This is a genomic window from Rhodobacter calidifons (assembly GCF_011174775.1).
Taxonomy (GTDB): domain Bacteria; phylum Pseudomonadota; class Alphaproteobacteria; order Rhodobacterales; family Rhodobacteraceae; genus Tabrizicola; species Tabrizicola calidifons.
In genome coordinates, this window is the sequence record NZ_JAANHS010000004.1 from 53,830 (window position 1) to 110,433 (window position 56,604).

Annotated in this window: 54 protein-coding genes (2 of these 54 cut by a window edge); 33 read left to right on the forward strand and 21 right to left on the reverse strand. The window is 67.6% G+C overall.

Annotation, left to right across the window (positions count from 1 at the left end; genetic code table 11):
- The 13 genes from G8O29_RS06895 to G8O29_RS06950 form a co-directional block, all read left to right on the forward strand.
- Positions 1–621 carry the 3' portion of an N-formylglutamate amidohydrolase gene (locus tag G8O29_RS06895; RefSeq protein WP_166402511.1) on the forward strand. Its footprint begins 114 nt before the window's first position, so only the last 621 of its 735 coding nucleotides appear in the window; the start codon falls outside the window, past its left edge; it ends in the stop codon at positions 619–621.
- On the forward strand, positions 622–936 hold the full coding sequence (locus tag G8O29_RS06900) for a DUF1244 domain-containing protein (RefSeq protein ID WP_149124529.1): 315 nt from the start codon (positions 622–624) through the stop codon (positions 934–936). It begins immediately after the preceding gene.
- On the forward strand, positions 917–1,648 hold the full coding sequence (trhA, locus tag G8O29_RS06905) for a PAQR family membrane homeostasis protein TrhA (protein ID WP_367890137.1): 732 nt from the start codon (positions 917–919) through the stop codon (positions 1,646–1,648). The genes G8O29_RS06900 and trhA overlap by 20 nt, the downstream gene beginning before the upstream one ends.
- 158 nt (positions 1,649–1,806) lie before the next feature.
- Entirely contained in the window at positions 1,807–2,985 is a 1,179-nt protein-coding gene (locus G8O29_RS06910) for an aminotransferase class I/II-fold pyridoxal phosphate-dependent enzyme (protein ID WP_166402512.1), read from the forward strand.
- Between the two features lie 11 nt (positions 2,986–2,996).
- Positions 2,997–5,963 carry a DNA translocase FtsK gene (locus G8O29_RS06915; RefSeq protein WP_166402513.1) on the forward strand — a complete coding sequence of 989 codons (2,967 nt, stop codon included), beginning with the start codon at positions 2,997–2,999 and terminating at the stop codon, positions 5,961–5,963.
- 211 nt (positions 5,964–6,174) lie between these two features.
- Positions 6,175–7,596: a serine/threonine-protein kinase gene (locus G8O29_RS06920; protein ID WP_166402514.1), complete on the forward strand. Its 1,422-nt coding sequence runs from the start codon at positions 6,175–6,177 to the stop codon at positions 7,594–7,596.
- Positions 7,597–7,756: 160 nt separating this feature from the next.
- A complete protein-coding gene (locus tag G8O29_RS06925) occupies positions 7,757–8,845 on the forward strand; it encodes an ABC transporter ATP-binding protein (RefSeq protein ID WP_166402515.1) in 1,089 nt (362 codons plus the stop codon).
- A gap of 96 nt (positions 8,846–8,941) precedes the next feature.
- Positions 8,942–9,868 carry an ArsR/SmtB family transcription factor gene (locus G8O29_RS06930; protein ID WP_166402516.1) on the forward strand — a complete coding sequence of 309 codons (927 nt, stop codon included), beginning with the start codon at positions 8,942–8,944 and terminating at the stop codon, positions 9,866–9,868.
- A gap of 334 nt (positions 9,869–10,202) precedes the next feature.
- Positions 10,203–10,604, forward strand: coding sequence for a carbohydrate ABC transporter permease (locus tag G8O29_RS18260; protein WP_207623709.1), 402 nt, complete (start codon positions 10,203–10,205; stop codon positions 10,602–10,604).
- Entirely contained in the window at positions 10,601–10,750 is a 150-nt protein-coding gene (locus tag G8O29_RS18265; protein WP_207623710.1) for a hypothetical protein, read from the forward strand. The genes G8O29_RS18260 and G8O29_RS18265 overlap by 4 nt, the downstream gene beginning before the upstream one ends.
- Positions 10,747–11,589, forward strand: coding sequence for a carbohydrate ABC transporter permease (locus G8O29_RS06940; RefSeq protein ID WP_242678956.1), 843 nt, complete (start codon positions 10,747–10,749; stop codon positions 11,587–11,589). Before G8O29_RS18265 ends, G8O29_RS06940 begins: the two co-directional genes overlap by 4 nt.
- A gap of 243 nt (positions 11,590–11,832) precedes the next feature.
- Positions 11,833–12,465, forward strand: a complete 633-nt coding sequence (locus G8O29_RS06945) for an ABC transporter permease subunit (RefSeq protein ID WP_242678957.1) — start codon at positions 11,833–11,835, stop codon at positions 12,463–12,465.
- Between the two features lie 319 nt (positions 12,466–12,784).
- Positions 12,785–13,636: a fumarylacetoacetate hydrolase family protein gene (locus tag G8O29_RS06950; RefSeq protein WP_367890138.1), complete on the forward strand. Its 852-nt coding sequence runs from the start codon at positions 12,785–12,787 to the stop codon at positions 13,634–13,636.
- Positions 13,637–14,025: 389 nt separating this feature from the next.
- On the opposite strand, the gene G8O29_RS06955 is transcribed toward G8O29_RS06950, so the two are convergent.
- Positions 14,026–14,850, reverse strand: coding sequence for an acyltransferase family protein (locus G8O29_RS06955; protein ID WP_166402518.1), 825 nt, complete (start codon positions 14,848–14,850; stop codon positions 14,026–14,028).
- Positions 14,851–14,987: 137 nt separating this feature from the next.
- The gene (locus G8O29_RS06960; RefSeq protein ID WP_367890146.1) at positions 14,988–16,334 is read right to left on the reverse strand and encodes a D-amino acid dehydrogenase; all 1,347 of its coding nucleotides are present in this window, start codon (positions 16,332–16,334) and stop codon (positions 14,988–14,990) included.
- A gap of 209 nt (positions 16,335–16,543) precedes the next feature.
- On the opposite strand from G8O29_RS06960, the gene G8O29_RS06965 reads away from it, so the two are divergent.
- Positions 16,544–17,143 (forward strand): LolA family protein, encoded by a 600-nt coding sequence (locus G8O29_RS06965; RefSeq protein ID WP_166402519.1) that lies wholly within the window; start codon positions 16,544–16,546, stop codon positions 17,141–17,143.
- A gap of 13 nt (positions 17,144–17,156) precedes the next feature.
- Here the strand turns inward: G8O29_RS06965 and G8O29_RS06970 are convergent, their stop codons facing one another.
- The gene (locus G8O29_RS06970) at positions 17,157–17,741 is read right to left on the reverse strand and encodes a transglycosylase SLT domain-containing protein (protein ID WP_166402520.1); all 585 of its coding nucleotides are present in this window, start codon (positions 17,739–17,741) and stop codon (positions 17,157–17,159) included.
- 215 nt (positions 17,742–17,956) lie between these two features.
- On the opposite strand from G8O29_RS06970, the gene hspQ reads away from it, so the two are divergent.
- The 8 genes from hspQ (at position 17,957) to G8O29_RS07010 (ending at position 25,159) form a co-directional block, all read left to right on the forward strand.
- The gene (gene hspQ / locus G8O29_RS06975) at positions 17,957–18,283 is read left to right on the forward strand and encodes a heat shock protein HspQ (protein WP_166402717.1); all 327 of its coding nucleotides are present in this window, start codon (positions 17,957–17,959) and stop codon (positions 18,281–18,283) included.
- Between the two features lie 70 nt (positions 18,284–18,353).
- A complete protein-coding gene (locus G8O29_RS06980; RefSeq protein ID WP_166402521.1) occupies positions 18,354–18,695 on the forward strand; it encodes an STAS domain-containing protein in 342 nt (113 codons plus the stop codon).
- Positions 18,679–19,128 (forward strand): ATP-binding protein, encoded by a 450-nt coding sequence (locus G8O29_RS06985; RefSeq protein ID WP_207623712.1) that lies wholly within the window; start codon positions 18,679–18,681, stop codon positions 19,126–19,128. Before G8O29_RS06980 ends, G8O29_RS06985 begins: the two co-directional genes overlap by 17 nt.
- Before the next feature lie 661 nt (positions 19,129–19,789).
- Positions 19,790–21,364 carry a gamma-glutamyltransferase family protein gene (locus G8O29_RS06990; protein WP_166402523.1) on the forward strand — a complete coding sequence of 525 codons (1,575 nt, stop codon included), beginning with the start codon at positions 19,790–19,792 and terminating at the stop codon, positions 21,362–21,364.
- A complete protein-coding gene (locus tag G8O29_RS06995; protein WP_242678961.1) occupies positions 21,354–21,818 on the forward strand; it encodes a GAF domain-containing protein in 465 nt (154 codons plus the stop codon). The genes G8O29_RS06990 and G8O29_RS06995 overlap by 11 nt, the downstream gene beginning before the upstream one ends.
- A gap of 105 nt (positions 21,819–21,923) precedes the next feature.
- Positions 21,924–22,814 carry a homocysteine S-methyltransferase family protein gene (locus tag G8O29_RS07000; RefSeq protein ID WP_166402524.1) on the forward strand — a complete coding sequence of 297 codons (891 nt, stop codon included), beginning with the start codon at positions 21,924–21,926 and terminating at the stop codon, positions 22,812–22,814.
- Positions 22,807–23,475 (forward strand): RluA family pseudouridine synthase, encoded by a 669-nt coding sequence (locus tag G8O29_RS07005; RefSeq protein ID WP_242678962.1) that lies wholly within the window; start codon positions 22,807–22,809, stop codon positions 23,473–23,475. Before G8O29_RS07000 ends, G8O29_RS07005 begins: the two co-directional genes overlap by 8 nt.
- A 61-nt stretch (positions 23,476–23,536) precedes the next feature.
- Positions 23,537–25,159 (forward strand): FMN-binding glutamate synthase family protein, encoded by a 1,623-nt coding sequence (locus G8O29_RS07010; protein ID WP_166402526.1) that lies wholly within the window; start codon positions 23,537–23,539, stop codon positions 25,157–25,159.
- A 300-nt stretch (positions 25,160–25,459) separates the two neighbouring features.
- Here G8O29_RS07010 and fnrL read toward each other — a convergent pair whose 3' ends face one another.
- On the reverse strand, positions 25,460–26,197 hold the full coding sequence (gene fnrL / locus G8O29_RS07015; protein ID WP_207623713.1) for a transcriptional regulator FnrL: 738 nt from the start codon (positions 26,195–26,197) through the stop codon (positions 25,460–25,462).
- Between the two features lie 64 nt (positions 26,198–26,261).
- On the opposite strand from fnrL, the gene hemN reads away from it, so the two are divergent.
- Positions 26,262–27,617 carry an oxygen-independent coproporphyrinogen III oxidase gene (hemN, locus tag G8O29_RS07020; RefSeq protein ID WP_166402528.1) on the forward strand — a complete coding sequence of 452 codons (1,356 nt, stop codon included), beginning with the start codon at positions 26,262–26,264 and terminating at the stop codon, positions 27,615–27,617.
- 54 nt (positions 27,618–27,671) lie between these two features.
- On the opposite strand, the gene G8O29_RS07025 is transcribed toward hemN, so the two are convergent.
- From G8O29_RS07025 to G8O29_RS07050, 6 genes are all read right to left on the reverse strand, one after another.
- On the reverse strand, positions 27,672–28,895 hold the full coding sequence (locus G8O29_RS07025; RefSeq protein ID WP_166402529.1) for a glycosyltransferase: 1,224 nt from the start codon (positions 28,893–28,895) through the stop codon (positions 27,672–27,674).
- Between the two features lie 3 nt (positions 28,896–28,898).
- Positions 28,899–30,482, reverse strand: coding sequence for an ABC transporter ATP-binding protein (locus G8O29_RS07030; protein WP_166402530.1), 1,584 nt, complete (start codon positions 30,480–30,482; stop codon positions 28,899–28,901).
- 10 nt (positions 30,483–30,492) lie between these two features.
- Positions 30,493–31,602: an ABC transporter permease gene (locus tag G8O29_RS07035; RefSeq protein WP_166402531.1), complete on the reverse strand. Its 1,110-nt coding sequence runs from the start codon at positions 31,600–31,602 to the stop codon at positions 30,493–30,495.
- Positions 31,602–32,744 carry a microcin C ABC transporter permease YejB gene (locus G8O29_RS07040; protein ID WP_166402532.1) on the reverse strand — a complete coding sequence of 381 codons (1,143 nt, stop codon included), beginning with the start codon at positions 32,742–32,744 and terminating at the stop codon, positions 31,602–31,604. Before G8O29_RS07040 ends, G8O29_RS07035 begins: the two co-directional genes overlap by 1 nt.
- 19 nt (positions 32,745–32,763) lie before the next feature.
- Positions 32,764–34,659 (reverse strand): extracellular solute-binding protein, encoded by a 1,896-nt coding sequence (locus G8O29_RS07045; protein WP_367890139.1) that lies wholly within the window; start codon positions 34,657–34,659, stop codon positions 32,764–32,766.
- A 162-nt stretch (positions 34,660–34,821) separates the two neighbouring features.
- On the reverse strand, positions 34,822–35,349 hold the full coding sequence (locus G8O29_RS07050; RefSeq protein WP_166402534.1) for a c-type cytochrome: 528 nt from the start codon (positions 35,347–35,349) through the stop codon (positions 34,822–34,824).
- 123 nt (positions 35,350–35,472) lie between these two features.
- Between G8O29_RS07050 and G8O29_RS07055 the strand changes: the two genes are divergently transcribed.
- The gene (locus tag G8O29_RS07055) at positions 35,473–36,306 is read left to right on the forward strand and encodes a prephenate dehydratase (RefSeq protein ID WP_166402535.1); all 834 of its coding nucleotides are present in this window, start codon (positions 35,473–35,475) and stop codon (positions 36,304–36,306) included.
- A gap of 12 nt (positions 36,307–36,318) precedes the next feature.
- Here G8O29_RS07055 and G8O29_RS07060 read toward each other — a convergent pair whose 3' ends face one another.
- Positions 36,319–36,795, reverse strand: a complete 477-nt coding sequence (locus G8O29_RS07060) for an SRPBCC family protein (RefSeq protein WP_166402536.1) — start codon at positions 36,793–36,795, stop codon at positions 36,319–36,321.
- Positions 36,796–36,850: 55 nt separating this feature from the next.
- On the reverse strand, positions 36,851–37,801 hold the full coding sequence (gene nudC, locus G8O29_RS07065) for an NAD(+) diphosphatase (protein ID WP_166402537.1): 951 nt from the start codon (positions 37,799–37,801) through the stop codon (positions 36,851–36,853).
- Positions 37,802–38,056: 255 nt separating this feature from the next.
- Here nudC and G8O29_RS07070 point away from each other — a divergent pair, with 255 nt between their 5' ends.
- Both G8O29_RS07070 and G8O29_RS07075 read left to right on the forward strand, forming a co-directional pair.
- On the forward strand, positions 38,057–39,979 hold the full coding sequence (locus tag G8O29_RS07070; RefSeq protein WP_166402538.1) for a bifunctional 2',3'-cyclic-nucleotide 2'-phosphodiesterase/3'-nucleotidase: 1,923 nt from the start codon (positions 38,057–38,059) through the stop codon (positions 39,977–39,979).
- Between the two features lie 37 nt (positions 39,980–40,016).
- Complete coding sequence (locus G8O29_RS07075) at positions 40,017–40,652, forward strand: HAD family hydrolase (protein ID WP_166402539.1); 636 nt, start codon at positions 40,017–40,019, stop codon at positions 40,650–40,652.
- 84 nt (positions 40,653–40,736) lie between these two features.
- Here G8O29_RS07075 and G8O29_RS07080 read toward each other — a convergent pair whose 3' ends face one another.
- From G8O29_RS07080 to leuC, 7 genes are all read right to left on the reverse strand, one after another.
- Entirely contained in the window at positions 40,737–41,102 is a 366-nt protein-coding gene (locus G8O29_RS07080; protein ID WP_166402540.1) for a 4a-hydroxytetrahydrobiopterin dehydratase, read from the reverse strand.
- A 162-nt stretch (positions 41,103–41,264) separates the two neighbouring features.
- Positions 41,265–42,422, reverse strand: coding sequence for a GNAT family N-acetyltransferase (locus G8O29_RS07085; protein WP_166402541.1), 1,158 nt, complete (start codon positions 42,420–42,422; stop codon positions 41,265–41,267).
- Between the two features lie 46 nt (positions 42,423–42,468).
- On the reverse strand, positions 42,469–43,242 hold the full coding sequence (locus G8O29_RS07090) for a glycerophosphodiester phosphodiesterase family protein (protein ID WP_166402542.1): 774 nt from the start codon (positions 43,240–43,242) through the stop codon (positions 42,469–42,471).
- Positions 43,239–43,700 carry a RidA family protein gene (locus G8O29_RS07095; protein WP_166402543.1) on the reverse strand — a complete coding sequence of 154 codons (462 nt, stop codon included), beginning with the start codon at positions 43,698–43,700 and terminating at the stop codon, positions 43,239–43,241. Before G8O29_RS07095 ends, G8O29_RS07090 begins: the two co-directional genes overlap by 4 nt.
- Before the next feature lie 310 nt (positions 43,701–44,010).
- Entirely contained in the window at positions 44,011–44,616 is a 606-nt protein-coding gene (gene leuD, locus G8O29_RS07100; protein WP_166402544.1) for a 3-isopropylmalate dehydratase small subunit, read from the reverse strand.
- A gap of 14 nt (positions 44,617–44,630) precedes the next feature.
- Positions 44,631–45,968, reverse strand: a complete 1,338-nt coding sequence (locus tag G8O29_RS07105; protein ID WP_166402545.1) for a glycosyltransferase family 4 protein — start codon at positions 45,966–45,968, stop codon at positions 44,631–44,633.
- A 3-nt stretch (positions 45,969–45,971) separates the two neighbouring features.
- On the reverse strand, positions 45,972–47,390 hold the full coding sequence (gene leuC, locus G8O29_RS07110; RefSeq protein WP_166402546.1) for a 3-isopropylmalate dehydratase large subunit: 1,419 nt from the start codon (positions 47,388–47,390) through the stop codon (positions 45,972–45,974).
- Between the two features lie 228 nt (positions 47,391–47,618).
- Between leuC and G8O29_RS07115 the strand changes: the two genes are divergently transcribed.
- The 6 genes from G8O29_RS07115 to G8O29_RS07140 all read left to right on the forward strand — a co-directional run bounded on the left by G8O29_RS07115 (position 47,619) and on the right by G8O29_RS07140 (position 53,794).
- On the forward strand, positions 47,619–48,203 hold the full coding sequence (locus G8O29_RS07115) for an SOUL family heme-binding protein (protein ID WP_166402547.1): 585 nt from the start codon (positions 47,619–47,621) through the stop codon (positions 48,201–48,203).
- 86 nt (positions 48,204–48,289) lie between these two features.
- Entirely contained in the window at positions 48,290–49,258 is a 969-nt protein-coding gene (locus G8O29_RS07120) for a DMT family transporter (protein ID WP_166402548.1), read from the forward strand.
- A 58-nt stretch (positions 49,259–49,316) separates the two neighbouring features.
- A complete protein-coding gene (gene gpmI, locus G8O29_RS07125) occupies positions 49,317–50,834 on the forward strand; it encodes a 2,3-bisphosphoglycerate-independent phosphoglycerate mutase (RefSeq protein WP_166402549.1) in 1,518 nt (505 codons plus the stop codon).
- Positions 50,831–51,946 carry a murein hydrolase activator EnvC family protein gene (locus G8O29_RS07130; RefSeq protein WP_166402550.1) on the forward strand — a complete coding sequence of 372 codons (1,116 nt, stop codon included), beginning with the start codon at positions 50,831–50,833 and terminating at the stop codon, positions 51,944–51,946. The genes gpmI and G8O29_RS07130 overlap by 4 nt, the downstream gene beginning before the upstream one ends.
- A gap of 5 nt (positions 51,947–51,951) precedes the next feature.
- Positions 51,952–53,301, forward strand: a complete 1,350-nt coding sequence (locus G8O29_RS07135; protein WP_166402551.1) for a S41 family peptidase — start codon at positions 51,952–51,954, stop codon at positions 53,299–53,301.
- Between the two features lie 4 nt (positions 53,302–53,305).
- Positions 53,306–53,794, forward strand: coding sequence for an RNA pyrophosphohydrolase (locus G8O29_RS07140; RefSeq protein ID WP_166402552.1), 489 nt, complete (start codon positions 53,306–53,308; stop codon positions 53,792–53,794).
- A gap of 90 nt (positions 53,795–53,884) precedes the next feature.
- On the opposite strand, the gene G8O29_RS07145 is transcribed toward G8O29_RS07140, so the two are convergent.
- Entirely contained in the window at positions 53,885–54,463 is a 579-nt protein-coding gene (locus G8O29_RS07145) for a hypothetical protein (protein ID WP_166402553.1), read from the reverse strand.
- Between the two features lie 277 nt (positions 54,464–54,740).
- Here G8O29_RS07145 and G8O29_RS07150 point away from each other — a divergent pair, with 277 nt between their 5' ends.
- Positions 54,741–56,447 (forward strand): bifunctional sulfate adenylyltransferase/adenylylsulfate kinase, encoded by a 1,707-nt coding sequence (locus tag G8O29_RS07150; RefSeq protein WP_166402554.1) that lies wholly within the window; start codon positions 54,741–54,743, stop codon positions 56,445–56,447.
- A 94-nt stretch (positions 56,448–56,541) separates the two neighbouring features.
- Here the strand turns inward: G8O29_RS07150 and G8O29_RS07155 are convergent, their stop codons facing one another.
- Positions 56,542–56,604: the end of a cytochrome b gene (locus G8O29_RS07155; protein WP_166402555.1), read on the reverse strand. Its footprint extends 438 nt past the window's final position; 63 of the gene's 501 nt are visible here — the last part of the coding sequence; the start codon falls outside the window, past its right edge; it ends in the stop codon at positions 56,542–56,544.

Below are 56,604 nucleotides of genomic sequence, written 5' to 3' on the forward strand. Positions count from 1 at the left end.
CCGGCCGAGGACATGGCCCGCCACATCGCCTGGGATGTGGGCGCGGCGGGGGTGGCGCAGGAGCTGGGCCGCCTGCTGGACAGCCCGGTGATCCTGTCGGACTTCAGCCGTCTGGTGATCGACCCGAACCGGGGCGAGGACGACCCGACGCTGGTGATGAAGCTTTACGATGGCACGATCATCCCGGCGAACCGGCATGTCACGGCAGAAGGCGTGGAAGAGCGGCTGGACCGGCTTTATCGCCCCTATCACGCGGCTTATGCGCGTCTGGCGGCGATGCGACCGGACCGGGTGATCGTGGCGGTGCATTCCTTTACCCCCTGTCTGCGCGGGCGCGCGCCCCGGCCCTGGCATGTGGGGGTGCTGTATTCGCATCTGGACGAGCGGCTTTCGAAACCGCTGATCGCGCGGCTGCGGGCCGAGACTGACCTCTGCATCGGCGACAACGAGCCATATTCCGGGCATCTTCCGGGGGATGCGATCGACCATCATGCCTTGCGTCTGGGGCGGCACAATACTCTTATAGAGATCAGGAACGATCTGATCGGGACGGCCGAGCAGCAGGCCCATTGGGCGGGGCGGCTGGCGGGGATCCTGATCGAAGTGCAGGAGGGTCTGTAGATGGACGACGCGACGCGGACGGAACTGGAAGCCGCAGCCTTTCGCGCGCTGGTGCATCACCTGATGGTCAAGCGGCCCGATGTGCAGAACATCGACCTGATGAACCTGGGCGGCTTCTGCCGAAACTGCCTGAGCCGCTGGTATCAGGAAGCCGCGAACGCGCGCGGCATCGCGATGACGAAGGACGAGGCGCGGGAAGTGGTCTACGGGATGCCCTATGCCGACTGGGTGGCGCAGCACCAGACCGAGGCCGATGCGGGCAAGAAGGCGGCTTTCGACAAGGCCTTCGAGCAGAATGTGGGCAGGAAAGACTGATCCGAAGGATGTGATCCGCAGTTCGGCGTTTTTCCACTATTTTCGCGGGATGCTGCTGCCGGTCCGTCACGACTATTCCCGCGCCGAGCGTCTGAGCGATGCCGTCGTCCACCTTCTGGGCATCGGCGCGGCGCTGGTCGCAGTTCCGGTCCTGATCGCCCTGGCGGTGATCCTGCGCGGCGATGCGGCGGCGGTCGCCTCGACCGTGATCTACGGGCTGGCGCTTGTGGCGACGCTGGTCTTTTCGGCGCTGTTCCACCTGAGCCGGCAGCCGAGGCTGCGGCGCATCTTCCGCAGCCTGGACCATACCGCCACGCTCTGTCTGATCGCGGGGACCTACACGCCATTCGTCCTGCTGTCGGGGGCCGAGGTGAAGGGATTGCTGGTCGCGCTTTGGGTCGCTGCCCTGCTGGGATCCGCCCTGCGCGCCCTGGCGCCCGACCGGCTGAGGCTGGCGGCTGTCGCGCTGTCGCTGGTCATGGGCTGGGCGGCGCTGTTCGGCGGGGGCGAGCTTCTGGCCGCGCTGTCGACCCCGGTGCTGGTTCTGATCACGCTGGGCGGGGTGCTGTATTCGGTGGGCGTGGCCTTCTGCCTGTGGCATCGGCTGCCGTTCCACTACACGCTCTGGCATCTCTGCGTGCTTGCGGCGAGCGCGGTGTTCTATGCCGCCGTGACCCTGCAACTGGTGCAATCGGCGGCAGACCTGCCGTAGGTCCGGGCCCCGCGGTCAAACCCGCCAGCCACATCAGCGGAAATGCAACAGACGGGGTCCCAAGCCTCTCATGGGGAAGGATTTTTTGTGGACCTGAGGCGCGCGCGCGGCTATCGTCCGGTCAAACGGGGCGCTCAGACCCCGCGATCGAGGCAGTAATGGCGTTTCCTGAGCGGTTTTCGAACCTGCCGGACTATGCGTTTCCGCGTCTGCGGAAGCTTCTGGACGCGCATCCTCCGGGAGGCGAACCCATCGCCATGACCATCGGCGAGCCGCGCCATGCGATGCCGGAGTTCGTCGGGCCGATCCTTGCGGCGAACCTGTCGGGCTTCGGCACCTATCCGCCGAACGACGGGACGCCGGAGCTGCTGGCCGCTATCTCGGGCTGGATCGCGCGGCGCTATGGGGTGACCGTGGCCGAGGACCGGCTGATGGCACTGAACGGCACGCGGGAAGGGTTGTTCAACGCGGCCATCGCGCTGTGCCCGGAAGCGAAGAACGGCCAGAGGCCGGTCATCCTGATGCCTAACCCGTTCTATCAGGTCTATGCCGTGGCCGCGCTGACCGTGGGGGCCGAGCCAGTCTATGTGCCCGCCACCGCCGCCACCGGGTTTCTGCCGGACTATGGCGGCCTGCCCGTGGATGTGCTGGACCGGGTGGCGCTGGCCTATATCTGTTCGCCCGCGAACCCTCAGGGCGCGGTGGCGACGCGGGACTATCTGGCGGACCTGCTGACCCTGGCCGAAAAGCACGATTTCCGGGTGCTGGCCGACGAGTGCTATTCGGAAATCTGGCGCGAGGCGCCGCCGCCCGGCCTGTTGCAGGTCGCGGCCGACCAGGCCGCTGACCCCGAGCGGGTGGTGGTGTTCCATTCGCTGTCGAAACGGTCGAACCTGCCCGGCCTGCGGTCGGGGTTCGTGGCCGCGGGGCCGGAGTGCATGCGCCGCATCCGCAAGCTGCGGTCCTTTGCCGGGGCGCCCTTGCCCCTGCCCTTGCAGCGCGTGGCCGAGGCGGCCTGGGCGGACGAGGCGCATGTCGAGGCAAGCCGCGCGCTGTATCAGGCGAAGTTCCGCGATGCGGATGCGATCTTCGCCAGGGTTCAGGGCTATCAGGCACCGGAGGGCGGATTCTTCCTGTGGCTGCCGGTCGAGGATGGCGAGCAGGCGGCGCTGAAGCTGTGGCGCGAGACGGGGGTGCGGGTCCTGCCCGGCGCTTACCTCTCGCGCGAGGTCGGGGGCGAGAACCCCGGCAAGGGTTATATCCGGGTGGCCCTTGTGGCCCCTCAGGAAGAAACGCAGCGCGGGCTGACCGGCTTGCGCGATTGCATCTATGGGTGAGTGAGGGACGAATGGCTTCGTATCAGGCACGGCAGCGCGATCCGCTTCTGGACCAGGGCACGCAGGCAATGCTGGAACGCCGGGGGCGCGAGCTTCTGGGGCTGGTCCTCCTCGTGGTGGGCCTGGGGTTCACGCTGATGCTGTGGAGCTATTCGCCCGAGGATCCGGGCTGGATGGTGGCCACCGACGAACCGGCGCAGAACCTGCTGGGCCGGTTCGGGGCGGCGATGGCCTCGACCCTGATCATCCTGATCGGCAAGGGGGCCTGGACGATCCCGCTGACCTTCGCGGCCTGGGGCGTGCGCTTCATGATCCATCGCGGCGGCGAGCGGGCGATCGGCAGGGTGGTGTTCGCGGTGATCGCGGTAGCCTTCGCGGCGGTGCATTGCGCGACGCTGGTGCCGGGGCATGACTGGACGCATACCTTCGGCCTGGGCGGGCTGTTCGGCGATACGGTGACGGGCTCGCTCCTGGGCGTGATCCCGGGGTCGGCCGGGTTCGGCCTGAAGTTCCTGTCGCTGTTCACCTTTGCCGGCCTGATCGGGATGCTGCTGTTCGTGACCGGCTTCGACATGGAGGAGCTGCGGACGATCCAGCGCTTCCTTCTTCTGGGGGCGATCCTGGGCTATTCGGCGCTGCGTCAGGCCCTTGGCCAGGGCGCGCGCGGGGCGTTGAGCGGGGCGGTGGCCTTGCAGGAGCGCGCGCGGGCGCGGTCGGCTGCCACGGCGCCCCATGCGGTGCGCTATGAGCCGCCGGTGGCGATGGGGCGGGAGGTTCCGGTCTCGCGCCGGGTCGTGCCGCCGGTGACCGGAGCCATGGCGCCCGAGCCCCTGCGGGCCGGTCAGGGGCGGGGGATGACGGCATCGCCGCGGGGCGAGCCGCGTCCGGCGCCAGAGCCGGAACCCGCGCCGGCGAAGGAGAAGCCGGGTCTGCTGGAGCGTCTGCGCCGCAAGCACCAGCCGGACCCGGAGCCGGAACTGGTGGAGCAGGAGCCGAGCTGGGATCCTTCGATGCCCAGCGAGGAGCGGATCAGGGCGCGGATCTCGGACGTGATCCGCAGCCGCGTGCTGCGGTCGCCCGACTTTCCGGTGGCCCCGCCGCCGCTGCCGCCCGCGGCCCGGGTCGAACCGCCAGTGATGCGGCCCCGGGGGCCGGCGCCGCTGATGGCCGACAGCCGGACCTCGCCCCGGACGGTCCCGCCGGTCGCGGCCCCAGCGCCGGCCCCAGCGCCGGAGGTCGAAGAGGACGAGCCGACGGCCTTCGGCGAGGCGGCGGCCTGGGAGGATCGCGACGATCTTGCGGCCGATCCGCTGGACGATCTGGAGGACGAACTGCCGGCCGCCCGTCCGATGACGCCCTACGCGCCCGACCGCCGGGCCGTGGTGCAGCATGCGGTGAAGAAGCCTGCCCCGTCCCGCCAGGCGCTGGCCGAAAGCCAGCCGGCGCTGCGCTTCGAGGAGCAGGCGCAGGTCTATGAACTGCCGCCGCTGTCGCTGCTAACGCCGCCGGTGGCGAGCCAGCGCAGCCATCTGTCCGACGAGGCGCTGGAAGAGAACGCACGGATGCTGGAATCGGTGCTGGACGACTATGGCGTGAAGGGCGAGATCGTGGCCGTCCGCCCCGGCCCGGTCGTGACGATGTACGAGTTGGAGCCCGCGCCGGGGCTGAAGGCCTCGCGCGTGATCGGGCTGGCCGATGACATCGCGCGGTCGATGTCGGCGCTGTCGGCGCGTGTCTCGACCGTGCCGGGGCGCAGCGTGATCGGGATCGAACTGCCCAATGCCCACCGCGAGAAGGTGGTGTTGCGGGAAATCCTCTCGGCGCGCGATTTCGGCGACAGCCAGATGCGGCTGCCGCTGGCCTTGGGCAAGGACATCGGCGGCGAGCCGGTGGTGGCGAACCTGGCCAAGATGCCTCACCTTCTGATCGCGGGGACCACGGGGTCGGGGAAATCGGTGGCGATCAACACGATGATCCTGAGCCTGCTCTACAAGCTGACGCCCGAGGAATGCCGGCTGATCATGATCGACCCGAAGATGCTGGAACTGTCGGTCTACGACGGCATCCCGCATCTTCTGTCGCCCGTCGTCACCGACCCGAAGAAGGCCGTCGTCGCCCTGAAATGGGTCGTGGGCGAGATGGAGGAACGCTATCGCAAGATGTCCAAGATGGGCGTGCGCAACATCGAGGGCTACAATGGCCGCGTGCGCGAGGCTCTGGCCAAGGGCGAGATGTTCAAGCGTACGATCCAGACCGGCTTCGACGAGGAAACCGGCGATCCCGTGTTCGAGACCGAGGAATTCGCGCCGCAGCCCTTCCCCTATATCGTCGTCATCGTGGACGAGATGGCCGACCTGATGATGGTGGCGGGGAAGGAGATCGAAGCCTGCATCCAGCGCCTGGCGCAGATGGCGCGGGCGAGCGGCATCCACCTGATCATGGCGACGCAGCGGCCTTCGGTGGACGTGATCACCGGCACGATCAAGGCGAACTTCCCGACGCGGATTTCCTTCCAGGTGACGTCGAAGATCGACAGCCGCACCATCCTGGGCGAACAGGGGGCGGAGCAGCTGCTGGGCGCGGGCGACATGCTTTACATGGGCAACGGCGCGAAGATCACCCGGATCCACGGGCCCTTCGTCAGCGACGAGGAAGTGGAAGAGATCGTCAACCACCTGAAAAGCTTCGGTCCGCCGGCCTACATGTCGGGCGTCGTCGAGGGGCCGGAGGACGAGGTGGCGAGCGATATCGACATGGTGCTGGGGCTGGGCTCGGGCGAGGCCTCGGACGATGCGCTGTACGACCAGGCCGTGGCGATCGTGGCGCGGGACCGGAAGTGTTCGACCAGTTACATCCAGCGCAAGCTGGGCATCGGCTACAACAAGGCCGCCCGGCTGGTGGAGCAGATGGAGGATCAGGGCGTGGTCACCCGCGCCAACCACGTCGGCAAGCGCGAGATCCTGGTCGAGGAACGCTAGACGCTTGCGGCGCCGACCCCGGGCACCCCCCCCGGCCAGCCCGGCCGGGGGCTTAAGGATTTTGGCATTTCCGACACAAATCAGCCTCAATCCCGCCCGAATCGGAACACAACCTCGGGTTGTAAATGTGGCGTGCATGTCGCCAGAGAATCGCTGAACTGGCCGGGCATCGCCTTTAGCGTAACGCGGGGAAGGGGCTTGGGTTCCCATCATGGCACTGGACACATCCGACCTTCTGGCAAGATCCGATATCGGCGACGAGCTTTTGCCCGGCACGACGCTGTTCCATGGCAGCTACCGGATCACCCGCTTCATCAATTCCGGCGGCTTCGGCATCACCTATCTGGCGCAGGACAGTCTGGGCCGCGAGGTGGTGATCAAGGAGTGTTTCTCGTCCAACTTCTGCCGCCGGTCGCAAAGCCGCGTGCGGGCGCGGTCGGCGGGCACGCGCGAGCATCTGTCGAAACTGGTGCGCGCCTTCCTGCGCGAGGCGCAGAGCCTGGCCCTGCTGCGGCACCCGAACATCGTCGGCGTGCATCAGGTGTTCGAGGAGAACGATACCGCCTACATGGTGCTGGACTATATCCGGGGCCATGACCTGCTGGAGATCATCGACGAAAAGCCGGCCGACCTGACGCCGGCGATGATCGTGCGGATGACCGGCAAGCTGGTCGCGGCGTTGGCCTATATCCACGACAACCAGCTTCTGCATTGCGACATCGCGCCCGACAACATCTTCGTGACGCCCGCCGGCGAGCCGGTGCTGATCGACTTCGGCGCCTCGCGTCGCACGGCGGCGGGGGCGGCGCAGAAATATTCCGGCCTGAGCGTTGTGAAGGACGGCTATTCGCCGCATGAGCTTTACACCGTCGGCGGCAACAGCGGACCGTGGAGCGACATCTACGCGCTGGCGGCCTCGCTGTATCACGCGATCTCGGGGCAGGCGCCGGAGAACTGCCAGACCCGGCTGTCGGCGCTGGCGGAAAAGCGGGCAGACCCGTGCAAGCCCCTGGCGGGCCATGTCGCGGGCTATCCGCCGGGCTTTCTGGAGACGATCGACCGGGCGATGGCCGTGATGCCGACGGCGCGGTTCCAGTCGGCGGCCGACTGGCTGAAGGCCCTGCCCCAGCCCGAACCCAAAGCCGAGCGCAAGGTGGTGCTGGTGCGCCGGGTGGTGCCCGCACCTGCCGCGGCCACGGAGCCGGCGCGCGAGACGCCGCGCGCGGCTGCGGTTCCGGTGGCGCCGGTGGTGCCGATGCCCGCGCGCCCGCGGCGACCGGCGACACGGGTTGCCGAGGTCGATCTGTCGGGCCTGCGGCGGATCAGCGGCTTTCGCGGCGGCTGGCTGATCGACGCGCTGACCGGCTCGGTCATGGCAAGCGAGGCGGGAGGCGCAGAGCCTGAGGTCGCAGACCGGGCGCTGGCGGCGGTCGCGCAGGCCAATCTTCAGGCCTTCGCCCCCGGCGATGCGGTCGAGGACATCCAGATCGCCCGCACGGACCGGCTGCATCTGATCCGTCCGCTGGACCGGACGCCGCATGTCTTCATCTGCGTGACGCTGGACCGCGAGACGGCGAACCCGGCCCTCGCCCGGATGCAGCTGCGCCGCGTCGCCCAGGCCGTTCGGCTTTAGTCGTCTCCCCTCTTCCCATCTTCCCGGCGTCGCCTTTCGCGGCGCCGAATTTTCCCGTGCTGCCGCGAAAGTCGCGGGCGGCAACACTGCGACCCTGCGATCTGCGCCTTGACTTCTGATATATACCCGCAACGCTGATGCAAAAGGCAGGGAGGGCCGCATGGCTGGAATCGTCCTCGATCGGGTATCCAAGCGTTTCGGATCCGTCGATGTCATCCGGGATCTGAGCCTGGAGATCGGCGCGGGGGAGTTCGTGGTGTTCCTGGGGCCTTCGGTGTCTGGCAAGACCACGCTTCTGCGGATGATCGCCGGGCTGGAAAGCATCGGGTCCGGCACATTGACCATCGACGGGGTGCGGTCCGAGGGGCTAGCGCCCGGGCAGCGCAATCTGGCGATGGTGTTCCAGAACTACGCGCTTTATCCGCACATGACGGTGGCCGAGAACATGGCCTTCGGCTTGCGCAACATCGGCCTGCCCGCGGCCACGATCAAGGCCCGCGTCGCCGAAGCCGCGCGGATGCTGGCGATGGAGAAGCTTCTGGCGCGGCGGCCGGCGGAACTGTCGGGCGGGCAGCGGCAGCGGGTCGCCATCGGGCGGGCCATCGTGAAGGAGCCGAAGGCGTTTCTCTTCGACGAGCCGCTGTCGAACCTTGACGCCGGGTTGCGGGTCAGGACGCGGGTGGAACTGGCGGAACTGCATCAGCGGCTGGGATCGACGATGATCTATGTCACGCATGACCAGACCGAGGCGATGACGCTGGCCGACCGGATCGTGATCCTGAACAACTGCCGGATCGAGCAGGTCGGCACGCCGATGGAGGTCTATTCCGACCCGGCCTCGCGCTTTGTGGCCAGCTTCATCGGCTCGCCCGCGATGAACTTCCTGCCGGTGACGCTGGACGCCGGGGACGGCAGGCCCGTCGCGCGGCTGGGCGACGGGTCGACGGTGCCGCTGCCCGCCCTGCCCCCGGCTGCGGGGCCATGGGAACTGGGCATCCGTCCCGAGGCGCTGACCGTGGCCGAGAACGGACCGCTGCGGGGGACGGCGACGGTGGTGGAACGGCTGGGCGACCGGACGCTGGTCTATGCGCGGCTGGGCGACGGCAGCCAGGTCATCGCGCAGGACCGGGGCAAGTCGGCGGTCCGGGCGGGCGACGCGATCGGTCTGGCTGTCGATCCGGCGGCGCTGCACCTGTTCGATGCCGAGGGTCGCGCCGCGCCGCTGCTGCCCGGCGCCCGCGCCGCGTGACCGGCCCCGGCGCAGGCCGGCGGAGGGGCGCAGGTTCGGGTTTGTCTGGATCAGAGTTCCTGATACAGATCACGGGACAGTGACAAGCGTGCGATCATGACCAACCAGATCATCGTCGTTGACCCTCTGGAGCGACAGGACATCCTGCGGGCGCTGGCCAGCGAGGTGCGGGTGCGCATCCTGGAACATCTGACCCGGCAGGGTCCGCGCAACGTCAACCAGGTCTCCGAGGAGCTGGACCTGCCGCAATCCACCGTCTCGTCCAACATCCAGATCCTGATCGACGCGGGCCTGGTGCAGACCCGGTCGGAAAAGGGCCGCAAGGGCAGCCAGAAGATCTGCCATTCCACCTTCACCGAGCTGCTGATCGCCTTCAAGGACCCGACGCCGGCGCAGAATGCCAATGTCATCGAAGTGGCGATGCCGATCGGGCTTTACACCCGCTGCGAGGTCAGCGCGCCCTGCGGGTTGTGCTCTCCCGATGGGGTGATCGGCCTGCTGGACGTGCCGGACACCTTCCTGGACCCCGACCGGATGCGCGCGGGATTGTTGTGGTTCACCAGGGGCTTCGTCGAATACCAGTTCCCGAACAACGCAAAGCTGGCCGGAACGCCGGTGCAGGCGCTGGAACTGGTGCTGGAACTGTCCTCGGAAGTGCCGGGGACCTCGAAGGACTGGCCTTCGGACATCACCGTGGCGATCAACGGGCACGAGATCGGGACCTGGACCTCGCCCGGCGACTATGGCGACAAGCGCGGGAAATACACGCCCGACTGGTGGAAGCTGGCGGGGTCGCAATACGGCGACCTGAAGCGCTGGGAAGTGACGGCAGAGGGCACCTTCCTGGACGGGACGCGGATCTCGGACTGCCGCCTGGACGATCTGGGGCTGAACGACCACCGCTCGATCCGGGTGCGGATCGGGGTGAAGGAGGATGCGCGCCACCCCGGGGGGCTGAACATCTTCGGCCGCGGCTTCGGCAACCACGATCAGGACATCCGCCTGCGGTTGCTGCGCGACTGACGGCGCGGCCCGCACCTTTTCGCTTGACCGACTCTGCCATCCCGGCGAAATCTACCGAAAACCTGGTATGAACCGGAATTACTGATTCTAACCTCCGGAAGGGAGGAGCGCTGAAGGCAAGGGTCACGGCGCACAGCGCCTATAGGGTCGCGGAGATCGACAAGCGGCTTTACGGATCGTTCCTGGAGCATCTGGGGCGGGCGGTCTTTACCGGCATCTACGAACCCGGCCACCCGACGGCGGACAGCGCGGCGATCCGCGCTTTCGCACCGCAGCCTGGAACACCGCCTATTTCGTCCTGCTGACCGTCCTGCCGGGCACGATCATCGCGCTTGTGATCGCGCTGGGGGTCTCCCGGCTGAAGGGCCGGTTGCAGGCGGCGATCCTGGCGCTGTTCTTCCTGCCCTACATCCTGCCCGTGTCCGTGATCTATCTGATCTGGGACTGGGTGCTGAACTTCCAGTTCGGGATTTCCATGCACATCCTGGACCTGCTGGGCATCGACCGCATTCCGATCACCAAGTCGCGCATCTGGTTCATGCCCGCCGTGGGCATCGTGACCCTCTGGTGGACCGCCGGGTTCTCGAACATTCTGTTCCTCGCCGGCCTGCGGTCGATCCCGGCCGAGATCTATGAGGCTGCGGCACTGGACACTGCCCGCGCTGGACGACCTTCCGGCGGATCACCTGACCGCTGCTCTGGCCGGTCACGAGCCTTGTGTTCACCATCCAGTTGATCGCGCAACTGAAGATCTTCGATCAGGTCTATCTCTTCTCGCAGGGCGGGCGGGCTGCCGCCGTGGCGGTGACGCTGTTCGTGTTGGTGGTCGTTGTGTCCGTGCTGCAATTCCAGCTTCTGCGACTGGCAAGGGGCCGCAAATGACTGCGGCGGGCATGCAGCGGGCGAATGTCTGGGGCGGGGTCATCACCATCCTGACCGTGCTGCTGGCACTGGTCTGGGCCTTTCCGCTGTACTGGGGCGTCATCTCCTCGCTGAAGCCCGAGGACGAGGTGGTGCGGCCCTTTATCGAGCTTTGGCCCGAGACCCTGACCTTCAGCCACTATACCCATGCGATCACCAATACCCAGATCGTGACTTGGTACGTCAACTCGATCGCCGTCGCGGTCGGGGTGACGGTGATCACCATCGTGACGTCGATGCTGTGCGGCTATGCGCTGTCACAGCTGAAATTCCCGGGGCGCCAGGCGCTGTGGTGGCTGATCCTGGCCAGCTTCATGGTCCCGACCCAGGCGCTGAGCATCAACCATTTCGTGCTGATCTCGCAGCTTGGGCTTATCAACGCCCGGGCCGGGATCATGCTGCCGCAGCTGATCCATCCGGTGATCATCATCGTCTACCAGCAGTTCTTCGATCAGGTGCCGAAGGATTTCCCCGAGGCCGCCGTGATGGACAATGCGGGCGAGTTCACGATCCTGTTCAAGGTCTATCTGCCGATGAACTGGGGGGTGACGACGGCGCTGTCGATCGTGACCTTCATCTGGACCTGGAATGCCTTCCTCTGGCCCTTCCTGTCGGTGACCAGGACCGAGATGATGACGATGCCGGTGGGCATCACCCAGGTGAACGACGCCTTCGGGGTCTATTACGCCCGCCAACTGGCCGCCGCCGTGCTGGCCGGGCTGCCGGTGGCGCTGGCTTACCTGCTGTTCCAGCGCAAGGTGACCGAGGCGATCACCCTGTCGGCGGGGATCAAGGGCTAGCCGTCAAGTCTTGCAGGTTGCTCGCCGGGAACGAGGCCCGCATCGGAACGCCAGACCGGCACGGTCGGGAAAAGATCATTGCCCGACTCCTGTCGGGGCCGGCGGGATCGGAGGCCGCAGCGGCCTTTGCCGTGGCGGTCCTCCTGCTTGCCGTGGGGGCGCCCCCTTTCTGGTATGGTACACATGAGCGGCGCAACCAGCATCGACCTTCGCGGGCTTTCGAGATCCTGTGCCGGCATCCGCATGTTGACAGGCCTGGACGTTGCCGCCCAGCGCGGATCAGTCCATGCGGTCCCGGGCGAGAACGGGGCAGGCACGGCTGTCCTCCGCGTGCCCTCGATGATCTTCACCCCGGGCATGGACAGGGTGCTGCGCGGGATCACCGTCGCCCGGACCGGAGACTTCGAACCACAGGACCAGGCGACGCCCCTGATGCTGGCGCTGGATGTACGGGCCGGAGTCCCGATCCTGATCGCCTTCCTGCTGTTCCGCACCGCCTCGGGCCAAGCGCCACATGCCATCGGCACGCGGGAACGCGCGGCCTGCCTGTCGGGCATCATCGGCGCCTTCCTCGCCTGGTCGATCCTTGCCCCGCTGGCGGAGGTCCTGCTGGCGGGCTGTTCGGCCATGGCCTGTCAGGGGATGGGCAAGACCTGCCTCTTGCCCGCCATCGCCGCGGTGGTGCCGGGCGGGACGAACCTGCCGGGCGGGTCCGGCCGCCCTGTCGGCACGCGGATCGGGGGGATCCTGATCGTGCCCCTCAACTCGGCCCTGTCGATCATGCAAATGCCCGAGGCGCTGCGGCAGGTCATCTGTGGCGTTGTCATCACCGCAAGGCTGATGATCTATGGCCGGGGCCAACGCGAAACCGCATAACGGGGAGAAACCATGCCGCTGCACCTGTCCGCCGCCGACATCCTGCCGGATGACCCCGAGGCCCTGCTGGTCGGCCGGGTCTGGTCTGATGCCGCGGCCGGCCCCTGCCCCGTCCTGTGCCGCGAAGGCGAGCTGCACGATCTGACGACCCTGTCGCCCACCATGTCGGGTCTGCTGGAACGGGAAAACCTGGTGGACCTGCTGGCCGGCGACTTCCCGCACCTTGGCCCGCTGGACGCTTTCCTGAACCTGGGCGACGGCACCGGACGGCACGGGCGGTTGCTGGCGCCCTGCGATCTTCAGGCGATCAAGGCCGGGGGTGACCTTCGCCGGGTCGATGATCGAACGGGTGATCGAGGAACGCGCCAAGGGAGATCCGGCCCGGGCCGAGGCGATCCGCAGCGAGCTGGCCGAGATCCTGGGGGGCTCCCTGCGCGGTGTGCAACCGGGGTCCGAGGCGGCGGCGGCGGTCAAGGCGAAGTTGCAGGGGGCCGGCATGTGGTCGCAATACCTGGAGGTGGGGATCGGCCCCGATGCCGAGGTCTTCACCAAGGCTCCCCCCATGGCGGCCGTGCGTTGCGGCGCCGAGATCGGGGTCCATGCCAAATCGGTTTGGAACAACCCCGAGCCCGAGGTGGTGCTGGCGGTGAACTCCCGGGGCCGCATCTGCGGCGCGACCCTGGGCAATGACGTGAACCTGCGGGACGTGGAGGGGCGCTCGGCGCTGCTTCTGGGCAAGGCCAAGGACAACAACGCCTCGGCGGCCATCGGGCCGTTCATCCGGCTCTTCGACGACCGCTTCACGCTGGACAGGGTCAAGGCGCTGCGCGTGGAGCTGGAGATCCGCGGCGAGGACGGATTCCTGTTGCAGGATCATTCCGACATGGGCCAGATCTCGCGCCCGCCCGAGGAGATCGCGGCGCAGACGCTGAACCGCAGCCATCAGTATCCCGATGGCTTCGTGCTGTTCCTCGGCACCATGTTCGCCCCCACCGGGGACCGCGATGCGCCGGGTCAGGGCTTCACCCATCACCGGGGCGACCGGGTGACGATCTCCTCGGCCCCGCTGGGCCGACTGGTGAACACGGTCAGACCCTGCGACGAGATCGCGCCCTGGACCTTCGGCGCCCGCGCCCTGATGGAGAACCTGGCCCGTCGGGGCGTGCTGTGACCTCCCGAACGCCCGGCCGTCTGCGACGTCGGGACCGGCTCGACACCACGCCCCTATCGACCTGACCGTGCGGTATCCGGAGCGGTTCATGAACCGTGACCTCACGCCCGAGGCGTTGCGCGCCTGCCGCCCGGCAGCTGCCAGCATCCGGACCTCGCAGTGCGGGTCAGGGAAGGCATCCCGATCGCATTCCCGATGCATCCGATCCTGGAAAACCGCCGCCCGACAGCGCGGCGAAGGGCGGGCGCCCTGTCATCGCATCTGCCGGCGCGAGGTTCTTTCCCTGTCCGAAGGGGCCGGGCTGACCTTGGCCCGTGGCCTGCGCGGCATTGGCAGCGGCGTCCCCCGGCACGATCACCGGCCCCTTCGCAAGGGCGCCGGCAAGGGGACTAATACTCCAGCCGGCTCTTGCGCGAGGACTGGACCAGGGTCTCGATCACCTGGGCCAGGATGACGCTGAACGCCAGCGAGAACAGGCCGAGCTCGATATAGGTGATGCGCAGCGACTGTCCGGCGATGATGACCAGCGGATGCGACAGGTAGATCCAGAGAGAAAGCCGCGCGCACCAGTCGGACACCGCGGTCGGCGGCAGGCGGTTCGACAGGACCACCAGCGCAAGCCCGGTGCCGACGAGTATCGTGATGTTGTCCGGCGAGGGGCTGCCAAGGAACAGGATCAGCATGCTCGACCCCAGGGTCGTGACCGCCAGCCGCCAGCCCCAGGCGAAATAGGCGATGCCGGTCAGGACGGGGATCACCCCGAAGGCCCATTGTCCGAAGGTGACCATGTCCGGCGTTCCGTTCAGGACGAGCAGGGTGGAAAACAGGATCGCCGCCCCCAGCGAGGCCAGCGGGTGCCGCAGCCAGGGCGACAGGGTGGCAGCGATGAAGGCGAAGGGCAGGAACCAGAGGTGGATCCAGGTGCCGGACAGAAGCATGTGCCAGCGCCACCAGTCGAACGGCGGGTTCTGGTTCTTCAGCGCAAGCGCCGTGCTGAGCATGCCGAAGATCACCGACCAGATCAGGAACGGCACCAGAAGCCGCCTGGCCAGCGTCCCAAGGCTGGACCTTGAGGGCATCGACAGAAGCACCAGGAAGAATGGCAGCGCGATATAGGCGACGCGAGAGCCCGGGGCTTGCGTATGGAACCAGACGATGCCCAGCGCCGCCACAAAGCGGCCGTAGTCGATCAGCCCGTTCCGAGACGCCTGCACCCCGAAATCCCCTTGCGACCCCCCTGTTCCCGTCACTGTGCCGGGAATTGGCGCCGCAATCCAGCTTGTCGACTCTGACCAGGGGCCTTTCGACGACCCGCTGTGTCCCGGAAGCGCCAGGCCGAAGGCGCGCGAGGTCAGGCGGGAAGGGCGGCCTTGCCAAGCTGCGGACGCGCCGCGCGCGGGGTGCGAAGGTAGCGCGCATAGCCAAGCCCGGCGGTGTCGATCTCGGCCTGACGGCCCGAGACGATGTCGGCCAGCACCTTTCCCGACCCTGCCGCCATGGTCCAGCCCAGCGTGCCGTGCCCGGTGTTCAGAAACAGGTTCGCCAGCGGCGACCGGCCGATGATCGGCGTCCCGTCCGGTGTCATCGGACGCAGGCCGGCCCAGAAGCTTGCCCGGCTCTGGTCGCCCGCGCCGCCGAAGAGGTCTTCGATCGAATGGGTCAGCGTGGCCTGCCGTTTCGCCTTGAGGCTGGTATCGAAGCCCGCGATCTCGGCCATGCCACCGACGCGGATGCGGTCGCCCAGACGGGTGATGGCGATCTTGTGGGTCTCGTCCATCACCGTCGAGACCGGCGCGCGGGCCTCATCCACGATCGGCACCGTGATCGAATAGCCCTTGACCGGATAGACCGGCAGCCGGATGCCGAATTCGCGCACCAGCTGCGGCGAATGGGACCCCAGCGCCACCACGAAGGCATCGGCCGTCACCCGGCCTTCCGAGGTATGGACGGCGGCGATCCGGTCGCCCTCGGCCTCCAGCCGGTCGATGCGGACGCCGTGGCGGAAGGTCACGCCCGCAGCTTCGGCCATCGCGGCAAGGCTTTGGGTGAACTTGAGGCAATCCCCGGTCTCGTCCCCCGGCAGGCGCAGGCCGCCCGCGATCTTGTGCCGTGCCCCGGCAAGTCCGGGCTCGGCGGCGATGCAGGCCGCCGGATCCAGCACCTCGAAGGCCACCCCATCGGCCTTCAGGACCGCGATGTCCTTTTCCGCTGCCGTCACCTGCTTTTCGCTGCGGAAGAGTTGCAGCGTGCCCTTCTGGCGCTCGTCGTAGGCAATCCCGGTTTCGGCGCGCAGCTCGATCAGGCAGTCGCGGCTGTATTCCGCCAGCCGGACCATGCGCGACTTGTTCACCGCATAGGCCTCGGCCGTGCAGTTCATCAGCATCCGCGCCAGCCAGCTGATCTTGGCCCAGTCGGGCCGAGGCTGCACGATCAGCGGCGCATGTTCCATGAACATCCACTTCAGCGCCTTGAGCGGGATGCCCGGCGCCGCCCAGGGCGAGGCATAGCCGGGGCTGATCTCGCCGGCATTGGCGAAAGAAGTCTCCAGCCCTGCGGCGGGCTGGCGGTCGATGACCGTGACCTCATGTCCCGCCCGGGCCAGATACCAGGCCGACGTGACCCCGATGACGCCCGCGCCAAGCACAACGATCTTCATGACCATCTCCGCCAATGTCCATTGCGCGACAGATACTGCGATCTCATCCGCAGTTCCTGGCGATGATGAGCGCCCATTGGCAATATTGGCGAAGATTCTTCTGCGGTTTTCGCTTTGGATCAAATTATTCACCGCAGGGCTTCGACTCAGCGAAAGGTTGGGCCCTCACGGTCGATCACGGGCGGGGCACGACGCGGCGAGGAACCGCCGCCGGGGGTGCAACGCGCGGGAATTGCGGTTATATCGGCGGCATGAACCGCCGTTTCGCCCTTCTGGCCCCGCTTGCCTTCCTGATCCCCGTCCCGGCCCTGGCCGAGAAGATCCCGCTTGCCACCCTGTCAAGCTATCTGAACGGCCTGACGACGGTAGAGGCGGATTTCACTCAGATCAATTCGGACGGCACGATTTCGACCGGCAAGATCTACATCCGGCGGCCGGGTCGGGTGCGGTTCGAATATTCCCCGCCCGACCGCAGCCTGGTGATCGCGGGCGGCCAGCAGGTCGCCATCTTCGACGCCAAGTCGAACCAGCCGCCGGAACAGTATCCGCTGAAGCGTACGCCGCTGAACCTGATCCTTGCGGCGAACATCGATCTTGGCCGGGCGAAGATGGTCGTGGGGCATACCGAGGACGGCACCTCGACCCGGGTGCGGGCGCAGGACCCGGAGCATCCCGAATACGGCTCGATCGAACTTGTCTTCACCGCGAACCCGGTGGAACTGCGGCAATGGATCATCACCGACGACCTCGGCGCCCAGACCACGGTGATCCTGGGTGAGATGAAGAAGGGCGGCCAGCTGGGCGCAAGCCTGTTCGACATCACCGCCGAGGCGGCCCGGCGGAAGAACTGAAGCGGCCCCGCGTCTAGCGGCAGGAGGCCAGCTGCGCGCGGTACATCTCGGACCGCTGACCGACCTTCTTCGCGACTTCCACCAGCCAGGGCTTGTTCAGATAGGATTGTCGGGCATAGCCGGTCCGGCCTTCGTGATAGGCCAGATACTGCGCCTCGGCATCGGTCTTCGGGATGCCCAGCGCACGCTCGGTCTGGTCCATGTACCAGCCCATGAAATCGGTCGCATCGCCGATATCGTCGCGCTTTGCCCGACGGTTGCCGACGCTTTGCTGGTATTCCTCCCAGGTGCCGTTCAGCGCCTGGCTGTAGCCATAGGCGGTGCTTTGCCGCCCCATCGGGATCACGCCCAGCACGAAGGTATGCGGCGTGCGCGCATTGCCCACGAACTTCGATTCCTGGTGGATCGTCGCCATCTGCACATGGATCGGAACGCCCCAGCGCCGTTCGGTCCGCTCCATCGCCCGCAGGTAGTGCGGCCTTTCGCGGATGATCGCGCAAGCGTTGTCCAACTGCCTCGGCGCCGAGTAGCTGCCGCCTCCGCCCCCGCAGGACGCCAGGCACAGAACCACCAGCGACGCACGGAGAAACCTGCTCATCTGCCCCTCGTGCTCTTTTCTTTTGGGGCGAGTTTAGACTATCCGACCTGCGGAGGAAATGGGCAACTCCCGCAGGCGACATCAGGATTCCGCGAGAATTGGGGCAGAAGACGGACTGTATGGACGAGGCCCACAGACTGTTTCCCTGCTGGCGGCGCGGCAAAGTGGACAGGCCGGGCGCAAGGGCGTAAATGTCTGGAAGGGAACTGACGATGATGCAGACCACACACGCCAAGTACCACATCGGGCAGGTGCTTCGACACAGGAAGCATCCGTTCCGCGGTGTGGTGTTTGACGTTGATGCGATCTTCTCGAACACCGAGGAATGGTACGACAACATTCCCGAGGACAGCCGTCCTGCCAAGGACCAGCCCTTCTACCACCTGCTCGCGGAAAACGGCCAAAGCTATTATGTGGCCTATGTGTCGGAACAGAACCTGGTGCCGGACGAAACCGGTGAACCTGTCGATCACCCTGACCTCGGCGATCTTTTCGGCGACTTCGAGGACGGGCGCTATCCGGTGACATTCCAGCTGAACTGACCGGCTGGCGCTTACCAGTTGTTCACCCTTTGCCCCTAGGCTGCGGGAAACGCAAGCAAAGGGGTGCGCCATGCAATTGCAGACTCAGACCAGACCCAAGGTGATTGCCGTGTCCGTGATCGACGACCGGATCGATGCCGCCACCGCGATCCAGTTCAAGGAACGGATGCGGGATGCCACGCGCGACGGTCCGATGCGCGTGGTGCTGGATCTGGCGCGGGTGCAATTCCTCGATTCCTCCGGCCTCGGCGCCATTGTCGCGGTGAAGAAACTGCTCGGCCCCGACCGCGTGCTGGAGCTTGCCGGTCTGACGCCCACGGTGGAAAAGGTCTTCCGCCTGACCCGGATGGACAGCATCTTCACGATCCATCCGAACGTTGATGCCGCCGTGGCCTATGCCGCAAGTGCCTGACCGGACCGACAGGCCTCCAGAGCTGTATCTGGCGTTCCGGGCCGATCCGGCATCCATCCGCCGGTCGCTGGCCGGAATGCTGGTCTGTCCGCCCCTGTCCGCGCTGCGGGAAGACGCCCGGGGCTCGGCGGAGGTGGTTCTGGCCGAGGCCCTGAACAACGTGGCAGAACATGCCTATGGTGAAGCGGGAGGGCAGGTCGAGGTCACCCTGCGGCAAGAAACGGCCGGGATCCGCTGTCTGATCGTCGATGCGGGACGCGCCATGCCGGGCGGGACCCTGCCGGAAGGGCGACTGCCACCTGACAGGGGTCCGGCCCTACAGGACCTTCCCGAAGGCGGTTTCGGCTGGCACCTCATCCGGTCGCTCTGCACGGATCTGTCCTACAGCCGCATTGCGGACAGGAATCATCTGACCTTCCTGCTGCCGTCCTAGGGCGCGCATCCCGCGCCAGACCGGCAGACCCGCGTCGCGGCGCGACCGGGATCGACGGGAAACGGTCAAATCCGTGCGCGTCGGCCGACACCGCGCCGCAGCCATCGTTGCGGGGTCTCGGGATCGGAAACTGGCGCCCGAGGTGTCTGCGGCCCGCGACCGGCCCGCGCCCGCTTGCTACGGACCCGCACTGCGGCCCGCGACCGGCAACAGCGATGGCCTCTCGCCCGGCGCCAAAGGATCGGATCGCGCCGCAAGGCCCGAACGGGTCGGGTCGGCACCCACGTCGCGGCCAGACCGCCCACCGTACCCCGCGGAAGGCCGCAGCGTTCGGCAGGAAGCCTTTCCGAGACCTTCCCCGCTTGCGTCCTGATCCCGTCTGGACGACGACGACGTCTCCGGGGAATATCTGCCGCGCTCCAGCCGGGCCGCACCTTCGCCGCCAGACCGGGCGTGCAGCGCCTGCTGGGGCAAGGCGGGCCCGTATCGTGCTGCGAGCAGGCATCCCCTTGGCTTTCCGCAGCGCCCGACCTAGGGTTCGGGGCGCTGGCCGTTCCAACCGGACAACGGCAGCGCGGCGATCCGAACAGGGAGACATCATCTTGACAGATTGCGCGACCCTCCGATCCGCCTGTCCCGGCCGGCAAGGACGCGCGGCGTGATGCGCGACCTGCACCTGCCCGGCCGATCCGCCGTCTATGCCCGCAACGGCCTCTGCGCCACTTCACACCCCATCGCGGCGCAGGTGGCGATCGAGGTCCTGAAATCCGGCGGCAACGCGGTTGACGCGGCCATCGCCGGCGCCCTGGTCCTGGGAATTGCCGAACCGCAGATGACCGGGATCGGCGGCGACTGCTTCGTCCTGCTGAAACCCGCGGGAACCGAAGAGATCATCGCCCTGAACGGCTCGGGCCGGTCGCCGCGCGGGCTGCATGCCGCGGACCTCCGGGCACGGGGCCTGACCGCGATGCCGGTCCAGTCCGTCGAGGCGGTGACCCTTCCCGGCGCGATCGATGCCTTCTGCCGGTTGAACGCCGATTACGGGCTGAAATCCCTGGCCGAGGTCCTGGCCCCCGCGATCCGCTATGCCGAGGAAGGCATCCCCGTCGCGCCCCGCGTCGCCTTCGACTGGGCCGAGGACCTGCCCTGCCTGCGCGGTGCCGCGCGCGATTTCTACACGCTGGACGGGAAGGCTCCCGCCGTCGGCCAGGTCTTCCGCGCCCCCGGCCAGGCCGAGGTCCTGCGCCGCGTCGCACGGCAAGGTCGCGCCGGGTTCTACGAGGGCGAGGTGGCCGAGGACATGATCGCCTCGCTGCGCGCGCTGGGTGGCACGCATACGCTGGACGACCTGGCCGCCACCGCCTGCGACTACACCGTCCCCGTATCCGGCACCTACCGTGGGATCGACCTGGTCGAACACCCGCCGAACGGCCAGGGCGCGACTGCCATCCTGCTGCTGAACATCCTCCGCCACTTCGACCTTGCCGCGATGGACCCCCTCGGCAGCCAGCGCGCCCATATCGAGGCCGAGGCGACGAAGCTGGCCTACGACGCGCGCAACCGCTTCATCGCCGACCCCGACCACACCACGCGGCTTGACCACATGCTGTCGCCGGACACGGCGGCGAAGCTGGCCGCGCTGATCGACCCCGGGCGTGCCATGCCCGCCGCCGCACCGCTGACCGAGGCGATCCACCGCGACACGGTCTATATCACCGTGGTCGACCGCGACCGGATGGCGGTCTCGCTGATCTACTCGATCTTCTGGGGCTTCGGCTCCGGCCTCGCCTCCTCGAAGTTCGGCATCAACTTCCAGAACCGCGGCGCCGGATTCTCGCTGGTCGAAGGCCACCCGAACGAGGCCGGGCCGGCCAAGCGGCCGATGCACACGATCATCCCCGGCATGATCCGGCAGAATGGCCGCGTCCTGATGCCCTTCGGCGTGATGGGCGGGGCCTACCAGCCCTGCGGCCATGCGCGCCTGGTCACCAACCTCGTCGACTACGGGCTCGACCTGCAAGAGGCGATGGATGCCCCGCGCTGCTTCTCGGGCCCCGACGGGATGGAGGTCGAACGCGGCTATTCCGACAAGGTCCGGGCCGAGCTGGCCGAGTTGGGTCATGCCGTCGTGATCCCGAAGACCCCGCTTGGCGGATCGCAGGCGATCCGCATCGACGGCGACATCCTGGTCGGCGCTTCGGACCCCAGAAAGGACGGCTGCGCCCTTGGCTACTGAGATCGACCGCCCCGCGATCACCGCCGCGATCCGCGCCCTGACCCAGGGCGAGACGGACACCGTCGCGCTCATGGCCACCGTCGTCTGCGAGATCCACCACGCGCATCCCTTCTGCGACTGGACCGGCTTCTACCGCGTCACCGGCCCCGAGATGCTTAAGATCGGTCCCTACCAGGGCAGCCACGGCTGCCTCGTGATCCCGTTCAGCCGCGGGGTCTGCGGGGCCGCCGCGCGCACGGGGCAGGTCCAGAACGTCCCCGATGTCGATGCCTTCCCGGACCATATCGCCTGCTCTTCCAGCACCCGCTCGGAACTCGTCCTGCCGGTCTGGAACGGCGAAGGCACTCTCCTCGGCGTCCTCGACCTCGACAGCAACACCCCTGCTGCCTTCACCAGGGCCGATGAAGACTGGCTGGTCCCCCTCCTCGCCGAAGTCTTCCGCGACGCATACTGACAATTCGGCTCAAATTGTGCTTTCCCTTCTCCAGATATTCCACGGCAGGTCCGGAGGGTGTGAAACCCTCCGGGGTCGGCCCGGGGTACGACGACAGGACGGACGATGACCGAGATCACCCTTCTCGACGGCGGCATGGGCCAGGAACTGATCGCCCGCGCGGGCAGCGACCCCGGACCGCTCTGGGCGACGCGGGTGATGATCGACCACCCCGGCCTGGTCCGCGCCATCCATGAGGATTACTTCGCCGCGGGCGCCAGCCTCGCCACGACGAACACCTACAACATCCTGCATGACCGCCTGATCCCGCAGGGCCTCGACCACCTCTTCCACGCGCTGCACCTCCGCGCCCTGGCCGAGGCGCACGAGGCCCGCGCCGCCGCCGGACGCGGGTTGATCGCGGGTTCCATGGGCCCCCTGGGCGAAAGCTACCGCCCCGACCTGACCCCGCCGGTCGAGGTCTCGACCGCGCTTTATGCCGAAAAGGCGCGCCTGCTTGCCCCGCATGTCGATCTGATCCTGATCGAGACGATCTCCTCCCTCGACCTTGCGCGCGGGGCGCTGAAGGGCGCCCGCACCACCGACCGTCCGGTCTGGCTTTCGGTCTCGGTCCAGGATCGGGACGGCACGAAACTCCGCTCGGGTGAACCCGTCGCCGCCCTGGCCGAAGTCCTGGCCGAGACGCCTGCCGACGCGGTCCTCGCCAACTGTTCGATGCCCGAGGCGATGGCGGCGGCGCTTGCCGAACTGAGCCCCCTCGGCCTGCCCTTCGGCGCCTATGCCAACGGGTTTTCCGAGATCACCCCCCACACCCATGGCACCTCTGCCCCCGAATACTGCGCCCGCCACGACCTGACGCCCGAACGCTATGCCGATTTCGCCCTGGGCTGGGTCGCGCAGGGGGCCAGGCTGATCGGCGGCTGCTGCGAGGTGGGGCCGGCCCATATCCGCCACCTCCATGCCCGCCTGCTGTCCGAAGGCCACACGGTTGCATAAGCCCTCGCTCATCCCGGATTTCGCCTACGACCCGCCGACCGGGCCGCTGTCGATCCTGCACGAGGACGACGCGATCATCGTCCTCTACAAGCCCGCGGGCCTTCTGACGGTGCCGGGAAAGCTGGCGAACCGGCAGGACTGCCTGATCAGCCGTCTGCAAGCCGCCCGCTGGGACGCGCTGACCGTGCACCGGCTGGACTGCGACACCAGCGGCGTCATCATCTTTGCCCGCACCAAACAGGCCCAGGGCTTCCTGGGGCAGGAGTTCGAGCAGCGCCGGGCGGAAAAGACCTATATCGCCCGCCTGAAGGGGCGGCTGGAGACGGACAACGGCACGGTGGACCTGCCCATCGGCAGCGACTGGGACTACCGGCCCCGCCAGAAGGTCGATCCCGAGCACGGCCGCCCCGCCGTCACCGACTGGCAGGTCCTTGACCGTGCGGGCGACGAAACCCGGGTCCGCCTGACCCCGCATACCGGGCGCAGCCATCAGCTGCGCGTCCACATGCTGGCGCTTGGCCATCCGATCCTCGGCGACCAGATCTATGCTCCTGAAACGCGGGCAGACCATGGCCGGCTGATGCTGCATGCCGAAAGCCTGTCGCTGCACCACCCCACGACCGGCAAGCGGGTCAGCTTCTTCGCCCCCGCGCCCTTCTGAGATTTGCAGATCCTTCACACTTCTGGTGTTTGACTGGTGGAAACGCCTGTCCGGGGGCCGGATGCTGTCGACGATCTTCAACTTCCGCTATGCCCTGATCACCTGGCCGGCGATCCTGATCGCCGTCGCCGTCGGGCTGATGCTGGCCTTCCCCGGCCAGACCTGGTGGCTTCTGCCCCTTGCGATCCTCTGCGCCGGTTCGGTCCTGATCGGCCTCAGCGACCTGCGTCAGACGCGCCACACCGTTCTGCGCAACTATCCCGTCGCCGCCCATCTGCGATTCCTGCTGGAATCGATCCGGCCCGAGATGCGGCAGTATTTCTTCGAGGGCGACAAGGACGGCACCCCCTTCCCGCGCGACAAGCGCGCCATCGTCTACCAGCGCGCCAAGCGCGATCTCGACAAGCGGCCCTTCGGCACGCAGTACGACGTCTATGAAGAACAGTACGAATGGCTGCACCATTCCATCGCGCCCACCGCCCCCCTGCCGCACGAGGCGCTGCGCACCCTGGTCGGGGCCGGCACGGCGCAGCCCTATTCCGCAAGCCTGCTGAACATCTCGGCCATGAGCTATGGCTCGCTTTCGGCCAACGCGATCCGCGCCCTGAACCGGGGGGCGAAGGCGGGCGGCTTCTTCCACGACACCGGCGAAGGCGGCGTCTCGCCCTATCACCGCGAATTCGGCGGCGACCTGGTGTGGGAGCTTGGCTCGGGCTATTTCTGCGCCCGCACCCCTGACGGCCGTTTCGACCCGGCGCGGTTCGCCGATGTGGCAGCCGATCCGCAGATCCGGATGGTGGAACTGAAACTCAGCCAGGGCGCCAAGCCCGGCCATGGCGGCGTGCTGCCCGCCGCAAAGGTCACCGAGGAAATCGCCGCGATCCGCGGCATCCCGATGGGACAGGACTGCATCTCTCCCGCGCATCATTCGGCCTTCTCCACCCCTGCGGGCCTGCTGGAATTCATCGCGCAGATGCGTGATCTCTCGGGCGGGAAACCGGCGGGCTTCAAGCTGTGCATCGGCCACCCTTGGGAGTTCATGGCAATCTGCAAGGCGATGCTGGCGACCGGCATCACCCCCGATTTCATCGTGGTGGACGGCAAGGAGGGCGGCACCGGCGCCGCGCCGCTGGAGTTCATGGATCATGTCGGCATGCCGCTGCGCGACGGTCTGTCCTTTGTCCACAACGCGCTGGTGGGCATCGGGGTGCGCGACAGGGTGCGGATCGGGGCCTCGGGCAAGATCACCTCGGCCTTCGACATGGCCCGGGTGATGGCGCTGGGAGCCGACTGGTGCAATGCCGCGCGCGGCTTCATGTTCGCGGTCGGCTGCATCCAGGCGCAGTCCTGCCATACCGGCGCCTGCCCGACCGGGGTTGCCACCCAGGACCCGCTGCGCCAGCGCGCGATCCATGTCCCGGACAAGGCCGAACGGGTGGCAAGCTTCCACCGCAACACGCTGCATGCCCTGGCCGAGCTTGTGGCTGCGGCGGGCTTGTCGCATCCCTCCGAACTGCGCCCGCACCATTTCCTGCGCCGCGCCTCGTCGGACAAGGTGATCTCGCTGGCCGAACAGTACGAACAGATCGCCCCCGGCCAGCTTGCCGCCGATCCGGCCTCCTCTCCGCGCTTTGCCGAGGCCTGGGCGCTGTCACGCGCCGACAGTTTCAGGCGCGCGGAATAGTCGCCGGAAGTCGGGCAGCCCGCCGGTCCGCGGCAAGGCCGGCCCATGTTCCGTCGTTCCAGATGCGGGTATCGCCGTGACGGCTCCGGCCGTCCGGCACGATGGAAGTCGCCGTCAGTCCGGCGGGACGGACCAAACGGCAAGGAAGGTCACGGTGCAGACAGCCCACTCCGGCCCGGGCCGCACGGCGGATCGGCTTGAACCGATCCTCAAGGCAGCTTGCCCGCAGCAAAGACATTGTTCAGCGCCCGGGCAGGACGCCCCGCAGAAACAGGTCCGGGCACCGCGGTGCGGGTCAGGTCAGACCAGAATCCCGCCATCGCTGTCGTCGCCGGCTTCTTCCATCAGCCGGTCGATGTCGGCAATCATGACCCTGCGGTTGCCTTCCAGACTGATCACGCCGTCACGCTTCAGGGCGCTGATCTGGCGACTGACCGTCTCCAGCGTCAGACCAAGGTAATCGGCCATTTCCTCGCGGGTCAGCGGCAGATCCACGGACAGGGCGACGGGCGTCCGCTTCCGTTGCAAGGCGGCATCGCGCCGGGCGATGATCGCGATCAGCGAGGCGATCTTCTCGCGCGCGGTCTTGCGGCCAAGCAGCAGCATCCATTCCCGCGCGGCGTCCAGTTCGTCCAGCGTCATCTCCAGCAGCCGCTGGGCGATATGGGGGGTGGAGAGCATCATCTCCTCGAAAGGCTTCTTGCGGAAGCAGCACATCACCAGGTCGGTTGTCGCGGTGACGTCGAAGGCGGCGGTGGCGCGGCCGGGGCGTCCGACGAAATCGGACGGCAGCAAGAGCCCGACCATCTGCCGCCGGCCGTCCTCCATCGTCTGGGTCAGCGTGGCGATGCCGCTGACCACCGAGCCCACGAACTCCATCCGGTCGCCCGACCAGATGATCGTCTGACCGGCCTGGAAGCTGCGGTAGTACTTGATCTGCTCAAGCCGCATCAACTCGTCGGTTTCGCAGCGGGCGCAGACCGCGCGATGCCGGATCGGGCAGTCCCCGCATTGGACGTGGACGAAATGGTCCTGCAACGGGGACACCTCGCGTTGATCTGAATCAAGGATGCCGGAGCGGCACCTGTCCTAACCTAGTTGCATGAGCCAGATTTCGCAACTTGCCCGCCTTGGGTTATTCGACGCCCGCGTGCCGCGCTATACGTCCTACCCGACGGCGCCGCATTTCGGGCCGGAGGTCGGCCCGGGCGAGTTCGTCCGCTGGATCGAGGCGGTGCCGGAGTTCAGCGAGATCTCGCTGTACGTCCATGTGCCCTTCTGCCGCCGCCTGTGCTGGTTCTGCGCCTGCCGGACGCAGGGCACCGCCTCGGACGCGCCGGTGCAGGCCTATGTCCAGGTCCTGAAGGACGAGCTGGACCTTCTGCGCGCGCATCTGCCGCGCGGTGTCACGCTGTCCCGCCTGCACTGGGGCGGGGGAACGCCGACGCTGCTTGGCCCCGACCTGATGCGCGACCTGGCCGAGCGGATCCAGGCGGTTGCGCCTCTGGCGGCGGATGGCGAGTTCTCGGTCGAGATCGATCCGAACGAGATCGACGATGCCCGGCTGGACGCGCTGGCAGCCGCGGGAATGAACCGCGCCTCGATCGGCGTGCAGGACTTCGACCCGAAGATCCAGCAGGCCATCGGGCGCGAGCAGGGCTATGAGCTGACCCGCGACGTGGCCGCCCGGATCCGCGACCGGGGCGTGGCCAGCCTGAACACCGACATCCTGTATGGCCTGCCGTTCCAGACCGGGCCGCGCATCGCGGCTTCGGTGCAGAAGCTGCTGACGCTGTCGCCGGATCGCGTCGCGCTTTACGGCTACGCCCACGTGCCCTGGATGAGCCGCCGGCAGCAGATGATCCCCTCCGACGCCATGCCGACCCCGGAAGAGCGCCTCGCCCTGTTCGAGACCGCGCGGCAGTTGTTCCTCTGGGATGGCTATGTCGAGGTTGGCATCGACCATTTCGCCCGGCCCGAGGACGGCTTGGCCCGGGCCCTGCGCGCCGGGACTTTGCGGCGGAACTTCCAGGGCTACACCGACGATCCGGCCAGGGTCCTGATCGGGCTTGGCGCCTCGTCGATCAGCCGGTTTCCGCAAGGCTACGCCCAGAACGCCTCTGGCACGGCCGAACATACCCGGGCGATCCGCGCGGGGCGCTTCTCGACCCAGCGCGGCCATGCCTTCCGGGGCGAGGATCTCTTGCGGGGCCGGATCATCGAGGCGCTGATGTGCGACTTCCGCGTGTCGCGGGCCGAGTTGCTGCGCGATTTCGACACGGATCCCGGCCGTATTGCCGAGCTTTTCCGTCTGGCCTCGACCGGCTTCGGTGACATGGTGCAGGTGACCGAAGAGGGCCTGTTCATCCCGGAACGCGCCCGCCCCCTGACCCGGATGATCGCCCGCGCCTTCGATGCCTATGACAGCGAGAAGGCCAAGCACTCCTCGGCCATCTGACCGGGCCGAACCGGAGTTTGCAAAACTCCGGACCGATTTCCGCAGGAAATCGGCTCAGCCCCGGGACAGACGGGTCAGCAGATCGACTTGCCGGGGCAGGCAGACCGTGCGCAGGTCATAGCGTTCGCGCACCCGTCGGCGGGCGGCCTCGCGCAGCGGCAGGTAGGCTTCGGGCCGGGCCAGCGCGCCGATCAGCGCGGCCGACCAGCCGGACACATCGAAGAAGTCCACCAGCCGTCCGGTCTCGCCATCGCGGAGGACCTCCGCCACCGGAGGCGTGTCCGAACCGACGACCAGCGCCCCGGCCGCCATGGCTTCGACCATCGACCAGGACAGGACGAAGGGATAGCTCAGATAGGCATGCGCCCGGCTGACGTGGAACAGGTCAACCAGGCGGGCATAGGGCACCTTGCCGGTGAAATGGATCCGTGACAGGTCAAGCCGGTCGCCCAGTTCCTCCAGCAGGACCTCCTTCCAGCTCCGCCCGTCCTTCGGCAGCTGGCCATAGCTCGCCTCATGGCCGCCGACGATGACCACCTGCGCGTCGGGCCGGGCCGCCAGCACCGCGGGCAGGGCACGCATGAAGATGTGGAAACCCCGATAGGGTTCCAGATTGCGCGCGACATAGGTCAGGACCTCGTCACCCCGGGCCAGCACCCTGCCGTCCGGCAGGGTGAACCGCGCTTCGGCAGGCGGAGCCAGCCGGTCGCAATCCACGCCGTCGAAGATCACCTCCAGCCGGTCCCGCAAGGCAGGCGGATGCGTGCTGGCCTGCCATTCGGTCGGGGCGACCCCGGCATCGGCATGGATCAGCGCCTGCGCCAGATAGGCCGCCCGAGACTGCGCGATCATCACCTGGTCGAAACCGGCGGTCTGGAACTCGGGGTCGAAACCGACATCGGCGCCAAGGCCGCGATAGTAGAACTCGGCAAAGACCAGAAGCCTCGCCTCGGGCCAGACTTCCTTCAGGAACAGGGTCTCGCCCCAGCCGGAATGGCCGTAGATCACATCGGGCACATAGCCTTCGGCGCGCAGCTTCTGCGCAAGGCGCGCCACGACGACGCCCCGGTCGCTCATCATCGTGAAGGTGCGGCCAAGCCGCGTGGCCGCAGGGTCAACCGGCGGCGCCTGAAAGCTGTAGCACAGGGTCGGAACGTTGGTCGTCTTGCCGTTCGTCGCATCGGTGATTGCGCGCACATCATGCCCGCGCCGCTGCATTTCGGGCGCGAGATGCAGGAACTGGCCGGGAAAGTTCTGGTGGACGAAGAGCAGTTTCACCCGTCAGGCTCCGAAGGCGGCGGCCATCAGAGCTTTGGTATAGGGGGTTTGCGGATTGGTGAACACGGCCTCGCAATCGCCGCTTTCCACGACATCGCCGGCCTGCATCACCATCACCTTGTGCGCCATGGCGCGGATGACCCGCAGGTCATGGCTGATGAAGATGTAGGCCAGCCCCCATTTCCGCTGCAAGTCGCGCAGAAGGTCGGCGATCTGGACCTGCACCGTCATGTCCAGGGCCGAGGTCGGCTCGTCCAGCACCACCAGCTTCGGCCGCAGGATCATCGCGCGGGCGATGGCGATGCGCTGGCGCTGGCCGCCCGAGAATTCGTGCGGATAGCGGGCCATCGTCGCCGGGTCCAGACCCACCTCGCGCATGATCCCGGCGACCATTTCGGTCCGGTTCCGGCCCGGCTCCAGCCCATGGACGCCCAGCCCCTCGGCGATGATCTCCTCGACCGTCATCCGGGGCGACAGGCTGCCGTAGGGGTCCTGGAACACGACCTGCATGTCCCGCCTCAGGCTGCGCAGCTCGGCCCGGCCCAGGGCATGCACGTCGCGGCCCAGGAAGGTGATCCCGCCGGTCGAGGGGATCAGGCGCAGGATCGCCAGCGCCAGCGTGGTCTTGCCCGACCCGCTTTCGCCGACGATACCCAGCGTCTCGCCCGCGCGGACCGACAGCGAGGCCTCGTTCACCGCCTTCACATGCCCCACCGTCCGGCGCAGCAGGCCCTTCTGGATCGGGAACCAGACGCGCAGCGCCTCGGCCCGGGCCACTTCCGGCGCGCCCTCGGGCACCGGCGGCGGCCCGCCCTTCTGCTCGGCCGCCAGAAGCTTTTGCGTGTAGGGATGCTGCGGATCGGCAAAGATCTGCGCGGCGGGCCCCTGTTCGACGATCTCGCCGCCCTGCATCACGCAGACCCGGTCGGCGATGCGGCGGACGATGCCCAGGTCATGGGTGATGAACAGCAGGCTCAGCCCTTCGGAGCGCTTGAGCTCGGCCAGAAGGTCCAGGATCTGCGCCTGGATCGTCACGTCCAGCGCGGTGGTGGGTTCGTCGGCGACCAGAAGATCCGGCCCGTTGGCCAGGGCCATCGCGATCATCACCCGCTGGCGCTGCCCGCCCGAAAGCTGATGCGGATAGGCGCCAAGCCGGCTTTCCGCGTCGCGGATGCCGACCTTGCCCAGAAGCTCGACGATCCGGGCACGGGCGGCGGCCCCGGTCAGGCCCTGGTGCAGGGCCAGGCTTTCGGCCAGCTGCTTCTCGATCGTGTGCAGCGGGTTGAGGCTGGTCATCGGCTCCTGGAAGATGAAGCTGATGTCATTGCCCCGGATCCGGCGCAGGTCGCGCTCGGACGCGCCGACCATCTGCGTGCCCTGGTAGATGATCGAGCCCGAAAGCTCGGCACTGTCGCCCAGCAGTCCGACGGTGGACAGCGCGGTCACGGACTTGCCCGATCCGCTTTCGCCGACCAGGGCGACGGTCTCGCCCTTGTCGATGCCGAACGAGACGCCCTTCACCGCCTGGATCAGCCGTCCGTCCTGCCGGAAGGTGACGGAAAGCTCGCTTACTTCAAGCACCCTCATCCTGCGCGCCTCACCGGAAGGTCTTGCGCGGGTCGAAGGCATCGCGGACGCCCTCGAAGATGAAGACCAGAAGCGACAGCATGATCGCAAAGGTGAAGAAAGCGACGAAGGCCAGATGCGGCGCCTGAAGGTTCTGCTGCGCCTGCCGGGTCAGCTGGCCCAGCGAGGGCAGGTCGGCCGGCAGGCCGAAGCCCAGGTAATCCAGCGAGGCCAGTGTGCCGATCGCCCCGGTGATGCCGAAGGGCAGCAGGGTCAGCGTCGCGACCAGGGCATTGGGCAGGACATGGCGGAACATGATCTGCGTGTCGCTGACGCCCAGCGCCCTTGCCGCGCGCACATATTCGAAGTTGCGCGCCCGCAGGAACTCGGCCCGCACCACGCCGACCAGCGCGGTCCAGCCAAAGGCCACCATCAGGCCGACCAGCAGCCAGAAGCTTTTCGACCAGACCGCCGTCAGGATGATGATGACATACAGCGTGGGCACCGAGGACCAGAGCTCGATGAACCGCTGGAACAGAAGGTCGGTCAGCCCGCCGAAATAGCCCTGTACCGCGCCGGCGGCGATGCCGATGACCGTGGTCAGGAAGGTGACGATCAGCGCGAAGGTGACCGAGAGGCGGAAACCGTAGATCACCCGCGCCAGCACGTCGCGGCTGGTGTCGTCGGTTCCCAGCCAGTTCTGCGCCGACGGCGGCCCCGGCGCGACGCCGCCCGTGTTGACAATGGTGTTGTAGCGGTAGGGGATCAGCGGCCAGAGCATCCAGCCCCGGTCAACCTCAACCCCTGCCGCGGTGCCGCTGCGTTCCACCTCGGCCCGGATGCCGTCGGGATCGTCCCAGCAGGCCTCGGACCCGGCGGCGACGATCAGGCATTTCACCTCGGGCGTGGTGTAGTCGGCCTCGGTCCTCAGATCGCCGCCGAAGGCGGTTTCCGGGTAGAAGCGGAAGACCGGCATGTAATAGCCGCCCTGGTACTTCACCAGGACCGGTCGATCGTTGGCGATCAGTTCGGCGAAGAGCGAGATGCCGTACAGCACCAGCAGGATCCAGAGCGACCAATAGGCCCGCCGGTTGGACCTGAAGTTGCGCCAGCGGCGCTGGTTGAGGGCCGAAAGCGCCATCAGCCGCGACTTTCGAAGTCGATCCTGGGATCGACGAAGACATACATCAGGTCCGACAGGATGCCGACCACCAGCCCGATCAGCCCGAAGGCGAACAACGTGCCGAAGATCACCGGATAGTCGCGCTCCACCGCCGATTTGAAGCCAAGCTGCCCCAGGCCGTCCAGCGAAAAGATGACCTCGATCAGAAGGCTCGACCCGAAGAAGACCGACAGGAAGACGCCGGGAAAGCCCGCGATCACGATCAGCATGGCATTGCGGAACACATGGCCGTACAGCACGCGGCTTTCCGACAGGCCCTTGGCGCGGGCGGTCATCACATACTGCTTCTTGATCTCGTCCAGGAAGCTGTTCTTCGTCAGCAGCGTCAGCACTGCAAAGGACGAGATCAGCTGCGCCGTGACCGGCAGCGTGATGTGCCAGAGATAGTCCTTGATCTTGCCCCAGAGCGACAGGTCGGACCAGTTGTCGCTGGTCAGTCCGCGCAGCGGGAACCACTGGAAATAGGACCCGCCGGCAAAGACGACCATCAGCATGATCGCGAAGAGGAAGCCGGGAATGGCATAGGCCGCGATGATGATGCCGCTGGTCCAGGTGTCAAAGCGCGTCCCGTCATGCACCGCCTTGCGGATGCCCAGCGGGATCGAGACCAGATAGGCGATCAGCGTGGACCACAGGCCCAGGGTGATCGACACCGGCATCTTCTCGATCACCAGATCCACCACCGAGATCGACCGGAAGTAGCTTTGCCCGAAATCCAGCGTCAGATACTTGCCCATCATGATCAGGAACCGCTCGGCCGCCGGGATCGCCTCCTTCTCGCATTCGGGCGCGTTCAGCGACGGGGTGCCGGTGAAGCCTTCCGCGCAGACGATGCGGGCAAAGCCGAACTGCACCTCCAGCCGGGCCAGGAATTCGGGCGGCAGGCCGCGGGCACCGACATAGCCGCCGTCCTCTTCCTGCACCCCGCCCCCGGCCGAGCCCGAGAGGTTCTGGATCGAATCCCCCTCGCCCTCGAACCGGGCCTGGATCTGCTGGATCGGCCCGCCGGGGACGAACTGGGTCAGCGCGAAGTTGATCAGCATCACCCCGAACAGCGTCGGGATGACCAGCAACAGCCTTCGAAGGATATAGGCGCCCAAGATCCCTGCCCGTTCGTGGTTACTTCAGCACGCCCCTGGCCTTCAGCGCGTCGGCCTTTTCGGCGTTGTACCACCAGATCGACAGTTCGCCTACCGAATAGGGCGGCAGGGTCTCGGGATGTTCGTACATGTTGTAGTAGGCCACCCAGTTGTCCCGCTTGTAATAGCGCGGGACGATCACGTATTCCGACCGCAGCACCCGGTCCAGCGCCTTGATGACACTGGTCAGCTCCGCGCGGCTTTCGGCGGCCTCTACCTTGTCCAGCAGCCTGTCCACCGCCGGGTTGGCATAGCCCATGCGGTTGCGGCTGGAGTTGTCCTTTGCCACCGAGGCCCAGGCCTGCTTGAGCACGCTGCCCGGTTCCAGCCCGCCGTTGACCACGGTCGTCGGCAGCGCGTCGAAGTCGAAGTTCGGCGGGCTGGCGCGTTCCTGCAACTGCGGGTCGTCGATGATGTCGAAGCTGGCATCCACGCCAAGCGCGCGCAGGTTCTCGACATAGGCGTTCATCACCGGCAGAAGGTCGGTGCGGGAATGGACCATCTGCATCCGCAGCCTTTCGCCCTTGTCGTTGCGGCGGATGCCGTCACCGCCCACGGGCCAGCCCGCCTCGTCCAGCAGCGCCGAGGCCCGGCGCAGGTTCCGGCGGTCGAGATTGGTTTCCTCGGACGAGACCGAGCCCATCGGCACCTCGTCCGTCAGGATGCTGGCGGGCAGCAGGCCCTCATCGACCAGGGGTTGCAGCAGCGCAATCTCGTCCGGCCCGGGAACCCCGGTCGCGGCCATGTCCGAGTTTTCCCAGATCGAGTTCACCCGCGCGAACAGGCCGTAGAACAGCGCCTTGTTCGACCATTCGAAGTTGAACATCAGCCCCAGCGCCTGGCGCACGCGCGGGTCCTGGAACTGCGGCCGACGCAGGTTGAAGATGATCGACTGCCCGCCGGCGATGTTGCCCGAGGGGATGACCTCCTTCACGATGTCGCCCGAAGTCACCGCCGGGAAGTTGTAGTCACTGGCCCAGCGCTTCGGCAGGCTCTCGTTGCGGAAGGTGTAGACCCCGGCCTTGAAGGCCTCCATCGCCGCGTTGTCATCGCCGAAATACTCGATCCGGATCCGGTCGAAATTGTTCTGGCCGATGTTCAGCGGATGCTTCTCGCCCCAGTAGTCCGGGTCGCGCGCATAGATGATCTGCTGGCCCGGCTTGAAGCTTTCCAGCACATAGGGTCCGGTGCCCAGGAAGGGCTCCAGGCTGGATTTCTCCAGGTCCCGGTTGTTCTCCTCATAGTGCTTGCGCGAGAAGATCGGCGTGCTGCCCGCCTGTGCGGGCATGTCGCGGAACGGCGTGCCGGGGGCGAAGGTGAACTTGATGCGATAGGGGTCCAGCACCTCGACCGACTGGTATTTCGCGTTCGACACCGCCCGGAACTCCGGGATGCCCTTGTCGCGGAACAGCTCGTAGCTGAACAGCACGTCGTCGGCGGTGAAGGGCGTGCCGTCCGAGAAGGTCACATCCTTGCGCAGGTTGAAGATCACCCAGGACCGGTCCTCGGGGTATTCCATCGTCTCGCACAGAAGGCAGTAGGCGGCGCTGACATCGTCCAGCGTGCCCGACAGGATGGATTCGTAGAAGATCGAGGACAGGGCGGCCGAATTACCCGCGATGGCATAGGGGTTGAAGCTGTCGAAGCTGCCCGGCGCCCACTGGCTGATCTCGCCGCCCTTCGGCGCGTCGGGGTTCACATAGGGCAGGTGGGTGAAATCGGCCGGCAGGGCAAGATCGCCGAAGGTGGAAATGCCGTGCGACGTGATGACGGTCTCCGCCCGCACCGGCAGGGCCAGCGCACCCAGCGCCACCACAAGCGCCCCGGCCATCAGCGGGCCATGGCTCATCCGGGTCGCCTTCTCCGCTGCTGCCACCTGCTTGCCCCTGCGCATCCGCCAGCCTCCCCTGATTGCCGTCACGCCAATTCATTCATGGTAATCCACGCTTTGTCGAGGCAACAAGCCGCGATTGCGTGAGCATCCATGCAAAAGGCCGCCCCCATGGGCGGCCTTGCAGGTTTTGCGGGCGTCCGTGGATCAGGGATTGGCCGCAAGGTAGGCGATGACGTTGGCGCGGTCCTCGGGTTTCGGCAGGCCGGCAAAGGCCATCTTGGTGCCGGGGATCGCCTTCTTGGGGTTCTCCAGGTAGGCGAAAAGCGCCTCTTCCGTCCAGGGCTCGGCCGACTTGGCGGCCATCGCCTCGGAATAGGAATACCCTTGCACCGCCGCAAGGTTTCGACCGACGACACCGTTCAGATGCGGGCCGACGCCATTGGACCCGTCCAGCTTGTGGCAGGATCCGCATTTCTTGAACACGGCTTCCCCCGCAACCGGATCGGCCGAGGCCATCAGCGCCGCCACATCCACCGTCTCGGCCTCAGCCTCGGCCGGCGCGGCCTCTTCGCCGGTGTCGATGATATAGGCCTGGGTCACGCCACCTTCCGCGCCATGGCCCGTCGCCCCGACGTGATAGAGCCCGTCCGCAGCCCAGTTCACCAGCATCAGGACCAGAAGCGAGCCGCAGACCGAGCCCACCGCCTTGGTCATCGTCATCGTGTCGAACATGGGTCTCACCTATCTGGGGTCTTCCGTCGCCGCGTATCTATTCGCTTCCCCCGCCCGGTTTCAAGGTGTAGACGCGCGACGAAACGCCCCAAAGGGCAGGTTTTCGACAGGGGAAGGTATCGGATGGCCGGTCGCATCGCCTTTCAGGGAGAGCTTGGCGCCTATTCGCATCAGGCCTGCCGCCAGTCCCGCCCCGGGATGGAGCCGGTTCCCTCCACCACTTTCGAGGAAGTGGTGGACAAGGTCGCAAGGGGCGAGGTGGACCTTGGCATGCTGGCGGTCGAGAATTCCACCTATGGCCGGGTGGCCGATGTCCATTCGCTGTTGCCGCGCGCCGGGCTGCATATCGTGGACGAGGCCTTCGTCCGGGTGCATGTGAACCTGCTGGGCGTGAAGGGCGCGCGCCTTGCAGAGGTGAAGGAAGCGCATGGCCATGTGGTGATCCTGCCGCAATGCGCGGGCTTCCTGAAGGCGCATGGCATCAAGAGCCGCGTCAGCAGCGACAATGCCCGAGCCGCGCGCGAGGTGGCCGAGGCGGGGGACAGGTCCCGCGCCGCCCTGGCCAGCGAACTGGCCGCCGAGATCTACGGGCTGGACGTTCTGGCCCGCCACATCGAGGACCAGGCGAACAACACCACCCGTTTCCTGGTGATGTCGCGCGACCCCGACCACAGCCGGCGCGGCAGGGGGAAGATGATCACCACCTTCACCTTCCGCGTCCGCAACATCCCCGCCGCGCTTTACAAGGCGCTGGGCGGGTTCGCCACCAACGGGGTGAACATGACCAAGCTGGAAAGCTACATGGTCGGCGGCAGCTTCACCGCGACCGAGTTCTACGCCGACATCGAAGGCCACCCCGAGGACGCGAACGTCGCCCTGGCGCTGGAGGAACTGCGCTATTTCACCTCGGAGCTGCGCATCCTGGGCGTCTATCCGGCCGCCCGCGAGCGCGGTTAGGGCAAGGCGCGCTCAGACCGAGGCAAGGCTGCGGTCGTAGCGGTCCTTGATCCGTGCGCCAAGCTGGCCAAGCCGGGCCTCGAACCGCGCCGTGGCCCGCCCCTTGGCCAGCCGCATCGTGTTGATGAACAGCCGCGCCGCCAGGGTCTTGGGCCTGAATTCAAGATCGACCCTGATCCGGCTGCGGCGCGGCGACAGGACCATGATCTCCACCCGGCTTGTGCCCTCGACCGAAGGGCTGTCGATGCCCAGCGCAAAGCGCTGGTCCGGCGTCATTTCGGTGATCCGCAAATGGACCTTCCGCGCCTTGCCGCGGAAATGCCCCCGCACCCGCCATTCCGCCCCGACCCCCATCAGCGGCGAGCCGGGCGGCCGCTCGATCTCGACCCCGTTGCGGATCGCCTCGCGTTCCCAGGACGCATGGTCGGTCAGGACGGAGAATACCGCGGCTGCGGGAACTTCCAGGTCGGTCTTGGCCGTCAGTTTCATTCGCTCTCCGCAGGTTGGGCGCCGGGCGCGGGATATGCCGCCGGGGATGATCGGGTCAATCCAGCCGATCCGCAAGCCAGTTGCGCAGGATGAAATGCGCGATGGCGCCCTTGCGGCTGGGCCGGATCACCGGATGCCGGCCGGCGAAGGCCTGGACCAGCTCCTCGCGGCTGACCCAGAGCGCGGCCTCCAGCTCCTCGGGGTCAAGGCGGATCTCGTCGGTCAGGGCCTCGGTCCGCGCGCCGATCATCAGCGAGGCGGGAAAGGGCCAGGGCTGGCTGGCCAGATAGCCGACCGGCCCGCAGGTGATGCCGGTCTCCTCCATCACCTCGCGGCGCACGGCGGCCTCGATGGTCTCTCCGGGTTCGACAAAGCCCGCCAGCAGCGAGAACATCCCCTCGGGCCAGCCGGGACTGCGGCCCAGAAGCACCGAATTGCCCCGCGTCACCAGCATGATGACCACCGGATCGGTGCGCGGAAAGTGCTGCGCTCCGCAGGCCGGACAGGTCCGCTGCCAGCCACCCTGCGCCATTTCGGACGGAGCGCCGCAGGTCGAACAGAAGCGGTGGCTGCGGTGCCACTGGACCAGGGCCTTGGCGGTGGCAACCAGCTCTGCCTCGCGCGGGTCCAGCGCGGTCATCACCCCGCGCAGTTCGGCAAAGCCCGCCTCCTCGCCGATTGCCGGGTGCCGCTGGACCGAGGGATCGAAGAACCCGGCCTGCACCGCTTCGGCCCCGGCTTCGGGCGACCAGTCGGACAGATCGGCGGCAAAGCGGGGGGTTCCCGCGTCCAGTCCCAGAAAGACCGGCGGACCGGCCAGGGCCAGCACCGGATGCCCGGCCGCCACCCAGTGCGGGCGACCATCGCGGATCAGGGGCTTGCCGCGCCAGACCGGCAGCACCAGGCCCGTTGCCAGGGCCCGGCCCAGTCCCTCGACATCGCGCCGCAAGGGCGCCTGCCTGTCCAGCCCGGATCCCCCGAAGGTGACTGTTTCTGCGATGCGCATTCCGACCCCGATTTTCCCGCTTTACCTGCGGCCCCGGAAAGCTCTGCCGCTTTTCGCGCAAGTTTCAATCGGGAAGGCGCCGCAATCGCACAACCTCCGCGCGAATAACGACAATTTGCCATAACATTGACACAACCCATGCGAAGGTTGGGTCGCGTCAAGGGTGTGCAGTGCATCTGTGTCGCGTTCGAGTCACGGGGTTTCAGTCAGCTATCTGGACGGTCGATGTTCCACCTTCCCGCAACACGGGCCACGATGCCCCTCGCATCGATTGCAACGCGGGACGCCTCGGCCGAGGCCGCAGAGGCGAAAGGTGCGACAGGGCGACGACCCCTGGCCTGCCTGCGGCTGATCGCGACCAGCGACCTGCACGCCAGCCTGATGCCCTACGACTACCACGCGAACCGTCCGGATGCGGCGATCGGCCTCGGCGCAGTCTCGCGGCAGATCGCCGAAGCGCGCGGCGAGGTGCAGAACTCGCTTCTGTTCGACAACGGGGATTTCCTGCAAGGCAGCCCGATTGCCGACTATGCCGCCGCGACGCGCAGGCGGCGGGCGCATCCGGTGATCACGGCGTTCAACACGCTGGGCTACGACGCGGTGACGCTTGGCAACCACGAGTTCGACTATGGGCTGCGCTTCCTGAGCCAGGCCCTGGCCGAAGCCCGCTTTCCGGTCGTCTCCGCCAATATCGCGCGCCAGCTTGGCAAAAGCCCGGCGCGGGACCAGACCTTCGTGCCGCCCTTCGCGATCCTGCGGCGCCAGATCATCGACCACGAGGGCCAGTCGCATCTGATCCGGGTCGGCGTGATCGGCTTTGCCCCGCCGCAGATCGAGGAATGGGACTGCGCGACACCCGACGGCGGCGTGCGCACGCGGGACATCCTTTCTGCCGCCCGCGCCTGGCTGCCCCGGCTGCGCGCGCGGGGGGCCGACATCATCGTGGCGCTGGCCCATACCGGGATCGGCGCGCTTGACCCCGAACACCGGACCGAACACGCGGCGACCGCGCTTGCCGCGCTGCCGGAAATCGATGCCGTGATCGCCGGTCACAGCCACCAGGTCTTTCCCGGCCCCGATTTCGCCGCCGGACCGGCGGTCGATCCCGTCGCCGGGCGTCTGGCCGGGAAGCCGGCGGTGATGCCCGGCCATTCGGCCAGCCATGTCGGCATCATCGACCTTGATCTCGAACGCTGCCGGATGGGTCCGCGGCGCTGGCGGGTCGTCGGTTCCGCGGCGCGGATCGGATCGCGAAGCGCCGGTCCCGCGACGGCCACCCCCGCCCTGTACCGGGCTCTGGCCCCCGATCACCGCGCCACGCTGGCCTGGTCACGGCGCCAGCTGGGCGAGACCCTCGTGCCGCTGCACACCCATTTCGCCACCGTCGCCCCCTCTGCGGCGCTGGCGCTGATCGCCGAGGCAAAGGCCGCCCATGTCCGCCGCATGGTTGCCGGGACCAGCTGGGAGGGACTGCCGCTTCTGTCCTCGGTGGCGCCTTACCGCGCCGGCGGGCGCAGCGGTCCGGGAAACTTCACCGACATCCCCGCAGGACCGCTGCGCCAGCGCAACCTGTCCGACCTCTACCCCTACCCGAACACGCTGGTCACCCTGCTGGTCACCGGCGCCGAGGTCGCCCGCTGGCTGGAACGTGCGGCCTCCGTCTTCCGCCGGATCGAACCCGGCGACACCGACGCGCCCCTGCTTGATCCCGACCTGCCCGGCTTCGCCTTCGAGGCGATCCCGCAGCTGGACTATGCCATCGACCTCAGCCAGCCCGCGCGGTTCGACGCGCAGGGCCGGCTGGCCAACCCCGAGGCGCAGCGGATCGTCGGGCTCTGCCACCAGGGCCGGCCGGTCCGGCCCGAGGACGAGTTCCTTATGGTCACGAACAGCCACCGCCTCGGCCGCGCGCGTCTGCACGACCCTGCCTGCGAACCGCAGCTTGCCTTCACCAACGCCGAGCGCGTCCAGTCGGTGCTTGCCACCCATCTGCTGCGCAGCGGTCCGGTCGGCTGCGCGCCGCGGCGGCACTGGCACTTCCTGCCCATGCCCGGCACCAGCGTCACCATCGCCGCCGGCGCGCGGTCCGACCGCCACCTGGCAGACATCGCCGCGCTGCGCCCGGTCGCCCTGGGCCCGGGGCCGGACGGTTTTACCCACTACCGGCTGCATCTCTGATCGGCTATGGCAGCGCCAAGCCCCGGAGATCCCGCCCGTGACCCTGATCTACGACGTCATCCTGTTCGACCTTGACGGCACGCTGGTCGACACCGAAAGCATCGCCCTCGTCACCGGGATGGAGGCCTTCGCCGCGCATGGTCATGCGGTGGACGAGGCTTTCATGCACGGTCTGGTCGGCAAGGACGAACCCACCGCCGCGCGGATCATCCGGACCGCCATGCCAGACGTGGACCTCGATGCGGTGAACCGGCACTGGCGGCAGGGTTTCAAGGCGGGCCTGGACCGGGGTCTGACGCTGAAGCCGGGGGCCAGCGAGCTGCTGCCCGCGCTGACGGCACCTCTGGCCATCGTCACCTCGACCGGCCGTGCGGGCGCGCATCACAAGCTGGGCATCGCCGGGATCGCCGAGGCCTTCACCCATGTCGTCACCCTGGACGATGTGCGCGCGCCGAAGCCCGACCCCGAGCCCTACCTCCTGGCCGCCGCGCTGTTCGGCGTGGCCCCGCAACGCTGCGTGGTGTTCGAGGACAGCGAAACCGGCGCCGAGGCCGCGCATCGTGCGGGCTGCACCGTGATCCAGGTGCCCGACATCGTGCCCAGCCAAGGCCGCTGGGCGCATCACCTTGCGCCCGACCTGCTGACCGGCGCGCGCATGGCGGGGCTGCTCTGACGCGCCCGCGTGAAGCCTCCTCGTGCGACTGCGTCTTCTCGTCGGCCTCTCCCCCGCGCGGCGGAAGGCGGCCATCGACAAGTGTCACGCCATGCGCGACCGCTGTTCGCAGAGGCCGCTTACCGGTTCGCCATGGTTGCGCTCGATGTCGGCTTCGGGAGCAAGCCGGTCCAGCGCCTGCGCCAGGTCGATGTCCAGCCGGCTCAGCCCTTGGCAGTCATGCGTGGTCAGTGTCACGTCCACCACGTTGTAGACGTTCTTCCACTCCGGGTGGTGGTTCAGCTTCTCGGCCGCCAGCGCCGCACGGGACATGAAGCCCCAGGCCTGGCTGAAGTTGCGGAACTTCCACACCTTGCGGATCGCATCCCGCCCCGGCACGGCGGCCCAGCCGGTCTCGGCCAGGGGGGGCAACATGGTCTTGCGGTCGGCATCTGGCAAGAGCAGGGTCATTGGCGGGTCTCCGGGATCAGGGGTTTGTTCTTGTCCTTCGCGGCTGCCGGGGCGGGGCGGTCTTTCCACCGCGCCCGGCGGGCGGCAAACCTTTCATGCGCCGGGGATGGTGCCGGAGTGCGACCCGGGGATCGTCCGACGCCCCTCCCTGACCCTCGCAGCCTACTCCCGCCCCGCGCATTTGCGGAAGGGGCCATAGGCGGTCAGCACCTCGATCTCTTCCCCCACCGCGCGGCGTTCCGCCTGAAGATAGCGGTCCACCGCCGCGCGGAAGCTGCGGTCGGCGATCCAGTGGATCGAATGGGTCTCGACCGGCAGATACCCCCGCGCCAGCTTGTGCTCGCCCTGCGCGCCCGCCTCGACCCGGCTTAGCCCGTGGCGGATGGCCCAGTCGATGGCCTGATAATAGCACAGTTCGAAATGCAGGCAGGGATGGTCCTCGACGCAGCCCCAGTAGCGGCCATACAGCGTGTCGCGCCCGATGAAGTTCAGCGCCCCCGCCACCGGCCTTTCGCCGTTGAAGGCCAGAACCAGCAGGATGTCGTTCCGCATCGTCTCGTGGAAGGCGGCAAAGGCCTTGCGGGTCAGGTAGGGCGTGCCCCATTTCCGGCTGCCGGTGTCCTGATAGAAGGCCCAGAAGGCATCCCAGTGCTGCGGCTCGATCCCGTCCCCGGTCAGCGCGCGGATCGTCAGCCCCCGCCCCTGCGCCGTCTCGCGCTCCTTGCGGATCATCTTGCGCTTGCGGCTGGAGAGATCGGCCAGAAAGTCGTCAAAGCCGCCGTAACCCCGGTTCTCCCAATGAAACTGCTGGGTCACCCGGTGCAGCGTCCCCTCGACCCCGGCCAGCGCCTCGGCCTCCTCGGCCGTGCAGAAGGTGGCGTGCAAGCTGGACAGCCGGTTCTGCGCGGTGATGCCGATGGCCGCCTGCCACAGCGTCTCGCGGTGTTCCTCCGCCCCCAGGAACCGCCGCCCGGTCGCCGGGGTGAAGGGCACGGCAATCTGGAGCTTCGGATAATAGCGTCCCCCTGCCCGCTCCAGCGCGTCGGCCCAGCCGTGGTCGAAGATGTATTCGCCCTGACTGTGCGATTTCACATAAAGCGGCACCGCCGCGACCAGCCTGCCGCCCTCGCGCAAGACCAGAGGCCGCGCCTGCCAGCCGGTGCCCGGACCTGTGGATCCGGAGCGTTCCAGCGCCGACAGGAAGCGGTGCGTCGTGAATGGATCGACCGGGCGCCCCAGGGCCTGCTCCGGCGCGGCGACGGTATCCCAGTCGTCGGCGAGGATGTCGGACAGGCTTTCGTGCAGGGTCAGGTCGGCCATTCGCGCCCTCCGGATCGGGGAAAAGGTGGCGGGCGATGCCGGAAGGTCAAGCGGGAAGGGGCGACAGATAGCCCTCGAAGGTCACATTGTCGGCAATCCGCCGCGCCTGCGCCTCGTCGGCGGCAGAGCGGATCGTCCAGCACAGAATTTTCGCGCCCTGCGCCTTCAGTTCCGCGACCCTCGGCCGGGCCAGATCGCGCGCCTCGTGGCTGATGAAACTGGACCTGGTGGCGTCGTAATCCGGGATCTCGCCCAGCCGGTCACAGACCTCCCTTGGCAAGGGCGCCCAGTCGTCGGGGTTGTAGGCCGAGGTGGTTATCCCGCGCGGCAGATGCGGGGCAAGGTCGGCCATCCGGGCCACCGAATGGGGATTGAAGGACATCAGCGCGACGTCACCCCGGTATCCGGCCAGCGCCTCTGCTGTCGCGGCCTCCAGCCGGCCATCGGTCGGACCCATCGCCAGCGTCTGGTCCTTGATCTCGATCAGCAGGGGCACGCGGCCGCCGATCAGGGTCAGGACCTCGGGCAGGGTCGGGATCGTGTCGGAGGAGTCCCGCAGTCGCATGAGGCCCAACTCGGCCGCCGTGCGGGCGTTGATCGGGCCGGTCTCCTCGGTCAGGCGGTCGAGGGTTTCGTCATGGAAGACCATCGCCACGCCATCGCGGGACAGCTGGAGGTCGATCTCGATGGCATAGCCCGCCTGCACCGCCGCGCGGATCGCCGCGGCAGAGTTCTCGATGACGCCCTTCGCCCGGTCATGCAGGGCTCGGTGGGCGATGGGCAGGCGCAGGAGGCTGTCGGGCAGCGGGACGCGGGTCATTTGAGCGCGAAGATCGCCTCGATCTCCACAGCCACGCCCAGGGGCAGCGAGGCTGCCGAGACGGCAGAACGGGCGTGGCGGCCGGCGTCGCCCAGCACGGCGACAAGGAAGTCGGAGGCGCCGTTGATGACCTTGGGCTGATCGGTGAAATCGGGGGTGGAGTTCACGAAGCCCACCAGCTTCACCGCCCGGTCCAGCCGGTCCCAGTCGCCCTGAACCGCCTTCTTCAGCTGGGCGAGCAGCGAGATCGCGCAGCGCTTCGCGGCCTCGGCGCCCTGTTCGAAGGACAGGTCCTCGCCGAGCTTGCCCTTGATGAGACCGGCCTCGTTCTGGCTGATCTGGCCCGAGATATGGACGAGATTGCCGACCTGGACGAAGGGGACATAGTTCGCCGCCGGGGCGGGGGCGTCGGGGAGGGTGATGCCAAGCTCTGCCAGGCGCTGGTCGATCGGATGCATGGGGTCCTCCGGGATGGGTCGGCGGCAGGGTATCGCGGGGGGCGGAGGCCGGCAAGGGCGGGGCTGACCGCGCGCGGCCAGTGTCACGGAACTTTCAAATTCAAGGGGTTGGCTGCGGGCGTTTACGAACGGGTAACCCTTCGCAGCTGCGGGCGGCTTTCAGAATGAGCGCGTTCCGCGCAAGCCCTTGTCTCGCCTCTGGCCGTTCCGGCCAACCGGCTCGGGCGTCGGGGGCGCTTCGCCCCCGAACCCCCGGAGAGTATTTGGGACATGGGCAAGGGCAGGGGTAGACGCCCCCCGCCCGGCTGAGTCACGCCCAGGGGCGCAGCGTGGCGGCCTTTGCCTCGAAAGCGTCGATGGCCGCGGCCTTTTCCAGCGTCAGGCCGATGTCGTCGAGGCCGTTCAGCAGGCAGTGCTTCTTGAACGGATCGACTTCGAAGGCGAAGGTCCTGCCGTCCGAGGCGGTGACGGTCTGGCTTTCGAGGTCCACCGTGATCCGCGCGTTGGCCCCCTTGCGGGCGTCGTCCATCAGGTAATCCACCGCATCCTGCGGCAGGACCACCGGCAGGATGCCGTTCTTGAAGCAGTTGTTGTAGAAGATGTCGGCGAAGCTGGTGGAAATCACGCAGCGGATGCCGAAGTCGAGAAGCGCCCAGGGCGCATGTTCGCGCGAGGAGCCGCAGCCGAAGTTGTCTCCCGCAACCAGGATCTGCGCGCTGCGATAGGCGGGCTGGTTCAGCACGAAATCGGGGATCTCCTGGCCGTCCGGGGTATAGCGCATCTCGTCGAACAGGTTCCTGCCAAGGCCCGATCGCTGGATCGTCTTCAGGAACTGCTTGGGGATGATCATGTCGGTGTCGATGTTGACCAGCGGCATGGGCGCTGCGACGCCTGTGAGGGTGGTGAATTTTTCCATGGTCGTCTGTCCTGTCATTCGCCCGCGAGGGGCACGGGTTGCGGGATCGGTCCCTTGGGGTCCAGAACCCATTCGTAGATGTCGCCGATCTGGCGGGCCTTGCGGTCCCAGGTGAAATGCGTCTCGACCCGGGCCAGGGCGGCGGCGGCGAGGGAGGGGATGGTCTCGGGCGCGGCGACAAGGCGGGCAAGCGCCGTGCGGAAGCCTGCGATGACCGCGGCGCGGCTGCCCATCGGGACCTTGATGCCGGTGCCTTCGGTGACAAGCTCGCCCGGTCCGGCATAGTCGGCGATCACCGGGACCACGCCCAGCGCCATCGCCTCGAGCACCACGCCGCCGCCGAATTCGCGGACGGACGGGAAGGTCAGAAGCTGGGATTGCGAGAGGAGGGCCTGCACATCCTTGTGCTCGATCCAGCCGTGCAGGGTGACGGCCCGGGTCAGGCCCTTCGCGGCGATCATGTCTTTCAGGACCGGCATCAGCGGGCCGTCGCCGAGGATATCGAGCAGCATGGTGCCGTCGCGCAGGAAGGGCTCGGCGGCCTCGATCAGCATGTCGGGGCCCTTGTAGGGCACCAGGCGGCCGACGAAGGCGCAGCGCAGCGGCAGCGTGCCGGGCTGGGCGGCGCGCAGGGAAAAGCGGGCGGGGTCGATGCCGTTTTCCGGGATGAGGGTGAGGCGGTCGCGGGCCTGCGCAAACTCCGACGCGGTGTGGCGCGAGCCCGCGATGATGGCCGAGGCGGCGCGGATCGTGCGGCTGCGGGCTGGCGACAGGCGGTAGGCGCCCCGGACATAGGACAGCCATTCCCGTTCGCGGCGGCGTTCGGCGTCGAAGCCTTTGGGCCAGGGGACACCGCCGTTGAGGGGGCCCATCACGAAGGGCACGCCCGCCCTGGCGCAGCGGGCGGCGATCAGGCTGTTGGCCGTGGGGGTCAGCGGCGTGACGCGGTGGACGATGTCATAAGCGCCCGCCTTGATCCGGGGGCCGAACTGTTGCCAGAGCTTCCGCTCGAAATAGGGGTAGGCGAGTTTTGACGACAGGGCCGTGACCATGGTCCAGCCCTTGCCCTTGCCCATGCGCAGAACCTCGGCCAGTTTCCAGATCGGGCGGGCGACGGCCTCGCTGTCGATGGCGGTGAAATCCTGGCCCTCGATCAGGCCGGCGCGGAGGAAAGCCTCGCGGTTGCGGATCTGGGTGACGATATGGACGTCGTGATGCTCCCGCAGCGCCGTGGCGATGGACCAGCCGACCAGCGGGACCGAGACCCATTCGGGGTTCGCGGCCTCGGCAATGACCAGCACCCGCCGCCGGGGGGCGACGGGTTGGTCATCCCTGGTGGGCTGGTCGGGCATGGGTCAGACCGTCTCGCCCATCAGCTCGCGCACGTCGGTGAGATGCCCGGTGATCGCCGCCGCTGCCGCCATGGCGGGGGACATCAGGTGCGTGCGGCCGCCGCGGCCCTGGCGGCCCTCGAAGTTGCGGTTCGAGGTCGCCGCGCAGCGTTCGCCGGGCTGAAGCTGGTCGGGGTTCATCGCCAGGCACATGGAGCAGCCCGCAAGCCGCCATTCGAAGCCCGCGTCGATGAAGATCTGGGCCAGACCCTCTTCCTCGGCCTGGGCGCGGACCAACCCCGAGCCGGGGACGACCATCGCGCGTTTCACCTTGATCTTGCGGCCCTTCAGGATTTCGGCCGCCGCCCGCAGGTCCTCGATGCGGCCGTTGGTGCAGGAGCCGATGAAGACCGTGTCGATGGCGATGTCGGTCAGCTTCATGCCCGGTTTCAGGCCCATGTAGTCCAGGCTGCGGCGCGCGGCCTCGACCTTGCCGCCGGTGAAGCTTTCCGGGTCGGGGACCGTGCCGGTGATCGGCAGCACGTCCTCGGGCGAGGTGCCCCAGGTCACGACGGGGGCGATGTCCTCGCCCCTGATCGTCACCACCTTGTCGAAATGTGCACCCTCGTCGGTGTAAAGCGTCTTCCAGTAGGCGAGCGCCGCTTCCCATTTCGCACCCTTGGGCGCGTGGGGGCGGCCCTTGACGTATTCGAAGGTCTTTTCGTCCGGCGCGATCAGGCCTGCGCGGGCGCCGCCCTCGATCGCCATGTTGCAGACGGTCATGCGGCCTTCCATCGACAGCTCGCGGATCGCCTGGCCGCAGTATTCGATGACATAGCCGGTGCCGCCCGCCGCGCCGGTGGCGCCGATGACCGAAAGCGTGATGTCCTTGGCCGTGACGCCGGGGCGGAGGCTCCCGGTGATCTCGACCTTCATGTTCTTCGACTTCTTCTGGATCAGCGTCTGGGTGGCCAGCACATGCTCTACCTCCGACGTGCCGATCCCGTGGGCCAGCGCGCCGAAGGCGCCGTGGGTGGCGGTATGGCTGTCACCGCAGACCACGGTCATCCCCGGCAGGGTCCAGCCTTGTTCGGGGCCGACGATGTGCACGATGCCCTGGCGGATGTCGGTCACCGGGTAGTAGTGGATGCCGAAGTCGCGGGCGTTCCTGTCCAGCGCCGCCACCTGGATGCGGCTTTCCTCGGGCATCTGGTCGGGGTTCTCGCGGCCCTGGGTCGTCGGGACGTTGTGGTCGGGCACGGCGATGGTCTTGTCCGGCGCGCGCACCTTGCGGCCGGCCATGCGCAGGCCCTCGAAGGCCTGGGGGCTGGTCACTTCGTGGACGAGGTGGCGGTCGATGTAGAGGAGGCAGGTGCCGTCCTCGGCCTCATGGACGACGTGGTCGTCCCAGATCTTGTCATAGAGCGTACGCGGAGCGGTCATGGCTCTCACCTGTTCTTGGGATGGCTGCGGGATCGGCAAGGGGGCGCGCGGGCGCGGACGGCAAGGCGTCAGGCGCGGGCGAGGATGGTGCGGGTCATGCCGAAGAAGCGGGCCGGAAGCCGCGCGTGATCGGTGATGTTGAAATAGATGAACCCGGACATGGGGGCGATATACGCTCGAAATGCCGGTCAGGCAAGCTAGGTCCCCTTGGAAAGCAGGGGTGTCAAGATGCTGAAACGGATCATTCTGGCGCTGGGGGTGGCAATGGCGACGGGCGCAGGGGCCGAGACGATGCACAAGGGCTACGAGATGCCGCCCTACACGGTGGACTGGCAGGACGGCACGCGAGAGATTCGCAGCTATGGCCCCCACCTTCTGGCCGAGGTGAAGGTCTCGGGCAGCCGGTCGGGGGCGATCCAGAAGGGGTTCCGTGTGCTGGCGGGCTATATCTTCGGGGGCAATGCCTCGGGCGAGAAGATCGCGATGACCGTGCCCGTGGCCCAGACGCCGGAGCCCGGGGGCGAGACCTGGATCGTCAGCTTCATGATGCCCGCCCGTTACACGACCGACACCCTGCCCGCCCCGCGCAGCGAGGCGATCCGCTTCGTCAAGGCCGGGCCGTCGCGGCAGCTGGTGGAGCGGTTCTCGGGTATCCCCGGCACCGACACCCTCGCCGACCGGGCCGAGGCGCTGCGGGCCTGGGCCAAACAGCAGGGCTACGAAATCCTCGCCGGGCCGCATTACTATTTCTACGACGCGCCGATGACCCTGCCGTGGAAGCGGCGGAACGAGGTGGCCTTCACGATCCGCTGACCCGGCGACGCCCGGGCCTGCCTGCCGGGCCGGGGCGCGAAACCGCCCCTTTCGCCTGAGCGGGCAGAGTGATAGCCAGCAGCGACATGAGCGCCCCCCTTTCCGCACCGCAGCCCATCGACGCCGCCCTCGCAAACGAGGCTGCGACGCGGGGCGCAGTGACCCACAAGGCGGTGCAGAACACCCGCCTTGGCATCTGGCTGATGATCGCCACCACGCTGGTCTTTGCCGCGCAGGACGGCATCTCGCGGCATCTGGGGTCGGCCTATCCGGTGACCATGGTGGTCATGGTCCGCTTCTGGTTCTTCGCGCTGTTCGTCATGGCGCTGGCCGCGCGATCCGAGGGCGGGCTGCGCGCCGCCGCCCGGTCGCATTTCCCATGGGTGCAGTTGGCCCGAGGTCTGATCCTGGTCGCCGAGATTGCAGTGATGGTCCTGGCCTTCGTCAAGCTGGGCCTGATCGAGGCCCATGCCGTCTTTGCCTGTTATCCGCTGCTGGTCGCGGCGCTGTCGGGGCCGATCCTGGGCGAAAAGGTCGGCTGGCGGCGCTGGACGGCGATCCTGGTGGGGGCGCTGGGGGTGCTCATCATCCTGCAACCGGGCTTCGGCGTCTTTTCTCCCTGGTCGCTGGTGGCGCTGCTGGCGGCGGCCATGTTCGCCGTCTATGGCCTTCTCACCCGCTATGTCGCGCGGAAGGACAGCGCAAGCGTCAGCTTCTTCTGGACGGGCGTCGTGGCCGCCGTCGCCGTGACACCCTTCGGCCTGATGCACTGGACCTGGATGACGCCCGCCGACTGGGGCTGGATGGCGGTGCTGTGCTGCACGGCGGTGCTTGGGCACTGGCTGCTGATCAAGGCCTTCGCGGTGGCCGAGGCCTCGGCGATCCAGCCCTTCGCCTATCTACAACTGGTCTGGGCCAGCGCGATCGGGCTGGTCCTGTTCGGCGAGTCGCTGCGCATCAACGTGGCCATCGGTGCCGGGATCGTGGTGGCGGCGGGGGTCTTCACCCTGTGGCGTCAGCGGCTGCGCGAGAAGGCGGCCCTGCGCGCGGCGTGACGGTTGCCGTGCCCCGGCTGCCCGCGTAAAAGCCTTGCAAGACAGAAGGAGACCGCCGATGCCCGCCCCGAAACCCGTCGTCCTGTGCATCCTTGACGGCTGGGGCATCGGCCCGAACCCCGAGACCAGCGCCCCCGCCCAGGCGCATGTGCCGACCTTCAACCACCTCTGGGCCACCTGTCCTCATGCCACGCTGACCACCTTCGGCCCCGATGTCGGCCTGCCCTCCGGGCAGATGGGCAACTCCGAAGTCGGCCATACCAACATCGGCGCGGGGCGCGTCGTGGCGATGGACCTGGGCGCGATTGATCTGGCTGTCGAGGACGGCAGTTTCGCCAGGAACCCGGCGATCCTGGACTTTGCCACCAGGGTGAAGGCGGCCGGAGGCGTGGCGCATCTGATGGGCGTCATCTCGGACGGCGGGGTGCATGGCCATGTGAATCATGTCCTTGCCGCCTGCCGGGCGCTTGTCGCGCAGGGGGTGCCGGTGGCGCTTCATGCCGTCACCGATGGGCGCGACGTGGCGCCGTCCTCGGCGCTGGGCTACATGGAGGCGCTGGTCAAGCGCCTTCCCTATGGCGCCAGCATCGCCACGGTCACGGGGCGCTACTGGGCGATGGACCGCGACAACCGCTGGGAGCGGGTGGCCCGCGCCTATGAGGCGATGGTGCAGGCCACGGGCGAACATGCGCCCGACCCGCTGTCCGCCGTGTCGAACAGCTATGGCAAGGGCGAGACCGACGAATTCCTCGCCCCCACCGCCATCGACGGCTACCACGGCGCGAAGGACGGCGACGGGGTCTTCTGCCTGAACTTCCGCGCCGACCGCGCGCGCGAGATCCTGTCGGCCATCGGCGATCCCGGTTTCACGGCCTTCGACACCGGCACCCGCCCGAAATGGTCGGCGCTGCTGGGGATGGTGGAATATTCCGACCGGCACAACGCCTTCATGGCCACGGCCTTCCCCAAGCGCGTTCTGGTCAACACGCTGGGCGAATGGGTCTCGAACCACGGCCTGACCCAGTTCCGCCTGGCAGAAACCGAGAAATACCCCCATGTCACCTTCTTCCTGAACGGTGGCCGCGAACAGCCCTATCCAGGCGAGGATCGCGCCATGCCGCCCTCGCCCAAGGTCGCCACCTACGACCTGCAACCCGAGATGAGCGCCGATCAGGTCTCGGACCGGCTGGTCGAGGCGATCGACAAGGGCTACGACCTGATCGTGGTCAACTACGCCAACCCCGACATGGTGGGCCATACCGGCAGCCTTCCGGCAGCGATCAAGGCCTGCGAGGCGGTGGACCGCGGCCTTGACCGGGCACTGGCGGCCCTGCAAGCCAGGGGCGGGGCGATGATCGTCACGGCGGATCATGGCAACTGCGAGGTGATGGTCGATCCCGTCACCGGGGGCCCGCACACCGCGCATACGACGAACCCTGTTCCGGTGATCCTGGTCGGCGGCCCGCCGGGGGCAACGCTGCGCTCCGGGCGGCTGGCCGACCTTGCGCCCACGATTCTGCACCTGATGGGCCTGCCCCAGCCACCCGAGATGACCGGACAATCGCTGATCGCATGATCCGCACCGCGCTTCTTGCCCTGCTTCTGGCCTTTCCTGCCCGTGCCGAGACGGTGGCAGAGCAGGCGGCGCGGGCGTCGGCGGATCTGCAACGGGCGGTCGCGGCGCTGGAAAGCGGGGTCGAGGCCCGCGACCGGGTTGCCGCACTCAGCCAGACGATCCGCGCCTACGAGGCGGGGCTTGGCGCCCTGCGCGGCGCCCTGCGCGAGGCGGCCCTGCGCGAACGCACGCTCACCCGCAATTTCGAGGCCAAGCGCGACCGGATCGGCCAGCTTCTGGGCGTCCTTGCCACGATGGAGGCGAACCCCGGGCCGCTGCTTCTGCTGCATCCCGACGGGGCGCTGGGCACGGCGCGGTCGGGGATGATCCTGGCCGACGTGACGCCTGCGCTGCAAGCCGAGGCGCTGAAGCTGAAGGCCGAACTGGCCGAACTGGCCGATCTGCGGGCCCTGCAACTGTCGGCCGGAGAGGTTCTGCAACGCGGCCTTGCCGCCGCACAGACCGCGCGCACCGCCCTGTCGCAGGCCATGTCCGACCGCACCGACCTGCCGCGCCGGTTCACCGAGGATCCCGAGGTGCTGAAAGGCCTTCTGGAAAGCGCAGACACGCTGGACGCCTTCGCTGCCGGCCTCTCGCCCGACAGCGAAAGCGACCGTTCCTTCGCCGCAGAGAAGGGACGCCTGCCCCTGCCCGTCCTCGGCAGCCTCCTGCGCCGCCCGGGCGAAGCCGATGCCGCCGGGGTCCGCCGCCCCGGCGTGACGCTGGCCACGCGCAGCCATGCGCTGGTCACCGCCCCCTGGCCCGCGACGATCCGCTTTCGCGGACCGCTGCTCGACTACGGAAATGTGATGATCCTCGAGCCCGGGGACGGCTATCTACTGGTGCTGGCGGGGATGGAAACCCTGTATGGCGAGGTAGGAGAGGTGGTGGCCGCCGAGGCCCCCATCGGGTTGATGGGCGGCCCGGCGACCGGGACGGCGGAATTCGTGGCGCAGGGTCCAGATGGCTCTGGCGGGCGGGATACGGAAACGCTTTATATGGAACTCAGACAGGGCGCGGCGCCCGTGGACCCGATCCCGTGGTTCGCAGCCCTCGCCCGCACAGGAGAGTGACGAGCATGAAGAAGCATGTGATGGCCGCCCTGGCCGGAACCGTGGCCGGGGTTCTTGTGACGACGCAGGTCGCCGGCCCGCTGATCGCGCAGGAACTGTCGCGCGACAGTTCGATCTACGAACAGCTCGACCTCTTCGGCGACATCTTCGAGCGCGTCCGCGCCCAGTATGTCGAGGAAGTGCCGACCGAAAAGCTGGTGACGGCGGCGATCAACGGCATGCTCACCTCACTGGACCCGCATTCCAGCTATCTCTCGGCCAAGGACTTCGAGGACATGCAGGTCCAGACCCGGGGCGAGTTCGGCGGGCTTGGCATCGAGGTCACGCAGGAAGACGGCTTCATCAAGGTGATCTCGCCGATGGACGGAACCCCTGCCGCCAAGGCCGGAATTCTTGCCGGGGACTTCATCACCCATGTGAACGGCGAATCCGTCCTGGGCCTGAAGCTGGATGACGCGGTGGCCAGGATGCGCGGCCCGGTCGGGTCCGAGATCATCATCACCGTGGTCCGCCAGGGCACGCCGGAACCCTTCGACGTCTCGATCATCCGCGACACGATCAAGCTGACCGCCGCGCGCGGCCGGGTCGTCGGCAAGACCGTGGTGCTGCGGATCACCACCTTCAACGACCAGACCACCAGCGGCATGACCGAGGCGCTGAAGAAGGGCATCGAGGAACTGGGCGGGATCGAGAACCTGGACGGCGTGGTCATCGACCTGCGCAACAATCCCGGCGGCCTGTTGAACGAGGCGATCTCGGTGTCGGACGCCTTCCTCGACAAGGGCGAGATCGTCTCGACCCGGGGCCGTGTCGCGGGCAGCGGCGAACGCTACAACGCCAAGGCCGGGGATCTTGCCGCGGGCAAGCCGATCGTGGTGCTGATCAACGGCGGCTCGGCCTCGGCCTCCGAGATCGTCGCGGGCGCCTTGCAGGACCATCGGCGGGCGATCGTGGTGGGCACCAAGAGCTTCGGCAAGGGTTCGGTCCAGACGCTGATCCCGCTGCGCGGCGACGGAGCCATGCGGCTGACGACGGCGCGCTACTACACCCCCTCGGGCCGGTCGATCCAGGCGCTGGGCATCTCGCCCGACATCGTGGTGCAGCAGCCCCCGCCGAAGGCCGCCGATCCGGCGGCGAGCGAAGAGGAGAAATCCGCCGCAAGGCGGCAGCGGTCCGAGGCGGATCTGCGCGGGGCGATCTCGAACGATTCGATGACCGACGAGGAAAAGCGTCTGTACGAGGAAGAGCTGGCCCGGGCCGAGGAATCGGCCAAGCTGCGCGACGAGGACTATCAGCTGGCCTATGCGGTGGACATCATCAAGGGGCTGACCGTCATCGCCCCGGCTGCGCCCTGACGCCATGGCCGATGCGGAAGGCCTGCCCTACCGGCCCTGCGTGGGCGTCGTGCTGATCGACGCCCGCGGGCTGGTCTTTGCCGGCCAGCGGATCGACAGCCCCCCAGGTGCGGCCCCAGCCTGGCAGATGCCGCAGGGCGGTATCGACGACGGCGAAAAGCCGCGCGAGGCCGCCTATCGCGAACTGTGGGAGGAAACCGGCGTCACCCGCGACAAGGTGGAGTTCGTCGCCAAGACCCACGGCTGGGTGACCTACGACCTGCCGCCCGAGCTTCTGGGCAAGGTCTGGGGCGGCAAGTACCGGGGCCAGCGGCAGAAATGGTTCCTGTTCCGCTTTCTGGGCAAGGATTCCGACATCCGGATCGCGACCGAGCACCCGGAGTTCTCTGCCTGGCGCTGGATCACGGCCGACGAGCTGCTTGACAGCATCGTCCCCTTCAAGCGCGCAGTCTATGAAGAGGTCGTCCGCAGCTTCCGCGCCTATCTGGCCTGACGCCTGCCGCCGGAACCTTCTCGTTCGCCTGCGTCTCCTCGTCGGGTCCGCACCCGGCGCGGAGCAACGCAGTCGCCGACGGGCCGCCCGTCAGTAGCGCGTCCGGGACCGTTCGCGCGAGGGAAGTTCTCCGGCATGGTCCAGCGCGCCGGACGGCGCGATCTTCCGCGCGGTGTCCGCAAGCCCGGCCTTGCCGGCGCTGGCCTCCGGGTCACGCGGATGCAGCGTCGCGCCGGTTTCGGCCATCGCGCTTGGTCCGGCCTCGCCCGCCTGCTTCATCGCCAGCGCCTTGCGCGCCAGATCGGCCTGGCTTTCGGCCTTGTCGTCGCGGTGCGATCCGGCACCCTCGGCCGCCGCGCGCCGCTCCCTCTCGGCCAGGGCGCGGTCCAGCGCCGCGCCCAGAAAGTCGTGCTTCGCGCGCATCCCGGCATCGCCAGCTGCCGCCGTCGCGCCCTTCGGTTCGACCTTCGACCGGGCCTCGCGCGCCTGCCGGTCGGCCAGATCGCGCGCCCGGTTCCGCCGGTCGCGCAGGCGGTCGATCACCGATGCCAGTTCCGCGTCGGCCAGCGCCGAAAGCACCGGAAAGCGGGTCATGTCGGCCAGACCCAGTTCGTCGGCATCCAGCGCGCGACGCTCATCTGCCAAGGCAAGGGGGCTATCCTGGGTCATCTCGGTTTCCTCTCGACTGCTGATCCATCTGGCGGACCAACGCGCGAAAGGCCAGCTGGTTCCCCCGCACCGATCAGGCCGTTGCGGGCCGGACCGGAATTGCGGTCCACCGTTCAGCCCGCGTCGCCGCCAGCGGAAAATCCGCCCGGTCTGTGCAGGACTTGCGGCATTTCCGCCTTTTCTGCCTACCAGACCGCCGCATCGCTTGAAACCTCTGCCCCGGTCGGGCTACGGACCCGCGCGAATGGCGCGCCGCGCCGCGTGAAAGGTCGAACCCATGTCGCTGATGAACCACGCCCCGATCCCGGAACTCTATGTCTCCTACGACAGCGCCCAGAAGCTGAAGGTCGAGGCCGGGCAACTGCCCTCCTGGGACCTGACCCCGCGCCAGATCTGCGACCTGGAGCTGCTGATGAACGGCGGTTTTCACCCGCTGAAGGGGTTCATGAGCGAGGCGGACTACGACAACGTGGTGCAGAACATGCGCCTTGCCGACGGCACGCTGTTCCCGATCCCGATCACGCTGGACGTGTCGGAAGCCTTTGCCGAAAAGGTCGGACCCGGCCAGGACATCGCCCTGCGGGATCAGGAGGGCGTGATCCTGGCGATCCTGTCGATCAGCGACAAATGGATGCCGAACAAGGCAGTCGAAGCCGAAAAGGTCTTCGGCGCCGATGACCTCGCCCATCCGGCGGTGAACTACCTGCACAATACCGCCGGCCCGGTCTACCTCGGCGGCCCGGTCATCGGCATCCAGCAGCCGGTGCATTACGACTTCAAGGCCCGCCGCGACACGCCGAACGAACTCCGCGCGCTGTTCCGCAAGCTGGGCTGGCGCAAGATCGTGGCCTTTCAGACCCGCAATCCGCTCCACCGTGCGCATCAGGAACTGACCTTCCGCGCCGCGCGCGAGGCCGAGGCGAACCTGCTGATCCACCCCGTCGTCGGCATGACCAAACCGGGCGACGTGGACCACTTCACCCGCGTGCGCTGCTATGAGGCGGTGCTGGACAAATACCCGGCCCAGACCACGGCGCTGTCGCTCCTCAACCTCGCCATGCGCATGGCCGGCCCGCGCGAGGCCGTCTGGCACGGCATCATCCGCAGGAACCACGGCTGCACCCACATGATCGTCGGCCGCGACCATGCCGGCCCGGGCAAGAACTCCCAGGGCAAGGATTTCTACGACCCCTACGCCGCGCAAGAGCTGTTCCGTGCCCACCAGGCGGAAATCGGCATCGAGATGGTCGACTTCATGCACATGGTCTATGTGCAGGAAAAGGCGCAGTACTACCCCGCGAACGAGATCCCCGAAGGCTCCACCGTCCTTGACATCTCGGGCACCGAACTGCGCCGCCGCCTGCGCGAGGGGCTGGAGATCCCGGAATGGTTCTCCTTCCCCGAGGTGGTGGCGGAACTGCGCAAGACCAGCCCCGCGCGGTCGAAACAGGGCTTCACCGTGTTCTTCACCGGGCTTTCAGGCAGCGGCAAGTCCACCATCGCCAACGCGCTGATGGTCAAGCTGATGGAGATGGGCGGGCGTCCCGTGACGCTGCTGGACGGCGACGTGGTGCGGAAGCACCTGTCCTCGGAACTGGGGTTCTCGAAGGAACACCGTGACATCAACATCAAGCGCATCGGCTATGTGGCCAGCGAGATCACCAAGAACGGCGGCATCGCGATCTGCGCGCCCATCGCGCCCTACACTGCCACGCGGCGGGCGGTGCGCGAGATGATCGAGGCCTACGGCGCCTTCGTCGAGGTGCATGTGGCCACCAGCCTCGAGGAATGCGAACGCCGCGACCGCAAGGGGCTGTACAAGCTGGCGCGCGAAGGCAAGATCAAGGAATTCACCGGGATTTCCGACCCCTACGAGGCGCCCGAGAACCCGGAACTGCGCGTGGACACCGAGAATGTCGATGTCGATCACTGCGCGCATCAGGTGCTGCTGAAGCTGGAACAGATGGGCCTGATCCGGGCCTGAGACCCCGCCCCGGCCTTGCGCCGGGGCCTCCCTTCGACACATGAGGTTCGCCCGGATCAATCCCGGGGCAAGCAGGGTCAGGCCCGGGTCGGGATCATTCCGCCTTCATCATCCGGCGCAGAAGCCCGTCCCTCAGGACGAACTGGTGATACAGCGC

What these genes read in the sequence shown, in the direction of transcription:
- G8O29_RS07070 (WP_166402538.1), top strand. Translation starts at nt 38,057, where the DNA reads ATGCCCCTCGCATCGATTGCAACGCGGGACGCCTCGGCCGAGGCCGCA.
- G8O29_RS06970 (WP_166402520.1), bottom strand. Translation starts at nt 17,741, where the DNA reads ATGAGCAGGTTTCTCCGTGCGTCGCTGGTGGTTCTGTGCCTGGCGTCC.
- G8O29_RS06985 (WP_207623712.1), top strand. Translation starts at nt 18,679, where the DNA reads ATGCCGCAAGTGCCTGACCGGACCGACAGGCCTCCAGAGCTGTATCTG.
- G8O29_RS07060 (WP_166402536.1), bottom strand. Translation starts at nt 36,795, where the DNA reads ATGAAACTGACGGCCAAGACCGACCTGGAAGTTCCCGCAGCCGCGGTA.
- G8O29_RS07085 (WP_166402541.1), bottom strand. Translation starts at nt 42,422, where the DNA reads ATGGCCGACCTGACCCTGCACGAAAGCCTGTCCGACATCCTCGCCGAC.
- G8O29_RS06940 (WP_242678956.1), top strand. Translation starts at nt 10,747, where the DNA reads ATGACTGCGGCGGGCATGCAGCGGGCGAATGTCTGGGGCGGGGTCATC.
- G8O29_RS07095 (WP_166402543.1), bottom strand. Translation starts at nt 43,700, where the DNA reads ATGCATCCGATCGACCAGCGCCTGGCAGAGCTTGGCATCACCCTCCCC.
- G8O29_RS06925 (WP_166402515.1), top strand. Translation starts at nt 7,757, where the DNA reads ATGGCTGGAATCGTCCTCGATCGGGTATCCAAGCGTTTCGGATCCGTC.
- G8O29_RS06910 (WP_166402512.1), top strand. Translation starts at nt 1,807, where the DNA reads ATGGCGTTTCCTGAGCGGTTTTCGAACCTGCCGGACTATGCGTTTCCG.
- G8O29_RS07035 (WP_166402531.1), bottom strand. Translation starts at nt 31,602, where the DNA reads ATGGCGCTTTCGGCCCTCAACCAGCGCCGCTGGCGCAACTTCAGGTCC.
- G8O29_RS07145 (WP_166402553.1), bottom strand. Translation starts at nt 54,463, where the DNA reads ATGACCCAGGATAGCCCCCTTGCCTTGGCAGATGAGCGTCGCGCGCTG.
- G8O29_RS07140 (WP_166402552.1), top strand. Translation starts at nt 53,306, where the DNA reads ATGGCCGATGCGGAAGGCCTGCCCTACCGGCCCTGCGTGGGCGTCGTG.
- G8O29_RS06965 (WP_166402519.1), top strand. Translation starts at nt 16,544, where the DNA reads ATGAACCGCCGTTTCGCCCTTCTGGCCCCGCTTGCCTTCCTGATCCCC.
- G8O29_RS06945 (WP_242678957.1), top strand. Translation starts at nt 11,833, where the DNA reads ATGTTGACAGGCCTGGACGTTGCCGCCCAGCGCGGATCAGTCCATGCG.
- leuD (WP_166402544.1), bottom strand. Translation starts at nt 44,616, where the DNA reads ATGGAAAAATTCACCACCCTCACAGGCGTCGCAGCGCCCATGCCGCTG.
- leuC (WP_166402546.1), bottom strand. Translation starts at nt 47,390, where the DNA reads ATGACCGCTCCGCGTACGCTCTATGACAAGATCTGGGACGACCACGTC.
- G8O29_RS07000 (WP_166402524.1), top strand. Translation starts at nt 21,924, where the DNA reads ATGACCGAGATCACCCTTCTCGACGGCGGCATGGGCCAGGAACTGATC.
- G8O29_RS07055 (WP_166402535.1), top strand. Translation starts at nt 35,473, where the DNA reads ATGGCCGGTCGCATCGCCTTTCAGGGAGAGCTTGGCGCCTATTCGCAT.
- nudC (WP_166402537.1), bottom strand. Translation starts at nt 37,801, where the DNA reads ATGCGCATCGCAGAAACAGTCACCTTCGGGGGATCCGGGCTGGACAGG.
- trhA (WP_367890137.1), top strand. Translation starts at nt 917, where the DNA reads ATGTGGGCAGGAAAGACTGATCCGAAGGATGTGATCCGCAGTTCGGCG.
- G8O29_RS06980 (WP_166402521.1), top strand. Translation starts at nt 18,354, where the DNA reads ATGCAATTGCAGACTCAGACCAGACCCAAGGTGATTGCCGTGTCCGTG.
- G8O29_RS07080 (WP_166402540.1), bottom strand. Translation starts at nt 41,102, where the DNA reads ATGACCCTGCTCTTGCCAGATGCCGACCGCAAGACCATGTTGCCCCCC.
- hemN (WP_166402528.1), top strand. Translation starts at nt 26,262, where the DNA reads ATGAGCCAGATTTCGCAACTTGCCCGCCTTGGGTTATTCGACGCCCGC.
- G8O29_RS07150 (WP_166402554.1), top strand. Translation starts at nt 54,741, where the DNA reads ATGTCGCTGATGAACCACGCCCCGATCCCGGAACTCTATGTCTCCTAC.
- gpmI (WP_166402549.1), top strand. Translation starts at nt 49,317, where the DNA reads ATGCCCGCCCCGAAACCCGTCGTCCTGTGCATCCTTGACGGCTGGGGC.
- G8O29_RS06900 (WP_149124529.1), top strand. Translation starts at nt 622, where the DNA reads ATGGACGACGCGACGCGGACGGAACTGGAAGCCGCAGCCTTTCGCGCG.
- G8O29_RS07115 (WP_166402547.1), top strand. Translation starts at nt 47,619, where the DNA reads ATGCTGAAACGGATCATTCTGGCGCTGGGGGTGGCAATGGCGACGGGC.
- G8O29_RS07050 (WP_166402534.1), bottom strand. Translation starts at nt 35,349, where the DNA reads ATGTTCGACACGATGACGATGACCAAGGCGGTGGGCTCGGTCTGCGGC.
- G8O29_RS07010 (WP_166402526.1), top strand. Translation starts at nt 23,537, where the DNA reads ATGCTGTCGACGATCTTCAACTTCCGCTATGCCCTGATCACCTGGCCG.
- G8O29_RS06990 (WP_166402523.1), top strand. Translation starts at nt 19,790, where the DNA reads ATGCGCGACCTGCACCTGCCCGGCCGATCCGCCGTCTATGCCCGCAAC.
- G8O29_RS07030 (WP_166402530.1), bottom strand. Translation starts at nt 30,482, where the DNA reads ATGAGGGTGCTTGAAGTAAGCGAGCTTTCCGTCACCTTCCGGCAGGAC.
- G8O29_RS06930 (WP_166402516.1), top strand. Translation starts at nt 8,942, where the DNA reads ATGACCAACCAGATCATCGTCGTTGACCCTCTGGAGCGACAGGACATC.
- G8O29_RS06920 (WP_166402514.1), top strand. Translation starts at nt 6,175, where the DNA reads ATGGCACTGGACACATCCGACCTTCTGGCAAGATCCGATATCGGCGAC.
- G8O29_RS06915 (WP_166402513.1), top strand. Translation starts at nt 2,997, where the DNA reads ATGGCTTCGTATCAGGCACGGCAGCGCGATCCGCTTCTGGACCAGGGC.
- G8O29_RS07135 (WP_166402551.1), top strand. Translation starts at nt 51,952, where the DNA reads ATGAAGAAGCATGTGATGGCCGCCCTGGCCGGAACCGTGGCCGGGGTT.
- G8O29_RS07130 (WP_166402550.1), top strand. Translation starts at nt 50,831, where the DNA reads ATGATCCGCACCGCGCTTCTTGCCCTGCTTCTGGCCTTTCCTGCCCGT.
- G8O29_RS07090 (WP_166402542.1), bottom strand. Translation starts at nt 43,242, where the DNA reads ATGACCCGCGTCCCGCTGCCCGACAGCCTCCTGCGCCTGCCCATCGCC.
- hspQ (WP_166402717.1), top strand. Translation starts at nt 17,957, where the DNA reads ATGCAGACCACACACGCCAAGTACCACATCGGGCAGGTGCTTCGACAC.
- G8O29_RS07120 (WP_166402548.1), top strand. Translation starts at nt 48,290, where the DNA reads ATGAGCGCCCCCCTTTCCGCACCGCAGCCCATCGACGCCGCCCTCGCA.
- G8O29_RS07105 (WP_166402545.1), bottom strand. Translation starts at nt 45,968, where the DNA reads ATGCCCGACCAGCCCACCAGGGATGACCAACCCGTCGCCCCCCGGCGG.